The organism is Streptomyces sp. NPDC001020 (assembly GCF_053599115.1).
In genome coordinates this window covers 1-54,841 of sequence record NZ_JBSFLQ010000020.1, presented here as the reverse complement: position 1 = coordinate 54,841, position 54,841 = coordinate 1, and the positions used below count along the sequence as shown (strand labels likewise).

Sequence of the window (54,841 nt, the reverse complement as noted above, 5' to 3'; positions counted from 1 at the left end):
GGTCTCGGCGAGCCAGGGCGGTTTGACCCCGTAGGCCATCTGCTGGGCGTAGTTGGAGCACGTGGTGTGGTTGTCACCGCAGATGCCGCAGATGCGCGAGGTGATGAATCCGGCGTCGCGCGGGTCCTTGCCCCTCATGAACACCGAATACCCCCGGAACAAGGAGGAGGTGCTGTGACACTCCACCACCTCCCGGTTCGCGAAGTCGATTTTCGTGTAGATGCCCAGGTTGCCGATGATCCGGGTGATCGGATCCCAGGACATGTCCACGAGTTGCGCCGGTTTCCGCTTCGTGGACCGGGCCTCGGTTGCCGTCATGGTCTTGCTTACCTCGCTCTCTTTGCGTCGACCTGCTTCATGAGCGCCAGTACGGGTCGTAGCCGCTGGTCAGCTCTTCCCGGTTGTGGCGCCACTTCGGCTCCCGGTTCACCGCGATGTTGGTGATCCCGCGCAGGCGCCGGATGACGGCTCCGTAGGGCCTGATGAGGGCCGAGGAGAAGGTGGCTCCGGTCGGCTCGTCCATGAACGGCATGAACGCGTCCGGGAAGCCGGGCATGGTGCAGCCGATACAGATGCCTCCGACGTTGGGGCAGCCGCCGATGCCCGCCATCCAGCCGCGCTTGGGCACGTTGCAGTTGACCACGGGGCCCCAACAGCCCACCTTCACCTGGCACTTCGGCGAGTTGTAGTCCCTGGCGAAGTCGGCCTGCTCGTAGTAGGCGGCCCGGTCGCATCCCTCGTGGACCGTCTTTCCGAACAGCCACTGCGGGCGCAGCATGTGGTCCAGCGGAGGCGGCGGCGCGGAACCGGCCGCGTGGTAGAGCACCCATGTCAGGGTCTCCATGAAGTTCTCCGGTTGGATCGGGCAGCCGGGCACGTTGACGACCGGCAGTGCGCCCTGCGACTTGAAGTCCCAGCCCAGGTAGTCGGCAAGACCCATGCAACCTGTCGGATTGCCCGCCATCGCGTGGATCCCGCCGAATGTGGCACAGGTGCCCGCGGCGACGACCGCCCAGGCCTTGGGAGCGAGACGATCGATCCACCAGTTGAGGGTCAGTGGTTCGCCGGTGTCCGGGTCGTTGCCGAACGACGTCCAGTAGCCGTCGCCCTCGATGATGTTCTGGTTCGGGATCGATCCTTCGATCACGAGGATGAACGGTGCCAGATCGCCCCGGGCCGCCGCGCGGAACGGCGCGAGGAAGTCCTCGCCTCCCATGCTGGGGGAAAGCACCTTGTTGTACAGGTGCACCTTCGGCAGACCCGGGACGATACCCGCCACGATGTCCTCGATGGCCGGCTGCCCGGAGGCCGTCATGGACACCGTGTCGCCGTCGCAACTCATGCCCTCGGAGATCCAGAGGATGTGGATCTCGTCGAAGCCGTTCCTCTTCTCGGCCCGTGAGGTCTCCTGACTGACTTCGGTGGTTCCGCTCTGGACGGTCATGTCCTCGGCCTCCTTTGCAGTCGGTCCCGGAATCGGTCGTAGGCGGCTGCCGCCGGTCCGACGAGCGTCAGCGCGGGAGGCTTGTCCGGGGCGTTCGGGTGCGGTCGGGTCGGCGCGCTCTGCTTGGCGAGGGCGATGAACCGGCCCAACTGGTCCAGCTCGTCCTGGGAGACGGCGTCACGGAGTTTCGGCATCAACTCGCCCTCCTCTTCGCGCATGTGTTCCTCGATCTCCCGGTGCAGTTGCCCCATCAGTTCGTCCGTGCGGTCGTCGCCCGTGGACAGCCGGTCCAGTTCCAGCAGGGTCTTCTTGACCTCCTTGTGCTCGGCCAGATGTTCGTCGATCTCCTGGCCGCTGTTCGGAAGAACCTTCCTGGCCAGCGGATAGAACATCAGCTCCTCCAGCGCCGCGTGCTTGGACAGCTCGCGGATCAGCGTCTCGACCACGGCTCTGCGCTGGTGGTCGGAAGCGGCGGAGTGATAGTCGCGGAACAGTTGCTCGACCATCCGGTGGTCATGCTTCAACAACTCGATGGCGTCCATCGCACCCTTCCTCGCCCGGTCCGGTGGCCGGCCGTTCGTCCGGTCCGGTGTCCAGCGGCCGTACCTCGTCTGGGCGGAAGTACAGGTAACGGCCGTACCAACGGTGGAGTTCGGCTGCCGGATCGTCCTCGAGCGTGACCGCGAGGTGCGGGCTGCCGTCGACGTCCTGACGGACGGCCGCCACCAGGGCGGTCCGCCCGGCCAGGAACATGTCCTGCGCGTCGGCGCCCCGGCCACGCGGGCGCAGTCGCACTCTGCTGCCGCCCCCCACCGCGACACCGTCGATCAGGACGCTGTCCGTGGCCGGTGACAGGCCGTCGTCAGCGCCCTCCTGCCACCATGGGAGAGACGTCCGCGGTGGGGCGACCTCCTCGGCTGGGCGTGCGGCGGAGTGAGTGGACGGCTCGGGGGCCTGTGGCGGATCCGCCGAGGGGCGGTCGGGCGTCTTGAGGCAACCCGCGGAGGGACTGACGCGGGCAGGGGACGGCGACAGGGAGCGGACGGCACCGTGCAGCCGCTCGAACACCTCGGGCGGCATGGTCTCCACCCGGTCAAGAATCTCCGCGGCCCGTGGATCGGTGGCGCGCGCCTCACGCTTCTCTTCATCCGTCAGCAGAAGCGTCCGCAGGGTGAGGATCTCGTCGATCTCCGCGGCATCGTGCAGGTCACCGGGGCTCTCGGGGGCCACCTGTGGATGGTCGGGAAGGATGATCGGTGCCGACAGGACGAGGCCGTCCGATCCCTCGTCGCCGGCGAGCACCGGGAACGTGTGCAGGTTGACGCAACCCGCCACCTGGGCCGTGAACTCGTCGGGCGGGTCGATCGAGGAGAGGAAACTCAGCCCGTCACCGCCGATGAACGTGTGCGTCGCGACGAGCGCGTGACGCAGGGCCTCGTCGCGCGACGCCCCGGGCGACGTGGAGCGGTCGATGTTCTCCGTGCGCACCCGCAGCCGGTGGACCGAGCCGGGCCCGGTGAGCCGTTCGGCGTGCAGCGTGGTGCGTGCCTCGATCGGATACCACCGATGCACCAGGCGTCCCGCACCTCCGGCAAGCGGCTCGGTCTCCTCACCGCCCCGAGCACCGACAGCGAAGAGGCGTTCGCCCGTCAGCAGATCCGCAAGCGGTACGACAAGGTCGTGCTCGCGCGGCACGGCCTCCTCGAATGCCAGATGGACGACCCCGGCGGCCTCGAAGGACTCGACGGGCACATATCGGCCGTCGTCTTCCCGTCGCTCCACGCTCCTGTGCCGCACCTGGAGATAGCGCACGCGCACGTGCACCACGGCGCCGGGTTGCGCTCGCAGCAGGCACTCGGTCTGCTGCTGCCAGGACTCGACGGACCCCGAGACGCCCGGTACCACGGTGCCCTGTGCCTCGACCCAGGCGCGGGGCGCGAGGATGCCGAACTGCCAGCGCACCCGGTTCTTGGGCGAGGAACGCCGGTACGGATAGAGGAGATACCCCTCGTACAGGACAGCATCGGCCACCGCGCACGCCTGTTCGAACGGAGGACTCGCAGGTCGCGCCCTCCCGGGCTCAAGGGCCGGGTCGCTCACGCTCGCTCCTCGCTCGTCGCTCGTCGGCTGGATGACTTCACCGCGCCCCAATGTTCACACTGTTTGTCTTGATATGCGCGTATTAGACGCATGAGGGTGACGTGGCTCAGGCGCATCGGAGTGAGTAGCGCCTCGACTGCCATCCGACCCGTCGACCCATGGCGATGGCGGACAGCCACGCCCCGACAACCGGCTCTGCCTCAGCCATCCGAAGACCAAGGCAAGCCGTGACCGGGTGAGTCCCTTCCCGCGCGTTGCCTCCCCGAGGCAACCTGGACACGACCAGGAGCGCGCGGCGACCGGGACCTCAAACTTCCTCATCCATACCGATGGCCCGGCGAAGATCTTCCTGCGCCTTAGCCGCCTCACCCTCACCCTGTTCCAGGAGTGCCGCGGCGATCGCGTCCAGCTTCCGTTGAATCGCATGCTCGGCACGCCGCTCCGCGTTCTTGAGCAAGGCAAGCAGCAGCAGGGTCACAGAAGTCATCAGCTCCCCGGCCAGCAGCAGCAACGGGACGGACAGCCGCGCAGCGTGCGCCGCGATGAAGAAACCGACCAGCACCAGGCACACCACGTAGAACACCGGCGAGCTGGTGAAGTTGGACGCGGCCTCGGAGAACCGCTCGAACCGCCCCTTTCCCCCCACGGCGGGATGCCGAACGACCATGATCTCTGCCTCCTGAGAACGGAGTGGAGTCACGATCGAGTGCCCGCAAAAGATGCCGCGGACACGGGGAAGCAGCATCCCGGAAGGCAGCTGCGCCCGCCCCGGCAGGGAACCGCGAGGCGAACCCGCCAGGGCGGTTACGTACCGCGCATCAGCTACTGATGACGGGTGGCGGGCCCGGCAAGACACACCGCGAAGCCATTCGCCGCCTCAAGCACTTCCATAGGTGCATCCAGGGCGGCTGCCTCCACCTCGGAACCACCACTGCAGCAGCCCGGCTCATCCGGCATCGCACACATGATCGGCCGGAAAGCTCCTAGTTGTGGAGCTCCCCGGCGCCAGGGCCGTAGGTGCTGATCTCGATCAGGTTGCCGTCGGGGTCCCGCAGGTAAGTGCTGGTGATCGGACCTTGGGCGCCGGTGCGCGGCACGGGTCCTTCCTCTACACGGACATCACAAGCGGTCAGGTGCTGGAGGAGCTGACTCTGGGGCAGGTCGGTGAGCAGGCACAGGTCCGCGCTTCCAGGTGTAGGGCGGGCGGCGCGCGGCAGGAGTTCGCTACCGACCTCATGCAGGTTGATCTTGCTGGTTCCGAAGGCAAGGGCGCGGCGCCCTGCCGCGAAGGTGACCGGCCGCAAACCGAGGACCCGTTGATAGAAGTCGATGGTCCGCTCGATGTTCGTGACGGTCAGTACCAAGTGGTCGAATCCCGTGATCCGCACTGGCGAGGCAGACCATCCCAGCCGTTTTGTACAGGCGTTGCGGGCAGCAGTGGAGAGCAGGTCGGCGGAGCGGGTGAAAATCCGGTAGAGCTCCGCACCGTAGCGTGAGGCCAATTCGTCGTTGTGGGCCATCACATCGAGTTCATTGGCGGCGGTGATCTCCATGAATGCGCGCAAGTCCGCTTCGTTCGGCACGTGTTCGGTGCCGGTGAAGCGGTCCCGGAAGACGACCGGCTGGGCGGCTCCGAGTTGCGGGTAGACGGCACCACGGTCGCAGCTGGCGTACAGGTAGACCAGGGCTTCGGCTCGGTCGCCGATCAGCTCGGTCAGCAGGTGCCGTTCGGTGGCCGACTGTAGCCACTGGTCGAAGCCATCGGTTCCGTATGTCGCGTGGCACAGCCCGGCCATCTGGATCACGGGATCCGCCCCCCAGTCCGCGAGCAACCGCCTTACGCGACCCAGGTGCTCCAAGAGCGTGCCGCCAGGATGGGGCATGTCGGCGGCACCCCGGTCGCGCAGGAAGCTTTCGACACGAGACCACTGCGATGCTGGTTCAAAGTCATCAGCCACAGTCACGAGTTATAGTCGTGACGTGATGGTGCAGGCAACCCCACCGGGCGAGATCCCCGCTGAGGAGTTCGCGTTCAATTTCCGCTCCGGTCGCCTCTGTCTCGCGTTCGTGGCCACAGTGGGCGAACGCTGGCGTGACAATCACGAACGTCTACGTCGGCCTTCTGATCTCGGGCGGTGGTGCCGGGAAGCGGGCCTACTGGACGAGCCCGTGACGGTCACGTCTCGCGACCTCGCGGAAGCGCGGGAACTGCGTGAGGCGATCTACCGGCAGGCTCAGCGAGTGATCAGTGGTCGACGGGAGGCTCGCCGGGACGAAGCACTGATCAACTCGGCTGCCGGCGCCCCACCACTCGTCCCCGTCCTGCGATCCGGACGTGTCCACCTGACGCTCCCGCCCTCCGAAGCCGGGCAAGCCGTCCTCAGCACGCTCGCTCGCGATGCGATCGACCTGTTCGGCAGCAGCGCCTGTGGACGTATCCGGGAGTGTGCCAGCCACGAGTGCGGACTGCTCTTCGTCGATACCAGTCGACCGGGCAAGCGCCGCTGGTGCTCCAGTTCGGCCTGCGGCGGGAAAGAGCGGGCCGCCGCCTACCGTCGCCGCAAACGCATCGAGCCGGAGGGCGAAAACCCTGAGACTTGAAGCATCGGACCGACCCGATTTCCATGCCCAACGCTGTTCAGCCAGCGGGGGGCTCGTTGTCAAGGCCGGTAGGCAGAGCAGCGGAGCTGCCGTAGAAGTGAGCGGGTGTTCTCATGACGGGTCGCCGGGCGAGGCCGCCCACCAGGCAGCAAGCAAGCAAGCAAGCAAGCAACAGAAAAGCATTCGACCACTGGCCCGTCACGGTCCATGATCCGTACTCGTGACGATACCGAAGCAGCTCATAGTCCGTGCCGCCGCCCGCAACAACGCCGAGTGGTGTGCAACGATGAGCCGTTCGCACGGCCTGGCCGGCGAGTTCGACCCGCAGGCTTGGGCAGCTCCGGCCCGCACGCCGCAGTACTACCCTGACGCGGTGACGCTCGTACCGGGCGCCGACCCGGCCACGCTGGCGGCCCGGATCGACACCACCACACCCGGCGCCTCCGTCAAGGACAGCTTCGCCGATCTCGACCTCACAGAGGCCGGCTTCCATGTCCTGTTCGAGGCACAGTGGATCCATCGCCCGGCGAGCGCGCCTGCCGTCGCCTCGGACCTGGCCTGGCATGTGGCGGGCGACCCGGACACACTGCGCGCCTGGGCGCTGGCCTGGGACGACGGGGACGACAACGCGGACCTGTTCCGGCCCGAACTGCTTGACGATCCCGCCACCTTCGTACTCGCCGGACGGTCCGTCAGCGGCCGGGTGGTGGCCGGAGCGGTGGCGAGTCGCAGCGACCAAGTGGTCGGAATCTCCAATGTCTTCGCACTGGACCGAGGGCCTGACGCAGCTTGGCCAGTCGTACTGGACGCAGTGCACCAACTGTTCCCCACCCTTCCGGTGGTCGGCTACGAGCACGGCGATGACCTCGAAGCCGCCATCCGCCACGGCTTCGAGCCGGTCGCTCCACTGCGGATCTGGCTGCACGGCTAGTCCTTACGGCACCGGATCAGCTCCGCAGCGCCATGGCGGCGCCTGCCGTGACACACGTCCCGGATCGGGGAACGCCTGCTCCAGCAGGTCCAGGCCGAGGCCGACGCGCCCCATGAGATGGACTGGGTCATCTCGACCATCAGAGGGTCTCGGGCTACGGGCGCGCATGGACGCGGCGTACAGCGAGTGCCATGCTCACGGGGCGTCCGGCACAGGTCCGGCGCGCAGGAAGGAACCATGAGGCTCTATCTCGCCATACCTTCTGTTCTGGTGGGAGTGTCCATCGCCGCTTTGGGTGTAGCGGCGCTTACCCGTGGTTGGGTGCTCCCCTTGAACCGGCGGTCGGTCCGCTTCATTCGCCTCTATGGCTGGGGCCAGTTGGTGACTTCCTTCGCCCTGTGCTGGCAGGTGGTATTCGGGCTGGTGATCAGCAATCCCGGCATCCGGCCGTTGGGAACTCTGTTCGGCAGCGGGCTTCTGTTGACGGGCATCATCATGATGGCGGTGAGCCAGTGCGTGGGTCGTAACCGACAGGGCAGCGGCACGGCCTGACGAGCTCCGCTTCGACGGCTGTCTCCCCGGCCTTCCGCGCTCGCCATCAGACCAGGCGGCCGCAGAAGACGAGCGCCGTGGAGACCACGGCGCTGCCCTGCATCAGGCATCGGACCTTGCGCCTGTGTCCGAGGCCCGCAACCTTTCCCCCCGCCCGTACGTCCACGAACGCGGTGCGGATCTCTTCTTCGGTCAGCGGCTCCATGAGCGGCAGGTGAATTTGCCTAAAGGTTTTAGGCAACTACATACTGGGGGTCGCTCGACAGGAGGAAGGTCATGGTTCGAGTGGGACTGACCGCGGAGCGTCTGACGCGGGCCGGGGCGGAACTGGCCGACGAGGTCGGCTTCGACCAGGTGACCATCTCAGCGCTCGCCCGGCAGTTCGACGTCAAGGTCGCGAGTCTGTACTCGCACGTCAAGAACTCCCAGGACCTCAAGACCCGGATCGCCCTGCTCGCCCTGGAGGAACTCGCCGACCGGGCCGCCGACGCCGTGACCGGCCGGGCCGGCAAGGACGCCCTGACTGCCTTCGCGAACGTCTACCGCGACTACGCGCGGGAGCACCCCGGCCGCTACGCCGCCGCCCGACTCAGGCTGGACCCTGAAACGGCGGCCGCCAGCGCCGGCGTTCGGCACGCACAGATGACGCGGGCGATCCTGCGCGGCTACGACCTGACGGAGCCGGACCAGACACACGCGGTCCGGATGCTGGGCAGCGTCTTCCACGGCTACGTAAGCCTGGAGATGGCCGGAGGCTTCAGCCACACCGCCGTCGACCCGCAGGAATCCTGGGCCTGGATCGTGGATTCCCTCGACGCCCTGCTGCGGAACTGGACCGCCTCCTGACCGTCGGGGATTTCCCCCACCGCCGGAGGCGGTCAGCCGCGCCGCGTGATCACGCCTCCGAACAATCCGAAACTCTTGATCAACTGGCTGAGGCGATGAACACCGAGCACGACTGGATCACCACGCCCATCACCGCAGACTTCCTGCGCGGATTCCTCGACGTGGAACGCACGGCGCGTGGCCTGCTGCCGCACCGGCTGCCCGCTGGAGCCCGTCGACAGATTCCTGACGACCAACTGGCCATGGCCGAGGCCCAGCCGTCCGGCGTGCGGTTGGCCTTCCGTACCCGGGCCACCACGATCGAACTGGACACGCTGCCCACCAAGAGGGCCTATCGCGGTCTCCCAGCACCGGCGGACGGCGTGTACGACCTGCTGGTCGACGGCCGCCTCGTCGCCCAGGCCACGGTGACCGGTGGCAACGTCCGCATGATCGACATGGCCACCCAGTCCGCCGAGTTCCTCGACGGGCCTGTCGGCACCGCCCAGTTCACCGATCTGCCCGCGCGGGACAAGGACGTCGAGATCTGGCTTCCGCATACCGAGATCACCGAGCTGATCGCCCTGCGCACCGATGCCCCGATCGAGCCCGCGCCGGACAGCGGACGCAGGGTATGGCTGCATCACGGCAGTTCCATCAGCCACGGCTCGAACGCCGCCAGCCCTACCACCATCTGGCCTGCCCTGGCCGCTGCCCAGGGCGGAGTGGAGCTGGTCAACCTGGGATTCGGCGGCAGCGCGCTGCTCGACCCCTTCACCGCCCGCGCGATGCGGGACACGCCCGCAGACCTGATCAGCCTCAAGATCGGCATCAATGTCGTCAACACCGACGCGATGCGCCTGCGCGCCTTCACCCCTGCGGTGCATGGTTTCCTCGACACCATCCGCGAGGGGCATCCGACCACACCACTGCTGGTCGTGTCCGCCATCCTGTGCCCGGTCCAGGAGGACACCCCCGGTCCCCTCGCGCCCGACTTCGACAGCGGGACGTTGCGGTTCAAGGCCACCGGTGATCCCGCCGAACGCGCCGCCGGGCGCCTGACCCTCAACATCATCCGCGGCGAACTCGCCCGGATCGTCCAACAGCGGGCAGCGGAAGACCCGAACCTGCACCACCTCGACGGCCGTCATCTTTACGGCGAGACGGACTACGCCGAACTCCCGCTGCCCGACGAGGTCCACCCCGACCCCGCAGGACACCGCCGCATCGCCGAGAACTTCGCGCGGCTCGCGTTCGGCGATGGCGGCCCCTTCGCCACCAAGACCGGCTGACCAGGATCACGGTCACGCAGACCGCGATCGCTACGCGGCCGTGCTGATACCTCAGGAGCTCCCGCCCTTGATGCACCTCAGGTCGGCTCCCCCGCATCGCCGGTGACCGTCATGGTGCCGACCTGGACGCGGCCGGGTCAGGCAGCCTGACCGGAGCCGGCGGTGGCCAGGTCCCGGTCGCGCGGCGAGGTTGAGTCGACGTCTCTGCAGCCCCCCACTCCCCGGGGGACTGTGGAAAACCCGACTCCGAGACCTCTGGTTGGCTGGATGGCCTGCCTGACATGCCCATTTCTACGCTGGGACGCATGTCAATGGCTCGTCGCAGAACCACCTTCCGGACAGTAACCATCGTCGCTGTCGCGTCCCTCGTGGCACTCGGCTCGACAGGCGTCGGAACCGCGGCCACTGCTCACCCTTCCCAACTACAACGGGATACCGATGCGGTTCATGACGATGGCGTCACAGGGCTGTCGGTCGTCCTGGAAACGCCCCGGGGAGTGCGAACAGCCCGCAGCGGGGTCGGTGACCTCAGCACCGGAAAGCCGGTACCTCAGAACGAGTATGTGAGGATCGGCAGCACCACCAAGACGTTTGTGGCAACCGTGCTACTCCAACTCGCCGGCGAAGGACGGCTGTCGCTGGACGACACGGTGGACAGATGGCTGCCGGACGTAGTCCACGGCCAAGGCAACGACGGACGCGGGATCACCCTGCGCCAACTACTTCAGCACACCAGCGGGCTGCCTGACTACGTCAGTGACGTCGTCCCGGACCTCAGTGCTACCGGATATCGCAAGAATCGCTGGACCACCTATACCTCCGAGCAGCGCGTTGCCTTCGCCATGCGACACCCGCCGTCCTTCGAACCCGGTGCCGACTGGAAGTACTCCAACACCAATTACGTCCTCGCGGGCATGGTGATCAAAGCGGTCACAGGCCATTCCTGGGAACAGGAGGTTCAGGCGAGGATCGTACGTCCGCTGCGGCTCACTCACACGCTCACCCCCGGCAACCGGCCCTTCCTGCCCGGCCCACACGCCCACAATTACCAGCAGTTCGAGCCGGGCGGCGCCATGACCGACACCACAATCGCCTACCTGCCCTTCGATGGTGACGCCGACGGGTCGATGATCAGCACGGCGAAGGACACCAACAGGTTTTTCAAAGCGCTGGTAGGCGGTGAGCTTCTGCCCCCCGCCCTGCTCGCCGAGATGCGTCGCACAGTGGAAGTGCCCGCCGACCACGGTGCCCCGCCGGGCACACGCTATGGCCTCGGCCTCGAGTGGACCCCGCTGTCCTGCGGTGGTGGGTACTGGGGACACAGTGGTGATGGATTCGGCTATATGGCGTGGCCCGCCTCCGACGGGCGAAACGCCGTCACCGTTTCCTTGCATAGCCGACCGGGCGATGAGGACACCGCCGTGCGACAGATCCGGGATGTCGCCGATCTCGTCGACCACGCTCTGTGTTCTACACATGCCGAAGGAACCCCGTAACGGCCCCGGTTGAGCCTGGCCTCGCTCCCTGCCCGGTCGCCTCACCTCGCACCCGCCATCCGTTATGGCTGGATCTTGATGGTTGTTAAGATCCAGCCATGCCGAAGACGCATGTGGTAGCTGTACTGGCCTTCGATGGAATGGCGCCCTTCGAGCTGGGCGTGGTGGTTGAGGTCTTCGGCCTGTCCCGGCCCGAGCTGGGAGACCTGCCCTGGTACGAGCTGCGGGTGTGCGCCGAAGAACCCGGCCGGGACCTGCGGGCGGTCGGCGGGTTCACGCTGCGCGCCGAGCACGGGCTCGATGCGCTGGCCGCGGCGGACACGGTGATCGTACCGGGGGTGGCCAAGGCCGGGGCGGAGGTCTCGCCCGCCCTGGTGAAAGCGCTGCTGCGGGCCCATGCGCGGGGGGCGCGCCTGGTATCGATCTGCTCGGGGGCGTTCGCGCTGGCTGCGACCGGCCTGCTGGAGGGCCGGGGCGCCACCACCCACTGGCGCTACGCCCGCGCACTTGCCGAACGGTATCCCGGGATCGAGGTCGACCCCGACGTGCTGTACGTCGACAACGGCGATGTCCTCACCAGCGCGGGCAGCGCGGCCGGTATCGACCTGTGCCTCTACCTGGTCCGGGCCGATCACGGTGCGGCCGTCGCCAACGCGGTGGCGCGCCGTTTCGTCGTTCCGCCGCACCGCGAGGGCGGGCAGGCCCAGTTCGTCGAGGCGGCGGTGGGAGAGATCGGCTCCGAGGACGATGGCGTCACGCAGAGCATGAACTGGGCGCTGCGCCATCTGCATACCCCGCTGTCCGTGCCCGCCCTTGCCCGGGCCGCGTGCATGTCGGAACGCTCGTACCTGAGGCACTTCACCCGCCGCAACGGCGTGAGCCCCATGCGCTGGGTCATCGCCCAGCGGGTGGCTGCCAGCCTGCCACTGCTCGAGTCCGGCGAGGGCACCGTGGCCGAGGTCGCCGCCGCGGTCGGCTTCGACAGCACCTCGACGTACCGACACCACTTCACCCGCCAGATGCGTACGACGCCGACGGCTTACCGCAAGACGTTCACCCGCGTCCCGCGTACTCATACCGGTCACCCCGTACGAGTGGCGGAATCTTGACGACCTAAGGCGTTGACGCCACTCGTAGGGCGGACCGAGGGATCAGAGGATGGAGCCGTCGCCAGCCGGGGAAACCCGGCACGGCCCACAGGAACCTCCTCCCGACCAGCAAGAACAAGAGGTACCCCCATGTCTGCCACCGCTTCCGCCGAGATCACCAGCGCCGTCCTGAGCGTGCCTGCCGCCACCCCGGCCGAGGCCGCCGCCCACTACGCCGCCCGTCTCGCCTTCGAGGCGGATGTCTCCGACGTCCACGCCGATCTGGCATCCGGCGCACCCGGCGTCGTGGTGGTCGACACCCGCAGCAATGGCGGCTGGGACCAGGGCCACATCCCCGGCGCCCTCCACATCCCCACCGCACAGATTGCCGACCTGGCACCGCAGCTGATCGACCCGGACCAGACCGTGGTCACCTACTGCTGGGGACCCGGCTGCAACGGCGCGACCCGCGCTGCGCTGGCCTTCGCGCGCCTCGGCTACCAGGTCAAGGAAATGCTTGGCGGTTTCGAGTACTGGGCACGCGAGGGCTTCACCTACGACTCCGCCACCGGTGCCGAGCAGCGTCCTGTCGACGACCTGACCGCCCCACGTTCGGGCGTCTCCTGCGCATGCTGAAGGAACACCGCACGGCCGGGCGGCGTGATCCGTCCGGCCACCGCGGCCCCAGAGCGTGGGCGGCGCACACGTGGGCTATCGCCAGCAGGTCGGTTCATCGCCGACTACCGGCGCCGCCATCCCGGCCCGTAGCCGCGCCGACACGAGCCAGCACGACGTCGGCCAACTCCTGCGGGGTCAGCTCACCGTCCAAGAACACGGTGTCGCTCGGCAGCGCGTCAGTCGCGGCCATGCACGGCTCGATCCTGTCCTTGCACCAGCGTCGAACCCGCTCGTCCTGCTCGGGTTCGTCCGGCGTGAAGCTCCGGCCGTCGATCCGCTTCTCCAGCACCTCTCTGGAGACCTTGAGGAAGAAGTGGTGAACCTCGATGCCGGCCTCCTTCAACTGGCCGAAGATCTCCCCGACGTACCCGGGGTTGATCAAGGTCATGGGGACCAGAACCGGACGGCCGTACTCCTCGACCAGCCCGACTGCCAGGTCAGCGACCTGCCGCCGCCACAGCCGAAGATCCTGGAAGTCGCCGGTCGGTACCTCCACGATCTCTCGCAGCACATAGCCGACCATCTCCGGGTCATAGACCAGAGCCCCGGGCCATCGAGGACGCAGCTCATCCACCAGCGTGGTCTTCCCGCTGCCGAACGCACCGTTCACCCAGACGATCAACTCGATCCTCCACACCTCGGTTGCCGGGCCCGCGCATCGAGCCCGACGTGTCGGATCAGGATGCCCTGCGAACGAGATGAGCCGAACGCCACTGCCGGATCATGCCCGAAAGATCGCCCAGTAGGACCGGATCCCCCCGCAGAGCCGGGCCACCTCACGCTGTCGAGCCCCCATGATCGACACAGCTCTCCCGCGGCTCCAGCCGATGCCGGACGACTGGCAGCGTGCCCTTGCCGTGGCGGCCCATCCCGATGACCTCGAGTACGGGTGCTCGGCCGCTGTCGCGTCCTGGGCCGGGGACGGTCGCGACGTCGCCTGTGTCCTCGCCACACCAACCAAGGACCGCCCTCCGTTCCCAGAGAACGACCGGGAGTGGGGCCTGCGGGAACTCCCTTCCCCGCAGGCCCTGTTCGGTCCTCGTCCGTCAGAACTGTTGCACGAAGTAAGGTTCGACGGTCATCCACCCATTGCCCCGGGCGCCGTAGTACGTGCCCCGGTTGCTCTGGTCCACGGTGTACCAGGAGTCCACGTAGTCGGGGTCGTCGGTCCACCAGTCGTTCGGCATGGCGTCCAGGATCGCGTTCACCAGCGGGATGTAGGCACCCTGGTCGGTGATGGTGAGCAGGGCCGTGGCGATCGCCTTGGCGAGGTCGCGGTAGTTGGTGCTGCCGTCCTCCTCCATCATCACGGCGTCGGCCAGGTTGTACTTGTAGTTCGACCAGTTGACCAGGATCTGGTTGGGCCGGTAGACCGTGTGGTCGTAGTCGAGATACGGCATGTCCACGGGGTCGACGCGGACCTTGCCGTCCTGACCGAAGCCACTGACCAGGGTGTAGATCTCAGCGGCGCCCTTGAACCAGGGCTCCTCGTCATCGGACAGCTCGATCGCCGTGATCTTCGTGGTCCAGAAGCCGGCGGTGGCCGCCGCCTTCGGCGTGGTCGAGGTGTTCACCGCCCCGGGCGTCGCGGACTTTACGCCGTCCTTCACCAGTTCCTCGCGCAGGACGTCCAGACCGGCCGCCACCGCTTTCGAGCTGTCGATGTCGACGACGTACACCGGCCGTGTCGGCGCCTTTCGGGCGTCCACGCGGTGGGCACGACCCTGGCTGTCGTAGGCGGTGATGGTGGTGGCGTCGTCGTCCGAGACCGCCGCGGCGACCCAGGGGGCCGTACCGGCCGACAGCGAGGCGCGCATCGAGCGGTCCCCGAGGCGTAGCTGCAGCAGTGGGCCGGTGTTCGCGCTCAGGCCCTTGGCCTCGGCGATCTCCCGGTCGGCGGCGGCGAGTCGGGATTTCAGCAGGCCGCTCGCCCGCTCGGTGACCGGCACCTCGGGCGACTTCAGGGCAGCCGTGCGCAGACGCGTGTTCCAGGCCTCGTCACCGAGCGAGCGCGCGATGGCCCGTGCCGCCCGGTCCTGGGCGGCGCTGACGGCGGACGCGGTGGCGGAGTGGGAGTGGGCCGCGTGGACGGCCGCCCGGTCGGGGACCGGGGCCGCGGTGGCCGAGGAAGCGGCAGTCAGGGTCTGGGCCGCGCAGAGGGTGACCAGGGTGGCCGCGGTGACGGTGAGGGCGCCGCGTCGACGGGTGTTTCGAGGTCTCACGAGGATCGACTCCTCCTGGAATGGGGGGTGGTTGGTGACGCACTGTCAGCGTTGGTGCCGGGTGGAACGGGTGAACCTGGAACGAATCGGAGCCGGGTCCCGCGGAGGATCTATGCGAGTAGATGGGTTCCGTTGCGTCATGATGACGAGGGCATGCCATGCGCACAAGGATTTCACTGTGCCGAGAGATGAACTTGACTCGCATCGGCGGGAGTTGGCCGATTCCGTAAGGGCCGGTAGCCGTCATTCGCCAGACACCAAGAGGCCGCCCAGACCGCCCTGAAGTGCTGCACCCACTTCCCGTCGACGGGCCGGGCGCTCACCAGGTGCGGTGGATCACCACTTCCACGACCACGTCGAAGTATGCCGCGGTGGTGAGCCACCGTTCCCGTCCCGCACTTGGCATCCCGGGCGCGCCTCAGGCCCGCGTCCGCACACGCGGGAATGCGGCGCGGCCCTGGGCACGGACACGGCTGCGGGGTGAGAACCACTCGGGCACAACCTGGGCCGCAGGGCCGTGCCCCCATTACCTTGTTGATCAGCCCCGCAATGGGGTGCCCGGCCTCTGGGACGGCATGACTGTTTCCCCCTGTAGTTCGCATGATCTGGGGGGTGGTGTCACCGCTCCCGGAGGCACTGGCAGACCGCTGATTAGGGGCATGACCACCGACTCCTTCGGGAAGTTGGGAGGCTCTTCGTAATGTGGATGCCGGCAGCTGGTGCCGCAGGTAGGGCCGGGGACGTACGACCGGAGAGTGCACGTGATCGACACCAGTGACATCGGCGCCTTCCTCGGCTTGGACGTCGGCAAGGGCGAACACCACGCCACCGCGCTGACCCCGGCCGGGAAGAAAGCCCTCGACAAGCGGCTGCCCAACAGCGAACCCAAGCTCCGCGAGGTGTTCGCCAAGCTGATCGCGAAGCACGGCACCGTACTCGTCGTGGTCGACCAGCCCGCCTCGATCGGCGCCCTGCCACTGGCCGTGGCCCGCGACGCGGGCTGCAAAGTCGCCTACCTGCCTGGGCTGACGATGCGGCGGATCGCCGATCTCTATCCCGGCGAGGCCAAAACCGATGCGAGGGACGCGTTCATCATCGCGGACGCGGCCCGGGCAATGCCGCACACCCTTCGCGCCATCGAGCTCGAAGACGAGACCATCGCCGAGCTAGAGATGATCGTGGGCTTCGACGACGACCTCGCGGGTGAGGCCACCCGGGTCGCGAACCGGCTCCGCGGGCTGCTGCCCCAGATTCACCCGCACCTGGAGCGAGTTGTGGGCCCGCGCATCCAGCACCCGGCCGTCCTGATGCTGCTGGAACGGTTCGGATCCCCAGCCCAGATCCGCAAGGCCGGACGCCGACGGCTGACCACCCTCATACGTCCGAAGGCCCCGCGGATGGCCGAGCGCCTGGTCGAGGACATCTTCACCGCCATGGACGAGCAGACCGTGGTCGTTCCCGGCACCGACGCGGCCGCGCTCATCGTGCCCAGCCTCGCCACTTCCCTCAGCACCGTCCTCGACCAGCGCAAACTCCTGGCCACCAGGATCGAGGAGCTGCTGGAGGCCCACCCTCTTTCCAAAGTCCTGACGTCCATGCCGGGGATCGGCGTCAGGACCGGAGCCAGGATCCTCATCGACGTCGGCGACGGCAGCGCATTCCCAAGCGCCGCCCACCTCGCCTCCTACGCCGGCCTCGCTCCCGCCACCCGCAGCTCGGGCTCCTCGATCCGTGGAGAACAACCCTCCCGCCGCGGAAACAAGCAGCTCAAAAGAGCGTTCTTCCTCTCCGCGTTCGCCGCCCTGGCCGACCCCGCCTCCAGGACCTACTACGACAAGAAGATCAAGCAGGGCAAGCACCACACCCAAGCCCTCCTCTGCCTCGCCAGACGACGAGCCGACGTCCTCTTCGCAATGCTCCGCGACGGCACCTTCTACGAGCCGCAAGTCACATGACCTGCGGGCCGCCCAGCACCACACGGTCGGCCTCGACGCCGAAGCCGAGAACCGGGTGGAGCGGATCAGACTCCGGGCTCAGCAACACCGGCTTGCCGAGCCGACGCCCGATTGCCCGCAGCAGACGGCACAGCACATCCACGCCGTGCTGACCCTGCAACTCCCGAAGATCAACGTCGAAGTCGATCGAGCCAGCCTCATACGCCCGAAAGATCACCAGGAATCCAGGAACCGGCCAGACCCTCAGCAACGCATCGGAACCCTCACCACGGGCCAGCATCTCCGCAGCTCTCGGCAGCCGGCCCACAGCACCGTCCTCGGAGTACTCGCACGACCACCCCTGCGACCGAACGAGATCAAGTACCGCCTGCCAGTCCTCCACCGAGGTATCCGGGACGCGGACATCCGGCAGCGACCCCATCAACTCGGGAGCAAAGAAGCTCTTGACGTCATCCCACAGCAGGTCAGGCATCACGCCATGCTGCCTTGCCACTCACCGAAACGCAGCCCAATTCCCTTGAGGAAACCCATAGGGGCACCCCCCCGTTCTCCCCGGGAGGATGGCACTCGCCGACGGCTTCAGGCATCGGGCGCGATTGCGCAACGGGAGCGAGAGGCGAAGAACTGGCCTTGCAAACACGGTGGCAGCCTTCACCCGGGCTGTGTTGACAGTCGTCCCATGGGAGGCGTTCCGCAGGCGAGCTGTACGATCACGACGGCCGGTGTCCAGCGAAGCCAGCGATCCTTCACTGGACTGTCCAGCCTCCGTCCACGGCCAGAGCTTGGCCTGTGACAAAGGAAGAGGCATCTGAGCACAGCCACACCGCGGCTTCGGCGATCTCCCGAGGGGCGGCAAGTCGCCCTATGGGCTGCATTGCGGCCAGTTGTTCCTCGGTGGTTATTCCCGTCCGGATGGCATCGTCCAACATCGGCGTGCGGACAGCACCCGGGCAGATGGCATTGACGCGTATACCTTGGCGGACATACTCCAGTGCCGCCGCACGGGTGAGACCGACGACTCCGTGCTTGGCCGCGACATAGCCGGAAAGACCGATCGGGAGACCGACAAGGCCGGCAGCAGACGCGGTGTTGACGATGGAGCCCGCTACTTCCTGTTCGAGCATCTGGGAGATCTCGTGCTTGAGACACAGCCACACCCCGGTGAGGTTGACCTCCAGAACGTCACGCCAGTTCTCTTCGGTGTACTGATGGAGAGGGCTGGCCTGTCCGTCGATGCCGGCGTTGTTGACGCAGCAGTCGAGGCGGCCGAAACGTTCGACAGTCCTCGCGACCATCTCGGCAACGCATTGGTCAGAACGCACATCGGCTTCGATGGCGAGCGCTTCCCCGCCTTTGTCTGCTATCGCAGCGGCGTTCTCCTCAACGCCTGCGAGATCGATGTCCACGAGAGCCACCCGCGCTCCGTGCTGAGCGATGAGCTTCGCCGTGGAAGCACCGATCCCGGATGCCGCACCGGTGATCAGGGCAACTTTTCCCGCAAGTAACTGGCCATCCATACAGATCACATCGCTTCCGAGGCGTACGCCCGTCTGCGGCACGGGCACAGGGGTCAGGGACAAAGTGACTGTCTTGCCGCCGTGATAGTGCCCCGCGGTGTGTGCTTCCGCAAGACCGGTTACCCAGTGTGTGCTCGGATCAGGTCCAGGCTGCGGCGTCCGGTCTCGTTGAGGTCGTCGATCGTGAAGCGATCCGTCCAGGTGCGCTCGTAGTGCTCGGCGGGGAAGTCGCTGGGGCTGGAGCCGGTCACGAAGGCTTCCCGGACCTTTGCGGCGTAGCGCTCGTTGCGGGCGCACCAGGGGGCGGAGGGGATGTAGATGACATTGCCCCAGCCCTGCTGGCTCTCGACCGAAGCGACACTGTGGATCATGTCGCAGTGTCACCAGACGGAGACCGGGCCTTGATGTCAGGGATGGGGGGTGAGGGCGCGGTAGAGCGTGGGGTGCCAGCGCTTGGTGACCGGGAAGACCTGATGGGTCCGCACGCCGCACATGGAGTCGTCGGGTACGTCCGGCAGCAGGGGGCCCAGCAGCAGGTACGCCATGATCTCCGGTATCGGAATCGTGTGCAGCACGCCTTGGTCGGCGTCCATGTCGGACAGGGCGGTCCAGCCGGGGCGCGCACCAAGGCGATCGAAGAACTACGCTCCCTCGTCGTCCGGTCTGCCAACCCCGCCCGTAGCCAGGAACGTTGAGCATGCACGGGACCTGAACGCAGAACAGACCCGACACCGCGCCGCGGGACCCGGGACCGGGTACTCAGGCATGACGTATGAGTTCTCGGAGGGCCGCCCACTCGGCCCGTGAGTCCACGGAAGGAGTGGCGGGCAACCCGATGTTCGAAGGGGTTTGCGCCGAACCGAGAACGCCCCGGCGGGCGAGCGGCGCCGTCGCCGGACGGTCCGGCCCTCCCGACCACGGACCACACCGGCCACGGCCGTCACGGCTTGCGCGCCACCCCCGCGTACCCCGCGCTGATGACGTCTTCCTGCCCGGGCACCGGCTCGGCCAGCTCCGGGTGCCAGGACTCCGAGGCCACCACGCCCGGCTCGACCAGCTCCAGGCCGTCGAAGAACCGAGTGAACTCCGTACGGCTGCGCAGCGCCAGCGTGAGCCCGTTCGCGGAGTACATGTCCATGGCCCGCTTGGCCTCCTCCGGCGGGTGGAAGTCCGCGGTGGTGTGTGAAAGCACCACATAACTACCGGGCATCAACACGCTCTTGAACTGATCCACCATTTCGTACGCCCCGCCCTCGTCGCTGACGAAGTGGAGCAGCGCGATCAACGACAGCGCGACCGGTTCGCCGAAGTCCAGTACCTTTCCGGCTCGTTCAAGGATGGCCTCGGGGTCGCGCGCATCGGCCTGCACATAGTCGATGGCGCCCTCGGGGGTGCCCTTCAGCAGAGCCTCCGCATGGGACAGCACAATCGGGTCGTGGTCGCAGTAGACGACTCGCGCCTCGGGTGCGACCTGCTGGGCGACCTGGTGGAGGTTGGGCTCAGTTGGTATGCCGGTGCCGATATCGAGGAACTGCCTGATGCCCTGCCCCGCCAACCACTTGGTGGCCCGCTGCATGAACGCACGGTTGATCTTCGCCATCATGGGAGCGTTCGGCTCGATGGCCATGAGCTGTCGACCCATCGCCTCGTCCGCCGGGTAGTTGTCCTTGCCTCCCAGGAACCAGTCGTACATCCGCGCGGGGTGCGGCCGGCTGATGTCGATCACGGGGCTGGTGCTGTGGTCCGGTCGGGACATCCGGCCTCCCAGGGCCTGTCACAGTCGATGAATTGGGCTCATATCAGCTTGGCCTCCCACCGCCGCGCGCTGCCGACGGGCGCATCTCTCCCATAGACCGAGGCGGCCCACAAGGTACTCAACCTCGCCGAGCGCGATTACCTGACGCGCCAGGCCGCGCGGCTCAACGTGCTCCGGGGTCAGCGGGCGGCGGCGCGCTCGCGTTCTGGAAGGCCCTGACCGATGTCTTCCCGGAGGGCCCCGTCCCGCGCACCGAGACGTCGAGTCCAACACCCGGACGATCCGGCACATCCTCCGGCCTGCGTTTGCGGGAGTGGTGGACAACTACCCTGCCGCTGCGCGATGCTCCACGTCATCCCGGTCCCCGTACCGGCCTCCCGACCGCTCCCCTCTCCCCTCCGGGACACGCATGGACCAGCGCACCACCCCCGGGCCCGGCCGGCCCGCCCCGCCTGCGGAACCCCGGAGCATCGAGCGGCACCGCAAGCGACGACTGGCGCGCTCGCCCAGCCTCCGCTGTTCACGCTGACCTTCGCCCCTCGGCCGTCGCCCGGCACTGGCGCCGTCGCCTACAGAAAGGAACTGACCGTGCCCCGTGAGTCCGCCACCGAGGCCGGCGAGCCGACCGTCTTCGCCGAGCGTCCCACGCGCGCGCTGCCCGCAGGCCGTCCAGCCGACCAACTCCTGGCCGAGTTGCGCGGCCTGCGCGGCGGTGACGCACCGACCCGGGGCGGCTGGACGTTCGCCTACGTCTACGATTCCGGGCTGCCCGACGTGGACGAACTGGCCGCCGCCGCGTACGCAGTGTTCGCAACGGTCAACGGTCTGGACCCGACTGTCTTCCCGAGTGTGGCCCAGCTGGAGAACGACGTGGTGGGCGCGGTGGCCGCGGTCCTGGGAACGCCCGGAGCGCAGGGCAGTTTCACCAGTGGCGGCACCGAGTCGATCCTGCTGGCCGTGAAGACCGCCCGCGATCACTCCCGTGCGGTGCGCGGGGTGACCCGGCCGCAGTTGGTGCTGCCGTCGACGGCACACGCGGCCTTCCACAAGGCGGCCCACTACCTGGGACTTGAAACCGTGGTGGTCCCGGTCGACCCGGCAACGTTCCGGGCCGACGCATCGGCCGTCGCGGACGCGGTCACCGACCGGACCGCCCTGGTGGTCGCGTCGGCTCCGTCGTACGCGCACGGAGTAATGGATCCGGTGGCCGGGATCGCCGCAGCCGCCGCAGAACGGGGCGTGCTGTGCCATGTGGACGCATGCATAGGCGGCTGGTTCCTGCCGTTCCTTGCCCGGGCGGGCCGCCCGGTCGAGCCGTTCGGCCTCTCGGTCCCGGGTGTCACGTCGATCTCGGTGGACCTGCACAAGTACGGCTACGCCGACAAGGGCGCCTCGGTCGTCCTGTACCGGGACGCCGAGCTGCGACGACACCAGTACTTCGCACACGCCGATTGGCCCGGCTACCCGGTGGTCAACCCCACCATGCAGGGCACCAAGTCCGGCGGGCTGCTGGCCCAGACGTGGGCGGTGCTGCACCACCTCGGCCACGACGGTTACACCGCGCTGGCCCGCCGCGTGGCGGTGGCCGCCGACCGGCTGCTTCCCGGCCTGCGGGCCGCGGACGGCGTTCAGGTACTCGGCGAACCGGCAGGCAGTCTGGTCGCGTTCACTGTGCACGGTCCCGCCGGCACACCCGATCTGGGACTGGTGCTGCATGTTGCGGACGAGATGCGGGAGCGCGGCTGGTACCTCCAGCCGCAGCTCTCCTACGACGGCCTCCCGCCGAACCTGCACCTGACGCTGACCCCGGCGACCAGCGACCGGGTCGGGCCGTTGCTGGCGGACCTGGCCGAGTCGGTGACAGCCGCGCGGGCGAACAAGCCGGTGACCGTGGATCCGGCGCTGGCCGAACTGGCCGCCACGCTCGACCCCGACACCCTCACGCCGGAGGACGTTGCAGGATTCCTGGCCTTTGCCGGGCTGGGCGGCACACAGGGCCTGCCGTCACGGATGGCGCCGGTGCTGGCCCTGCTGGATGCGCTGCCGTCCCGGTTGAAGGAGCGACTGCTGACGGAGTTCATCGGTTCGCTCTACCGCATCTGACCCAACTCATGGCGCCCGCAGGGGCAGGCACGTCCCGGGCAGCGAATGCGTCGCGGCGCACGTCACCAGAACGCCATTTCGCAGACCGGGTAGGCGAACGGGCCCGGCCGGATGAGTTCGGCGAACTCCTCAAATCACCGTCGTGCAGCGGCCCGGAGGCCACCACCGGCGACGGCTGGCAACGGGCCGCGAAGTCCTAGCCCGCCTTCTCCTCCAGCCCTCGAGCGGTCGGCCGCTCACGTCCCCAGGCGGCCAAGGGCTCGAGTGCGTCGTTGAGGCGAATGCCGTCCTCGGTCAGCGAGTACTCGACACGGGGCGGCACCTCGTCGTAGGAGACGCGGCGCACGACACCGTCAGCTTCCATCTCACGTAGGTGAGAGGCCAGCACCTTCTCGGTGATCCCGGGAAGCAGTCGACGCAGCTCCCCGAAGCGGCGGTAGGGGTGCTCGTGCAGCGCCCAGAGGATCAGCACCTTCCATTTGCCGCCGATCACCTCCATCGCGGTGTCGATCCCGCAGGCGTGACCGTCTGGTGCGCCCGGCCGGTTCAGCGTCGTCATGCCCCACCCTTCTGACCTGCTCGCTCACCCCAGGGTAACCACCCACTCCAAAGTGCGTACTTGATCAACTCCAGGCCGGTGACCAGCCTGATCGGCATGACACAGAACACTGTTGAGAAGAAGACCTCCGTCACGATGCTGGGCCTCGGCGCGATGGGCACCGCGCTGGCCCGTGCCTGGCTTGCCGCCGGTCACCCGCTCACCGTCTGGAACCGCACCCCGGCCCGCGCCGCGGCGCTCGCATCCGAGGGTGCAAGGGTCGCGGAGAGCGCCGCCGAAGCGGTCGCGGCGAACTCCCTGGTTGTCCTTTGTCTGTTGGACGACACCTCGGTCGACGAGGCACTGGCCGGCACCGACCTGACCGACAAGGACCTGGTCAACCTGACCACCAGCACCCCCGCACAGGCCCGCGCCCGCGCCGAGTGGGCCCGCGAGCGTGGCGCCCGCTACCTGGACGGCGGAATCATGGCTGTCCCTCCGATGATCGGCGTACCGGAAGCCGGCGGCTACGTCTTCTACAGCGGCTCGCGGGAGCTGTTCGAGCGGCACCAGGAGACCCTGGGTGTCCCGGTCGGCACTACCTATGTCGGCGAGGACGCGGGCTTCGCGGCGCTGCACGACGTGGCCCTGCTCAGTGCGATGTACGGGATGTTCGCCGGGGCCGCGCACGCCTTCGCCCTGATCCGCAAGGAGGACATCGATCCCGCGACGCTCGCCCCGCTGCTCGCCGACTGGCTCGTCGCGATGGTCCCGGCAGTTCACCAGACCGCTGACCACCTACGAAGCGGCGACTACACCAAGGGTGTCGTCTCCAATCTCGCCATGCAGGTGGCCGGCACGCCGACCTTCCTGAGCACCGCCGAGCAGCAGGGTGTCAGCCCGGCACTGCTCAGCCCCTACTTCGAGCTGATGCGCCGCCGCCTGACCGAGGGCAGCGCCGAGGAGGGCCTGACGGGTGTGATCGACCTGCTGGTGCACTGACCGTCCACTCGCCGCCCCAGCGGCGATCGTGCTGGTCACAGTCCGCAACAAGTAGCTGTGACCAGCACGTTCACCAACCATGCGGATATGGTGCTGTTTCCGCGGTCACTCCGACCCGAGGCGTGTGCCACGGGACGTCGGCCACGAGGCACCCGCGGGGAGGACGTCGCCCCGCTGAACCGGAGGGGCTGCCCCAACCCGTCAAGCTACACCTCACCGACCAGATCGGGATCAAGCGGCCTTTGACCGTGGGGAGTTCGGGTTTTGACGGAAGGCGCCCCTCGGAGCGTCTTCTCGTCTATTTTGGTCACGATCCGACCAAGTGATCATCGAGGAGACCCGAGGTCATGACCGACGACATCGCGGCAGCCGGGGACGAAGGCGTCGCGCGTATGGCCCAGCTGCGAACCGACGTGTCCCATTCGGCCCGCATCTGGAACTACTGGCTGGGCGGCAAGGACCACTACCCCGTGGACGAGGAGGTCGGCGATCAGATCCTCGGCTTCGTGCCCGCACTGCCCCGCTCGGCCGTCGCCGACCGGGCGTTCCTGACGCGGGCCGTCCGATATCTGGTGAAGCACGCCGGGGTGCGCCAGTTCCTGGACATCGGCACCGGCCTGCCCACGGCCGACAACACCCACGAGGTCGCCCAGCAGGTGGACGCCTCCTGCCGGATCGTCTACGTCGACAACGACCCGCTCGTCCTCACCCACGCACACGCCCTGCTCACCAGCACCCCCGAGGGCGTCACCGACTACATCGAGGCCGACGTCCACGACCCCGCGGCGATCCTGCGCGGCGCCGCCGAGACCCTGGACTTCGAGCAGCCGGTCGCCATCACCATGCTCGGCATTCTCAACTTCGTCATGGACACCGACGAGGCCGTGTCCATCGTGCACCGGCTGCTGGACGCCGTACCCTCAGGCAGTCACCTGGTGATCTCCCACCCCACCACCGAGGTCGACGGGGAGGCGATGACCCAGGCGGTGGAGTACTGGAACAGCCAGGGCTCGGCGCCCATGACCCTGCGTAGCCGCGCCGACCTGGCCCGTCTCCTCGACCGGGTCGAGTTGCTGGAGCCCGGTCTGCTCTCCTGCTCGCGATGGCGTCCCGAGGACGGCACCGCCGAGCCGGCCGAGGTCACCCACTTCGGCGCGGTGGGCCGCAAGCCGTAGCCGGGCCGAGGTGGGGCCGGTATGCGGGCCGTGGTGGGCGCGTAGACGACGACCATAGGGAGAAGCGAGTTGATGGGGACGCGGGACGCAGGACACGTGGCGCCGCCCGGGGACTTCTCGCCGCAGGAGATCGCCCGGGCGCGCGCCGAAACGCCCGGATGCGCGAACGTGGCGCACTTCAACAACGCGGGCGCGGCGCTCATGCCGCGGCAGGTCCTCGACGCGACCACCCGTCACCTGTACCTGGAAGCGGAGATGGGCGGCTACGAGGCTGCCACGGCGGTCGCCGAGGCCATCGAGTCGGTCTACGACTCCGCAGCCCGGCTCCTCGGCTGTGACCGCGACGAGATCGCGTTGGTCGACAACGCCACCCGCGCCTGGGACATGGCCTTCTACGGCATCCCGTTCCGCGCCGGGGACCGCGTCCTGACCAGCATGGCCGAATACGGCAGCAACTTCATCGCCTATCTGCAGGTGGCCGAGCGGTACGGGGTTCAGGTCGAGGTCATCCCCAACGACGAGTACGGCCAGATCTCCGTCGACGCCCTGCGCGAGGCGATGGACGAGCGGGTACGGGTCGTCTCCATCACCCATGTCCCGACGAACGGCGGCCTGGTGAACCCCGCGGTCGAAGTGGGCCGGGTCACCCGTGAGACGGGTGCCCTCTACCTCCTGGACGCCTGCCAGTCGGTGGGACAGCTCCCGGTCGACGTGGCGGAGATCGGCTGCGACCTGCTGTCCACCACCGGTCGTAAGTATCTGCGCGGACCGCGCGGTACAGGACTGCTGTACGTGCGACGTGCGGTACTCGACCGGCTCGTCCCGCCGGTACTGGACCTGCACGCGGCCACCTGGACGGCACTCGACCGGTACGAGATGCGGCCGGACGCACGCCGGTTCGAGACATGGGAAGCCAACTACGCCGCGCAGCTCGGCCTTGGCGCGGCCATCGACTACGCCCTCGGGTGGGGACTGCCGAAAATCCAGACACGTGTCACGGCGCTCGCCGAATCCCTGCGCCGGCAGCTCGCGGACATTCCTGGTGTCCGGGTACGGGACCTCGGCGCCCGCCGGTGCGGCATCACGACGTTCACCGTTCAGGGTGTGGCGGCGGAGGCCGTGAAGTCGGCCCTCGCCGAGCGGGGGATCAACATCAGCGTGTCCGGGGCACCGTCCACGCGGCTGGACATGGACGACCGCGGCCTCGGCGAGCTCCTCAGGGCATCGGTTCACTACTACAACACCGAAGAGGAGCTCATGACTCTCTTCGAGGCCGTTCGTGCCTGTGCTCGAAAGGAGGCCGCCAGGTCCTGACCTCCGGCAGCGGCCGGAGCGTTCAGCCGTGCGTCGGGACCTGGCGTGCATCACCCCGGGCCCGAACACGCCCCCGGCAAGTCGAGCCCGCCGGCCACATCGGCCGCGTCCGTGTCGGCTGGTGGGAGCGATCAGGACGGGGACGCGGCGGGCGACGGTGCCGCTCATGCGGGCTTACCTCCGGTGCAAGCGGCGCCCGGTTCAGGGGTCTGCGCGCCCTGGACGTACTTGTCGAAGAACTGCCGCACCCGCGGATCCGAGGCCGAGCCGACGTTCAAATGCTTGCCCCAGGCGGACAGGGTGATCGGCGAAGACTGGCCGGCGTACGGACTCATCATCGTGTACGGGGTCTTCTGCACCCGCTTCTTCAGGGCGCTGATGTCGTTGTCGTCCGCCTTGTCGGTGTAGGTGACCCAGACCGCGCCGTGTTCGAGGGAGTGGACGGCGTGGGTCTCGTCGATCCTCCGGTCGTAGACGTCGCCGTTGCAGTTCGTCCAGACGGGGTTGTGGTCGCCGCCGACCGCCGGGGACATCTTGTAGTCGACCGGGGTGGTGACGTGGTCGCGGCCCAGGTCCTTGAAGGACTTCTCCCCCTTGACCGAGGCAGCGGCCGCCGCCGCCTTGGTCTCCTCCTTCTTCCGGGCGTCCTGGATGAAATACCAGCTGCCGCCGATGACCCCGGCGACGATGACGCCGCTGCAGGTCCAGGTGATGATCCGGGTGCGGCGCTCCCGCGCCGCCTCGGCCCGGCGCAACTCCCCTATCTTCGCGCCGCGAGCGGCACGCTGTTCCTTGGCTCGGGAAGACCCCATGGCATGTCCTTGTCCCCACCGCGCATCAGAGGGCTGCGGTGGTGCGATGAAGCTGCGGTGGTGCGATGAAAGCGGGCGGCGGCCTGTTCGCCCGGGAATACGGGCATGACAGGATCAGGAAGTATTGGTGGCACGGTCGTACCTGGCCGTGCGTGTACTTCTTCCTAGGTCCGCTGCACCTGCAGTTGGTGAATGCCAGGGGTGTGGGCGAGAACGCCCGGTTCTCCACGGGCGGCTGGCGAGTCCGGCGACCAGGCCACGACGGTCATGTCCACCGCCAGGGACGACGGTACCGCCACTGGGGAGGTGAGGCTCACGACGGCACCAGCCGCTGGGCGGCAGTGTGTGTCTCCGGGGCCGTGTTCCATGTCGGCGCACGCGTGAACGGCATCTTCCGGGACCGTCGTTGCCGTGCTCATGCCCGGCATGGATGTGGTGGGAACAGAGACACCTCGTCGGCGGCGTGGGCGCACACCGGAAGCATCCACATCAGGACGGCGAGCAAAGCGGCACAGCGCAGCGCAAGAAAAGGGGCCGCACGCCATGCCGCACCCCGAAAGCTCTGCTGCCGGTGACTCATCGCGTAGATCGTAGCCACACCGTGCCAGGCCGGGGAGATCGGGCACCCTCGTGATGTCACCTTCTGGCAAGACGGCGTCGCACGACGTTGACCACCGGGCCGAGCGTGAGGGCGACCCCGAGAACGGCGTAGCCATGGGAAAGCGTCGTGAGGGAGGCAACCACCGCAACGAGCAACGGGCCGCCCGCGTCACCCAGTTCACGGCCGAGCTCGGCGGCACCCATGGTCTGCCCGAGCCGCTCCGTGGGGGTGCCGGCGGCCAGGGCGGCGAAGCCGAGCGGGGTGATCAGGCCGGTTCCGGCGCCGATCAGCGCAGCCGCCAGGAGCACCCCGGTAAGGCCTGGCAGCATGGCACACCCCAGTCCCGCAGCGGCAAGCAGCAGCCCTGCCACGATGCCCGAACGGGTCGTGAGCCGCCCGTGGTCCAGCGCCTGCCCGACCCGTGGCTGAACCACGGCCGCGCAGGCGGCCAGCACCGACACCGCGGCACCGGTGGCCACCGTGCCCAGACCGGCCGCCCGGCCGGATACCGGCAGGAATCCCACCCCGACCGACAGGGCTGCGGTCGCCGCGGCCAGCGCTGCGGTCGGGGCGAGGAACGCCGGGTCGACCAGCCGCCGGGCCAGGTCCAACACCGTCTGCCGGGCCTTCGGCAGCGGCGGTACGACCGGAACAGCGAGCAAGGACCACACGGCAACCGCCGCACCGAGTGCTGCGAGGACGGCGAACAGCAACCGCAGGCCCCCGGCCCACACCAGTACCCCGCCCAGCAGCGGGCCAAGGGTGTACCCGATCGACTTGTAGAAGCCGTAACTGCCGAACGCCCGCCCGTGCTTTGCCACCGGATTGAGCCGGGCGACCAACGCGGAGGCCGAAGGTGAGAAGGCGGAGGCCGCGGCACCCTGGCCGAGGCGGGCCGCCCACAGCCAGCCGGGGCTGTCCGCGACAACGTAGAGGGCGGATGCGCCGGCGAAGGCGGCGAGTCCGCCGAGCAGTACCGGGCGTGCGCCGATCCGGTCCGTGAGCGTGCCGAAGATCGGCTTGAGGACCACCTCGGCACCGTCGTACAGGGCCAGCAGCCCACCGAGCACCAGTAGCGAGGTAGCCGCGCCCACCGTGTGACCGCCGAGGTTGGCGGCAATCCCGTGCGCGCCGAAGGCGGTGGTGAAGCCCGCGGCGTACAAGGGCCACATCTGCCGCGCCGGAGCCGCCTGCATCGTGCGCGCCCTGCTCACCTCTCCCCCTCGCAGGCTTGTTGGCCGCCACCACGTCGTCACTTGGGGGATACCCGCTCGACCAGGCGAGCGAGCCGGTTGTCGAGAGCCTTCTCCGGGTCCGCCGAACACGTCGACAGCGCAACCATGGCCGTCACGATGACGTCGCACAACTCCTTCTCGACGTCATCCCAGGTATGAGACGCGCCCTTGCGCGGATTGGCGCCGAGCGCGCCGTGGACGGCTTCGGCGACCTCGCCGAACTCCTCGCCGATCTTGAGTACGCGCAGCAGGCGCACCATGTCCGGGTTCGTCGCCTCATCCGCGTTGGCATCCAGCCAGTCCCGCAGCCAGGTGACCCGGTCCCAGGTCAGGGCGTCGCCGTCCATCAGGTTCTCCTCGTACGTTGAAGGGGCAGAGCGGCACAGGCGCCCAGTGCGCGGTCCCGGCCGGGGCGGCCACTGTCAGCGGCGCAAGGGGGCGCAGGGCGAGCGATACGGGCTGAGTCGCGAATGGAGAGGCCGACACCCTGCCGTGGGGCAACGGCTTGATGAGCGACCACAGTTCATCCGACACGACCCGTGGCCGCGACTCCCCCTTCCCCACGAACAGCCCAACGACCAGGCCAGCCAACAGTCACATGCTCAACGACTTCTGTCAGGGCCTCCAGAGGGAAACCACATCTCCTCTCCCATACACTTGTCCGCCTGGTACCTTGCATCACATGGAACCAGGTGATGCGACCAAGCAGACCCGGGCAGCCACCCAGCTACGCAAGGGTGTCTTGGAGTACTGCGTCCTCGCCCTGATGCGGGACCGCCCCCGCTACGGCGTGGAACTCCTCCGCGCTTTGGAGGACTCCGGTGCCCTGGCCACCAGCCAGGGCACGGTCTACCCCCTGCTCTCCCGGCTCCGCCGCGACGAACTGGTCACTACCACCTGGCAGGAGTCCGCCTCCGGACCACCCCGTCGGTACTACGCCCTCACCGACAGCGGCCGGGCCGCACTCGAAGAGTTCACCCGCGTCTGGCCCGGCTTCCGTAACGCCGTCGACGCCTTCCTGACCACCCCGCCCCCCTCCACCGGAGACCTCGCATGAAGACCTCTGCCGACCCCGTACGCGACTACCTCTCCGCCGTCGAGCGCGAGGCCTCCACACTCCCCGCCGACCGTCGCCAGGAACTCCTCGCCGACCTCGCCGAACACATCGAGGTGACGCGCGCCGAACGCCCCGACGCCGCGCTCGGCGAGGTCCTGGCAGAACTGGGGGACCCTCGCACGATCGCGGCGACGGCGCTGGCCGAGGCAGGGAGCGGGGCCACCGAGGCCCCGGCCCGGCGCGGCAAAGTACACCCCCTCGTCCCGCTCCTGATGCTCACCCTCTCGCTGCCCTTCATGATGGTCTTCCCCGACCACCCCGGCCCGCTGATAGGCGTCCTGTTCCGCATCACCGGCGCGGTGCTTCTCTGCACCTCAGTGCATTGGGTGGCCGTCCAGAAGACCACCGGCATCATGCTTACCGCCGTCCTGCCCACTGCCGTCATCATCACCTGGAACCTGTCCAACGGCGGCTCTGCGGGCAACACCCCGGCTCTCCTGGCCAACCTGGCGTTGCTCGCCCTACTGGCCGGCACGGCAACTTGGCTCTGGCGGGTCCGCCGCGCCTGAGGCGCTGTCTGTCACTCAGGCCGGTACGAGGCAGAACTCGAAAAACCACATCGGAGCCACTCGTCTAGCATCACGGGATGCGTGATGAGCGTCTTCGCCCAACGGTCCTGGGATGCGCAACGCCGTAACCGAGCGTGGACAACCCTTGTTCGGGCTATCTGATGTCAAGCGGCGGCACCCGGATCTGGATGGATGCGGGGAGCGGGACACTCGGCCCGCTCCAGCGGCACGTGCGGCTGGACGAACTCGACGCATCTGGATTTCCCACCTGCACGCCGATCACAGCGCGGACCTGTTCACCGCGTACTACGGTGCACTGTACGCGGACATTCGTCTGGCGGCGCCGATTCCCCTCTATGGCCCACCGGGAATCGCCGACCGACTGGCCGGGTCCCTCACCAACACGCCGGCCTGCAGCCCGATCGAATCCGCCTTTGTCATCACCGAGTTGCACGAGGGACATCAGGCGACCATTGGCTCGCTGCTGCTGACCAGCCGTGCGGTGGCGCACGACATGCTGTGCGAGGCCGAGAGCGCACAGGCGCCAACTGAGGGCGACCGGGTGCACCACACACCCGAGGACGCCGGCGACACCGCTCGCATGGCCCGGGCAGGTCGGCTGATCGTCACGCATGTCGACCGCTTCCTCACCCCGCAGCAGGCGGTGGCACGCGCCTCGACCCGGTTCGACGGTCCTGTCGACTACGCCGCCCCCGGCGCCACCTTCACGACCGATCAGGAAACGACCGCCTCGGTGTGCTCGAGGAGCTGACTGCGTTCGAAGACGGCTCCGGCGCACGTTCACTCCAAAAGAACCAGCCAGAAGACGATTGTTGTCCCAGTTCAGCAGAAGGACGCACGGAAGGGGCCGAAGACCGCAATGAACGGTCTTCGGCCCCGGCCAATGCAGCGACCATGCTGACTAGGACGACGGATGACAGAGGGTGCGGTCGGCCTCCATGTCACAGCACCCCATCCAAGTCGGTCTAGCGGTGGCCGAAGTAGTGGCGGTGATCGTGATCCCGGTACCGGTCTCCGTACCAGCCGTGGTACCGGTCCCAGGGCCGGTCGTTGTACCAGCCGGGGTACCAGTGCGGGTGGTGGTACCGGCCGTGGTGCCGGTGGTACCAGTCGCCGTAGCGGCCGTCGTGGTCGTGGCCACTCCTGACGTCCAGGTGGTAACTCCTCCCGTTGTCGCGGTCATGGCCGACGGCCATGGCCGGCATGGCCGCCGCGCCGACGAGGGCGCCGGTAGCCGCTAGGGCGGCGATCAGGCGAGCCGCCGTACGAGAAACAGACATGAATCTGTCCCCTCACACTTGTGCACACCCACCCTGGTCAGGGTCGGATGTGCAATCCGAATTCCCGGCTCACTGCCGAGGCCCCACACTGTGGCCCTCCACGGCGACGCCAGCTCGACAAAAGGATTCGCGTTACAAAACACAGACGTATCCGTAACTGTCCCTTGTACCGGCCATCGACTTGAGAGGGAGTCGGTCCGTCGACCTGTCGCCACTCCGAACCACGCTGCGATCAGGAGGAACATGGCTGACGGCTCGTGACGCCCTTGGTGGCCTTGCTGCGTCGGCTCATGCGAATGGCCCAATAGCTTCGGTAACAGTCGGGCTCCTCCATTCGGGGGACCGTTTCCAGGGCGGTTGCAAAGTCTGACTGTTCGCGCGTCCGTGCTGGTCAGCGGAGTCCGAGGAGGGCCAGGGGACGGGTGAACGGCTCGTAGGACATCTCGCGGAGTCCGGCGGCAATGTTGTGGTGTCCGGCGGCTCGGAGGCAGTTGATCGCGAAGCTGCGCAGAGTGGCCATGTTCTCCGGACCATGCTCGGTGTAGACGGGCCCTCCACCTTGATCGTGGACACCTTGACACTGAATCTTGAATTCAGGGAGAGGAGTCCCGAGTGGGTACCTACAAGTACTCGGCGGAGTTCCGGGCCGACGCGGTGGCGCTGGCCCGTTCGTCGGGCCGGCCCGTCTCACGCATCGCCGCCGAACTCGGCGTGAACCACGAGACGCTGCGGCAGTGGATCAAGACCGCGGAGAACGCCGCCCAGGCGGTGCCCGATCTGCTGCGGCGGAACTTCACCGCGTCCGCCGCCGACCGGGCGTGGGTCGGTGACATCACCTATCTGCCCATCGCCGGCGAGAAATTCCTGCATCTGGCCACCGTCATCGACGTGTTCTCCCGTCGCCTGCTGGGCTGGTCGATGATCAACTACGCTGGCCATCGCTGCATGACAACCGGTGTCCACGATCAAGGTGGAAGCCCCCCCTCCTCGCCGACACCCCGGGCATACACATCTCCGTCGCCGTGAAGTCGGCACCTCGGACGATCCGCTACTGAGGAACGCTGGAGCGGCTCGCGCCGTGACGGCAGCTTCGCAGGCGCCTCGGTCAGCATGCTGTCCAGTTACGCCGACCACAGGTCACCTTGTGGCCCGGACAGGCCTGGTTTGACCATCTCCCGTTGGTTGGCCTGATCGGCAACTCCGTTACTTGGAGCCGTAGTACAGGCTGAGGAATTCCTCCATCGCCTCGTCGACACCGTCGCGGTCGCCGGTGGCGAGCAGGTCGAGCAGCAGACCGCGGACGGTGGCGAGTCCCAGCCTGGCACGATTCCGGGCCACGACAGGGTCCGCCCCCGCGGCGATCTCCACGGCCACGAGCGGTTCCAGCCAGTCCGCCACGAGCCCCTCCAAGATCGGGACAGCCTCGGGGCGACCTCGCAGCGCATGCCCGCAGATTTCGAAGAAGAGCCGCTCCTGACCTGCCAGCCGAGGGTTCGTCAACTGCCGCCACAGCCGCCGCGCGAAATCGGCGGGCGAGAGACCGGGCTCGAGGCGGAGTCGGGACAGCAGCTCGCGCTGGCGATGCTCCGACGTCCGAACGATCTCGACGAGCAGCTGCTCCTTGGAGCCGAAGTAGTGGATCAGCATGCGATGACTGACACCGATCGCGGCGCCAAGGCGGCGCAGGCTCAGGTCCGCGATGCCGTGTGCCGCAACGTGGTCGACGGCCGCGTCCAGTAGTTGAGCACGTCGGTCCCCGTCAGTGCCGTGCGCGGCCTCGTCCTCGGGATTGTCATCCGTGTTACCCACGTCGTGACTGTACCAATTGGTACATGACCTATGTACCGTGTGGTACATGAGGTCTGTCACCGTGTCGATCGACGTGCCACAGACGCCCGAGCAGGTCTATGACTTCCTCGATGTCATGGCTCACCACGAGCGGTTCACCAACCACTACCTGACCAACTGGCGTTACAGCGGCCCCAGCCGCGGCCCAGGATCGTGCGCCACGGTCACCGCCGCGCTGGGCGGCACGAAGACCGAGGTCACCATGGAGGTCGTCGAGATCGACGCACCGCGGTGCATCGTCGAACAGAACATCAGCGCGCGCGGCAGGCGCCGGGCCCACGGCACCTACACCATCGAACCGCTACCCACCGGTGGGAGTCACGTCTCGTTCACCTATGCCTGGGTGCTCGCCCCTCTGGCCGACCGCCTACTGGCACCCGTCGTCCGGGCCACGATGCAGCGTGCCAACCGCACGGTCATGCAACGCCTGGCCGCCGAGTTGGCTCGCCACGTGTCTGCTGCCGGTTCCTGACGTCGATACATGTCGGCTCTTCCACCCCGCGCATACCCAAGCCCGAGGCGTCTTTGCCTACACCGGGCACCGAGCCGCCGGATCCCAGTTCGAGGGCGGTCACCTTGTCCAACGCTCCGGGACCCTCGCGGCGTGACCGATGCCGCGGGGGCCGGCCGACCGCCAGGCGCGGGACCGCTGCCCGACGTGGGCACGCTATGGCGGGAGAGAAGGTCGGACGGCAGACCAGCTCCGCATGGACCTACTCGGCGTCGCAGTCGTTCATGACGCAGCCCGCTCGCGGAGTTCGTCGAGGAGCGCCGGGTTGACGATCGAAACGATGGTCTCGATCTGATCGGGATCGACCGTGGGCCACAGGATGTCCCGCGCGGCCCGGTACTTCTCGGCGAGACGTGCCCGCCGCTCCGGGGGAAGTTGGGCGGCGCGGTCGCGGAGGGAGTTGTGAGCGTTGTCGGCGATCTTGACCAGGGTGGCGTGTTGGCGGGAGGTAATGCGCCGGATCTTCTCGTCGTAGGGGACGCCAGGGGTGTTGGTGACGTCCTCGACGATTCCGACGACCCGATTCGGGACGCCGAGGGCGCGGAGTTGTTCGGCGGTGCAGTCGGTGTCCTCGAGGACATCATGGAGCAGGCCGGCCATTTCCAGGTCCGGGCCGAACGGTGCGAGCCCGGCGGCGACGGCACGGACGTGGTCGACGTACTGCACGCCGATCTTGTCGACCTGTCCGGCGTGCGCTCTGTCCGCGATCGCTTCGACTTCGGCGACGGTCGCTTCTCTCATGATCCCCTCTCACAAAGCCAGCCAATGCCTATGCTGCCGGAGGCTGGGACGGCGAGCCAATCCCCAGGCTCCTCGTCCCACAACTCGCGCCGGTCACGAGCACGAGCGCGCCCTCGTAGCCGACCAGTGCCTCCTCCAGCTCCTCCACCAGGGCGGGAGAGAGGTGGTTGGTGGGCTCGTCGAGCAGCAGCAGATCCATCGGTTCGCTCACGAGCCGGGCCAGCTCGATGCGCCGCCGCTGGCGGTACGAGAGTTCACCGATCCGCAGGCGCAGGGGACCCCAGCGGCGATGGCAATCGTTTATCGAGGGCCTCGGTTGCAGCAAGAAGCGCGCTCCCCTGATGGAAGAAGTTGTCTCCCTGTCAGTGGTCAGTGACCCTTGCCTGGTGAACCCGGGGTGGCCGGGCCATGCGGAGTCCGACCCTTTCCTTCTCGCCATCAAGGTGATCATGTGATGCTACTCTGCGATCTTCAGCAGACGGGCAGTCGCCGTAGAAATGGAGTCAGCAGGCGGTGCCGTCAAGTGCCGCCGGGTTGGGGGGACATGCGCCAACTGCGCCCACTACAGGTTCTTGGTCTCTCTGCGACAGCGGAGGCTGTCTACCTCGCGCTCGTGGAACAGGGTCCGCAGACCCTGATCGAGCTCACCGGCCTGCCGACGCTGGTCGGGTCGCCTCTCGAAGGCCTCCAGCAAGCAGTCACCGAGCTCAGCGACATCGGTCTGGTGTCACGCACGGACGACAGGCTGACCGCTCAGCCTCCTCGCGCGATGTTGGAGGCTGTCGCCGAGCAACGCGCGCGCGAAGCCCGGCTCGCGTACGAGAGCGCGACGGCCCTGTCGCGGTTCTGGCTCAACCACACCGCAGGGTCGAGCTATGTGGAGGTCGTCGACACTTCCGGCAGGCCCGAGACGGTTCAGCTACGCGCGCACAGCGAAGCCGTGAAGGAGGTGCGCGCGCTCTCGATCGGGCCGGTGGGCGCGGGCGATCGTGTACCAGAGGTGGGCCCCGGAACGTTGGACGCTCTGGACCGTGGGATCGCCCACCGGGTGGTGTACAGCGCCAACATCCTGCAGGATCCCAAGGCCCTGGAGGTGGCGCACAAGTGTGTCGGCCACGGGGAGCAGGCGCGGGTCTTCCCCGACGTCGCGCTGAACCTCCTCGTCTGCGACGACCGCTTCGCCGTGGTATCCGTCACCGCGCCGGACCTCATGGGACACCACAGCATCGTCGTCCAGCCGTCGGGGCTCCTGGACGGGCTGATCGGTGTCTTCGAGTCGTACTGGCGGATGGCCGTTCCGCTCCCCCCGGCCGGTGATGTTGTCGAGAGCGAGGCCAGTCCTGAGGGCCGGCAGCTCCTGAGCTACCTCAGTGCCGGGCTGACCGACGAGTCGATCGCCCGGGAGCTCGGGGTGAGTGAGCGGACCGTCGCCCGACGCATCGCCCGCCTGCAGGAGATGCTCGGCGCCCAGACCCGGTTCCAGCTCGGTGTCCAGGCCAGCCGCCGCGGCTGGCTGTGAACCACGGCCCTGGCCGGGCCGTGCAATGGGCGCGCGGGACGGGCCGGTGCATGATCCGGCCCGCCCCGCGCGGGTCTTCAGCCGCTCAGGCGATCAACGCCCTGCGGCCGCAGCCGTCACTTGGCGTCCGGCTTGACCAGGTCAGGGAGCTTGGCCTCGAACAGCTCGTCGAACTTGAGCGAAGGCAGGATGTGCCCCTGGTTCGCAGCGTCGTTGGCCACGCCCGCTGCCCAAGTGGACGAGGCAAGGCGCTGGTTCGGCGTGCCGTGGTGACCCGAGCTGCTGAAGCTGCAGTCGCCGACCTGGTAGAACGACTTCTCGGACTTGAGGAGCCGGGCGGCGTTCAGCGCCTCGCCACGGGCGTGGGTCAGGTAGTACGTCCCGAAGGCGTCGGCCATGAGCTCGGTACGGCGGGTGGCCTCCGGACCGGTCAGGTCGCTCTCGAAGAGATTCTTCTGGTATTGCACGTGGTGGCCGAACTCGTGGCCCTCGATAGCCCGCGGCGCCACATCGCCCAGACCCACCGCGGTCATGCCCTGCAGGATGCCGTCGCCCATGATGATCCGGTCGGAGACGCCGAGGGGCTCCGGGTCGTCCCGGTCGCTGTAGGCAAAGGCGTTGAAGGAGAAGATCGGGTTTGCGCCACCCTGGAGAGCCGGTTCGGAGTCGACGAGCTCGATGAACAGCTCGGCCAGGTCGGCATTGTCCTCGGGCGTCCCGCCGTACAGCACGGAGAGCGTGCGGGCGAGCCGCTCGGGGCTGGAGTAGACGTCTGCCCCGTGCATGGGAACCAGCTGGATGCCCGCCGAGTCGATGTCCCAGAAGCGCTTGAGGTTCTTCATCTCGGAGGTGAGCGTCTGCGTGTACTCACCCTTGACGCCGAAGGTGTTCGACGCCGACTCCTTACCGAAGACCAGCGCGTCGTAGGTCGGGAAGTCAAAGCCGCCGAAGAGCGCGAGGATGAAGATGGTGAAAGGGTCCTCGACGCCATCGAGGAGAGAGTTGGCGTACGTCGTCAGTTCGGTCTGCTGGCACTGGTAGTCGCCGGGGTTGATCGCACTGTCGCGGATCTCGCTCCACTGCGACTCACCCAGGCCGTACTTCGCACGGGCTGCGCTGACACGGGACTCCCAGTCAGCGGGCAGCTTGGCCAGGATCCTGTCGACGAGGGCCTTGGTCTGCGGGTCCAAGTTGGAGGTGTCGATGGCCGACTGCAGCGACTGGCTGGCGACGGTCGCGGTCCTGGGCGCATCGGCGGCGTGCGCGGGAAGCGCCATACCGAGGGCACAGGACGCAGCGATCGCCAGGCTCGCCGCCGCAGAGAGGGTCTTCTTCACAGGGACTCCTTTCGAGGGTGCCCGGTAGGGCATCCGCGGGCGAGGCCCAGTTTGTAAGTCCAACTGCCAATTAGTGAACGGGCGTTCACTGTCTGAAACCGGCATGTCTGGAACCTGACAACTCGCTGTGCGCCATGCGCCACCCAGCGAAATACTCAACCGGGATTCCTGCCAAGGTCGGTTGCCGGGTGGGCGAGGCCGCGAACGGCCGGCCGACGCAATCGCGGGCAGAGACGCGTGCGCCGAGGGTGTTTTTCAGACTGAGCGGCTCACCGTGGTCTCCCGCTCGATCCATGACAGCTTCTCAGGGTTGCGTACGGCGTAGAGCCCGGTGATGAGGCCGTCGTCGATGCGCAAGGCCAGGACGGAGTCGATCTCGCCGCCCAGCCGGAGGATCAGCGCCGGATGCCCGTTGACCTGCGCAGGCTGCAGCGATACCGCGCCGGAGATCCTGCCCAGCACTTGGGTCACCCGATCGGCCCCCACGACGGGCTCCAGCGCCGCCCGAACGACTCCGCCACCGTCGGTCAGCAGGACGATGTCCGGAGCGATCATGTCGAGCAGTCCCTGCAGATCGCCCGTTTCGACCGCTCGTTGGAACGCCTGAAGTGCGTCCTGCGTTTCGGTCGGGGAGACGGCCCCACGCGGGCGACGCGCCGCGACGTGGGCCCGCGCCCGGTGGGCGATCTGGCGGACCGCGGCCGGACTCTTGTCGACCGCTGCCGCGATCTCGTCGTAGTCCAGGTCGAACACCTCACGCAGCACGAACACCGCCCGCTCGGTCGGGCTGAGCGTCTCCAGCACCAGCAGCATCGCCATCGAGACGCTGTCCGCCAACTCGACGTCCTCGGCCACGTCGGGCGCGGTCAGCAGCGGCTCAGGCAACCAGGGGCCGACGTAGGACTCCTTGCGCCGACGGAGCGTACGCAGCCGCCCCAGCGCCTGGCGCGTGGTGATCCGAACCAGGTACGCACGCTGCTCCCGCACCGCGTCGAGGTCGACGCCCACCCACCGCAGCCAGACCTCCTGCAGGACGTCCTCCGCGTCGGCCACCGAGCCGAGCATCTCGTAGGCAACCGTGAACAGTAGGTTGCGGTGGGCGACGAACGCCTTGGTGGCGGAGTCCATGCGGCCTTCATGAGCACGGCGCTCGCCTGTGTCAGTGGTTCGCTCGCTGCTCTCACTCAAGGCCGGCTCCTGCCTGTTCGCTTTCGACCGTGTCACGCACAAGACACCGGACCCGGCCTTTTTGTGACAGCCATGGGCGATGACCTACGTCACACAGCCGTGCTGTCACAGGGTCCGATTGGCCGGCATCTCATGTTCGTCAGGATGCCGGGCGGACAATCCGCGCGGCCCACCACGGCAGGGATGAGGACGAAGACATGGAACCCCGTATCAATCTGATGGCCAACAAGGTCGGCGCCAAGGTCGGCAAGCGGATCTACAACGTCAGCCTGGCGATCCAGGAGTCGTCTCTGCCCAAGGCCCTGCAGCAGTTGGTGGAGCTGCGCGCCAGCCAGATCAACGGCTGCGGTTGGTGTGTCGATGTGCACACCAAGGAGGCCGCGGCCGCTGGTGAGACCGCGGTCCGACTCAACCTGGTCGCCGCCTGGCGCGAGTCCACCGTGTTCACCGAGGCCGAGCGGGCCGCGCTGGCGCTCGCCGAGGAAGGCACCCGGCTCGCCGACGCCCACCAAGGCGTGTCGGACGAGACCTGGGCCCAGGTGTGCAAGCACTACGACGAGGACCAGATCGCCGCACTGGTCTCCCTGGTCGCGATGATCAACGCCGCCAATCGTCTCGGCGTGATCACGCGCACGCGGGGAGGTTCCTACGCACCTGGCATGTTCGCCGGCATGGAGAGCTGATCCGCAGATCAATTGTGGCCCGGACCCAGGATCGTGCTCCACGAACCCGGGGCCGGGCCCGGCCATGTCGACGCGACTGGACCATGGGTGTACGAGCGGGTCTGACACCCCTTCGAAACGGGTGACGGTATCGAGCAGGAATGGAGAAGCCCCGGCAGATGAGCCGCAGTTAGCGTGTTCGTCATGACCTCCTTCGAATCTGTCACCCTCGAGGTGGCCGACCCCACGGCTGCCGACCGCTTCTACACCGCCGCTTTCGGATTGGGCTCACGGGTACGCCTGCGGGCCTCCGAGGCACCTACGACCGGCTTCCGAGGGTTCACGCTGGCACTCACGGTGGCGCAGCCGGCCACCGTCAACGGCTTCATCGAGGCTGCCCTCGACGCCGGCGCCACGTCACTGAAGCCGGCCTCGAAGTCGCTATGGGGCTACGGCGGCGTCGTACAGGCGCCAGACGGGACGATCTGGAAGGTCGCGACATCGTCGAAGAAGGACACCGGCCCGGCCACCCGGGAGATCGACGAGTTCGTGCTCCTGCTGGGAGTCGAGGACGTGAAGGCGAGCAAGCGGTTCTACGTCGAGCAGGGCCTGGCCGTGGCGAAGAGCTTCGGCAGCAAGTACGTCGAGTTTGCGGCTGCTGAGTCGAGTCCCGTCAAACTGGCGCTGTACAAGCGCCAAGGCCTGGCCAAGGATGTCGGCGTCCCCGCAGACGGCACCGGATCGCACCGGGTCGTACTCGGCGGCGCTGCCGCGCCTTTCACCGACCCGGACGGGTTCGCCTGGGAGTCCACCTCGCTTGTGCCCACGGCGTCCTGATCTGTCGGCCCCTCGTGCGTCGCGTCGTACGGCCCGATCGACCGCCACACCCGAACGCCGACTCCCGGCCTCGGCCTGTCTCGCGCTCGGCGGTTTTCAGATCTTGCCCATGTGCTCCACAGTGCGGTGCCCCAGCTGCCGGCTGAACTCCGCGCAGAAGCCGGCCGAGAGCGGCGGCCAGCCCCAGAAGTCGAAGGCGAGGGAGCCCACCGCGAAATTGGGCTCCCACCGCCACTCCGTGACCGAGACCGAGGCACCGCAGGTGGAGCAGGGGGCACTCCCCTCACCCGTCTCCTTCCAGGCAGCGATGCCCTCCTTGAACGGCTTCCAGACCTCGACGTCCGCCTCGAACTCCTCGGGGTAGTCGATAATCACGGTCCTGGTCTCGCACCGTGGGCAGACGGCGTATTCCGCATCGTCCTCTCCCTGGCCGCCGACGTGGTACTCGCGCCCGACCACGACCGCCACCGGGCCCGGTCGCCAGTCCGGGTCCGATGAGTCGGCAACGGCCCGCGCCCAGTCGGGGCCAGGCACATAGCCTTCGTCCACATGCAGGCTGTACACCCCGTCGCGGGACGTTTCACGCGTGACCAGGCCCTCGGTGACCAGCCAGTCGACCATCCGATCAGCGAGTTGCCCAGCCTCCTCCGCGGTCACTTCGACATCAACGATCCGCTCGAAGAAGTCACCCATCGACCTTCAACTCCTCTCGATCAGTGCCCGCCACTATGCCGACACTCTCTGACAATGGCTGTGACATCGGTGGCGGAGCGAGGGGCGGCGGCCCGGACGGCGTGTCCGTCCTGAAGGCCGGGGGTCGCGTGCGAGATCCCCGGTCAACCCAGTCCTGGCAGGCTGCCCAGTTCACCGATTCGCAGAAGCCGTGCAAAGAGAAGGAACAGCACGGCCATGGCGAGGCCGCCCGCGGCCAGCGAGACAGCCGGCGTCCAGGAGACCGATGTCAGGTTGTGGCTGCATGAGTAGGCGATGAGCCAGCCGACAGCCCCGGCGCAGGTGGCGGCCGTGGTCAACCTGGCATAGGTGCGGCAGATCCGTCGGCCGTCGAGCAGCCCCTCGGTGCGCTTCCTGAGCCGCAGAGCCGTCATCAGCAGGCCGATGGCGTAGGACAGGGCATAGGCGGCGGCCATCCCGGTGACTGCCCACCGGGGGGACAGCAGCAGATGGCAGGCCACAGCCAGAGCGATGTTGATGCCGCTGATCCACAGCGCCATGCGGAACGGCGTGCGGGTGTCTTCGAAGGCGTAGAAGCCGCGCAGCAGGAGGTACTGAGCGGAAAACGGGATCAGCCCCAGGCCGAAGGCCTGCAACATGTGGCCCAGAGGGACGGTATCTGCGGCGTCGGCGGCACCATGGGCGAACAGCAGTTGCGCGATCTGCGGGCCGAAGGCGACGATGAAGAACGCTGCCGGGACGATGATGACGCCACTGACCCGCAGCGCTCGGGACAGATCGGCACGCAGGTCGCCGAGACGATGTTCGGTCACTGCCCGGCTCATCCGCGGGAGGAGGGCGGTGACGAGGGAGACCGTGACGATCGACTGGGGCAGCATCCAGATCTGCTGGGCGTAGCTGTAGGCGGTGTATCCGACGCCATCGCTGGGCAGGGCGGCGTCCGCGGCGGAAGCCAAGCGGGTGACCGCCGTGCTCGCCACGAGGTTCGCCAGCACGAACAGCAAGGTCCAGCGGGCCGCGTTCACGCTCTTGCGCAGGCCCGCGCCCCGCCAGTCGAAGCGCGGTCGCAGCCGGAAGCCGGCCGCGTGGGCGTACGGAACCAGGGCGAGTGCCTGGAGGGCCAGAGCCAGAGTGGTTCCGATGCCGAGCAGCCTGACCTGGGCATCGTTGATGTCCGAGACCTTCTCCGGGACGGTCATCATGCCGAGGTAGAGGCCGAACATGGTGATCAGGACGAGGTTGTTCAGGACGGGGGTCCACATCATCGCCCCGAACCGGTTCCGGGCGTTGAGGACCTGCCCGAAGATGCTGAACACACCGTAGAAGAAGATCTGGGGAAGCAGGAAGCGAGCGAAGACCACGGTCAGCTCGAACGCGTCGTGGGTGGCGGGCGTGTCGTGCTGGTAGACGCTGATGATCTCGGGAGCAGCCCATGTGGCCAGCGCGGTGCCGATCCCGAGAACGCACATAACGAGAGTCACCAGGCGCTGCTCGAACGCCGCCCCGCCATCGGGGTCTTCCGCCCGTGCCCGGATCAGTTGTGGGACGAGGACAGAATTCAGCGCGCCGCCGATCAGCAGGAAGTACAAACTGGTGGGCACCGTGTTGGCCTGATTGTAGGTGGTGGCCAGCAGTCCGGTGCCCAATGCCGCGGCCTGCAGCACATTCCGGATCAGTCCGGTGGCGCGTGAGACCACCGTTCCGGCGGCCATCAGCGCGGACGACCGCATCACTCCACCGGCCTTCGCCCCCTTGGGGGCAGCATGCTTCCCGCGTCTCGTGCCTGACCGCTCCAACTGCTCGGGTGACGTCTCCTCAGCCATGGGAACAATCTACGATTCACAGTCCCACCGGCTCGGAGGAACCTGTCTCGGTGAGGGCGCAGGGGATCACGCCGTACTCGTCCACGCGCTCCCCGAGCATCGCGACCGGGCAGTTGGATGGGGCGGCCGTCAAGGCCCGGCAGGTCTACCACTCAGCAGAGGGCGACACGGTGGGCGCCCCGCTGTACGCCATGACCAAGCAGGGTGACGGGGCCTGGCTGCTGCACGCCGGCCTGAACACCGAAGTGTCTTTCGGGCGAGCCCTTCCGGCCTCTTGGAGACCCGTGGCCTCACTATGGATCAGGACGCATGGTCCGCGTGGTGCCCTGGCCGAGCACGGCACCCGTCACGGAAGGACGTACCACATGCCCACGGACGCCCAGCCCGGCCCGCTGCGGGTGCTCGTCTTCGGCGCCGCGCTGCGGGCCGATTCGTTCAATGCCCGCCTCGCGTCCCTCGTGGCCCGGCTGATCTCCGACACCGGCGCCACCGTCGACCACGCCGCGATGCACGACTTCGACATGCCTTTGTACGACGGCGATGTGGAGGCCGCCGAAGGGCTGCCGAACGGCGCGCTCTCGCTGCGTGACCGGATCGAACAAGCCGATGCCTTCGTCATCTCCTCACCCGAGTACAACGCCTCCGTGCCGGGCCTGCTGAAGAACGCGATCGACTGGGTCTCGCGTGTGCGGCCGCAGCCGTTCAAGACCAAGCACGCGATGCTTGTCTCCGCCTCGCCGTCCCTGGTCGGCGGCAACCGCGGACTGTGGGCGCTGAGGGTCCCACTGGAGCACCTCGGCACCCGCGTCTATCCGGACATGTTCAGCCTTGCCGACAGCTACCAGGCCTTCGCGGAGGACGGAACGCTGATCGACCCGGGACTGCAGCAACGTCTGTCGGCAACCGTGGCCGGTTTCCTCAGCCTCGTCGAAGCCGATGTGCGATACGTCTGTCTGCAACGCCGGTGGTACGAATTCCCGGGCGACCGCACCGAGGCGTCCGTCACCCAACGGGCCGAGGGGTGAGCCCGGCCGTGGGGGCGGTGCCTGATGTCAGCTGACCTTCCCTACGGCCGGGGTCTTCAGGGTCGCGCCGCTGTCGGATCAGGCCGGAACGCGTAGCGCCCGCAGCAGCATCGGCAGCGACGCGTGCAACTCGCGCTGCCAGTAGGGCCACGCGTGGGTCCCCGACCCGTAGAAGTTCGTCGTGACGTGCTTCGCGCCGACGCGTTCGAGTTCCCCCGCGAGGGCCTGGTTCTGTCGGTAGAAGTCCGCCTCCAGGTCGCTTGTGGCGCCCGGCGGGTCCAACGGGCCGGTGGTGCCGTCACCGCACGACAGGTAGACGGGGATCGACTTGAGCCGTTCGGCCAGGTGGAACGGGTCATGCGCCGCCCAGATGCCACGCTGGGCGACCGGGTCGCCCCAGACCCGGCGCGGATCGTTCCCCTGCCCGGCGAAGAACCCCATGATCCGGTTCACTGACTCGTCGTTCAGCAGCGGGTGCACGGAGCCGGAGTACGCCGCGGCGGCCTTGAACATACCGGGGTGCCGGGCGGCGTACAGAAGGGCGCCCTGGCCGCCCATGGACAGGCCTGCCACGACACGGTTGGTGCTCGCTCCCCAGTCACGCTCGAGGAGCTGGCGCAACTCCTCGGTGTGGAAGGTCTCCCATGCGGGGTCACCGCCCTTGCCGTAGTTCCACCAGTCGCTGTACCAGCCGTTCCAGCCCGCCTCCGGCATGACCACGAGGACGTCGCGCAGGCTGTCGGTCCGTGCTACGTCGGTTGCTCTGGTCCATGACGTGTAGTCACCACAGCAGCCATGCAGCAGCCAGAGGGTGGGCCAGTGCTGACGCCTGTCCCCCGGGTTCCAGCCGTCGGGTGTCAGCAGGCGTACGTTCACCGTGCGACCGCCCAGGGCAGCCGACCGCACCGCCAGGTCGACCTGCCGGTCGGCGACCCTGGTGACCTGGACGACCTCGGCGCCCCGATCCGGTGCGGCGGGCCGGGCCGCCTGCCCCGTCGGCGTTGTGGCGGCGAACGCCGAGGGGGCGGAAGACAGGGTGAGCAGCAGTGCGGCAAGGACGAGCAGGAGACGGGGACGGCGGCGGTGCCAGGCGGCGATCATGCGGCTCCCTGCGGTCGGGGTTGTCGACGGGGATGTGCGTGGTCCGGGCCGGATCGGCTACGGCTCGCCGTGGGCGCGGCCGGGGATCGACCCGGTCGGCATCAGCGGGCCGGTCTCCGCCCTGCCGGTGTCGACCGGGTCAGGATCGCCCCGGTCGGGAGCGATCGGACAGAATCAACAGGGCATCTCCGATGGGGCGTTCGCCGGTGGCGTCGGAGGGGTGGTTGATGACGTCGCCGCCCGACACCATGGTGGTCGATCCCCCTCCGTCGAGATTCATCGCGTCGCGAAGCCCGAGCGCGCGGGCGACGGCAGCACTTTCGGGAATGCTCAGGCCCAGCGAGTCGGTACTACGGCCGTCGGCAGTCACGAGTACGGTCCTGCCCTGCGCGTCCACGCCGGCCAGCGTGCGCGGATTACGCTTGTGCATCCAGCCGTAGTAGAAGCTCGGATTGCCGGGCTGCACCATGCCGTCGGCGGTCGGCGTGATATGCGGTCGTCCGTCGCGGACCAGCTCGGGACCGCCGTTGACGATGTCCGTGGCCGGTGACGGCGACACCTTGCGGCCGCGCCCGTCGCGCAAGGTGCTCTCCACACGTAGTGGCTGGCCTTTGCGCGCGAGGGAGGTCAGTTCGGAGACGAGGTCGCCGGTCGCCTGTACGGAGCTGCCCCCCTTGGGCAGTGTGCCGCCGCGCGGCGAGCGTAGTTCCTGGACCCGACCGCTCCCGTCGAGCACAGCTTCCACCCCCTCGCCGCTCGGGGTGCTCTGGCCGAACTCCGGCGTGAACGCCACGAGTTCGTTTGGATTGGTGCAGGTGAAATCGTGCAGGGGCAGCGCGGTGGGCAGGTCGCCCTTGGAGCCGCCGCAGTTCCTGATCAGGCCCGGCACCCGGTTGATGCCGTTCAGGGGAAGCGACGTGCCCCGCCCCGCGACCTGCCCCTTCCAGGTGAACCGGCTGATCTCGGTCCTGCCGGAGTCGTGGACGATCAGCGCGGGTCGCCCGTTCACCGGCTCGCTCAGCAACCGGCCGTCATAGACACCGATGCCGGCGGGATCGCCCGGCGCTCCCGCTTTCGGATCAAGGACGAAGAAACCGGCGTTGACGGCGGCGGTAACACCGGTCTTGGCCGCCAGTTCGCTGGTCTTCTCACGGTTCTCGAGGTCCGGGCCGTACGACGCCGTCAGCTCGCCGCTGAACCGACGCGGGTCGATGGTGAGCACGTCGATCCGCCAGGGCCCCCGGTCACTGGCTCGGCCGTCCCAGCCGGTGTATACGGCGGACCCGGCGTATCCGGCCGCCCTCAGGCGGGTGCGCTCGGCCGTGGCGGCGGACTGCTCGGCGAAGTCACCGACCCTCACCCGCCACCCGAGCGTGCCGCCCGCGTAGTCGGCGACCGCCGGGGTCGTGACCTTCTCGGCGCGGGCGTCGAACCCATCCCGTTTCAGGTCCGTGGTCAGTTCCTCTGCACTCGTCCGGTCGTTGAGCGCGGTCGGCGGCGCGTCGGGGTCCGGCGACCCGGCGCCGCCCGGGATGGCGACCTCGACGGTCCACGTCAGCGCGGGGGTGTCGGCGCCGCGCACGATTCGGGTGAGAGTGACCCCGGGTTGCAGTGTCCTGGTACTGCGGGTCTCGGTCAGGTCGGCGGCGCCCAGCGGCAGGCCGCGGGCCACGGACCCGGGCCGCGGTGCGGACGAGGCGGGTACCGGCAGAGCGCCCACGACGGCGCACAGCGACAGGACCGTACACGTGCCCAGCAGTCTTCGGTTCACGTCTCCCCTTCGGTGGTACGACGCAGCAACGGTGCGCGTGGTGAGGACCGTGCGTCAAGACGTGTGCACATCAATAGAGGGGGTACGGATGACGGCCTGACCGAACCGCGGATGTGGTGGCGATGTGGCCAGGGTGCCGCGCCCATACCGGCATTCAGCGCACGGTGCGCCGCGAGTCCACTCGTTCATGACGGCTTGCGCGTCACGCGGCTGACATCTCGACAGGCGGCCCCGGCTGCCGTCCATTAGGCGCTGAGGAGGCCCCAGTTCAGGGCGAGGGCGTACAGCGTCACGAACGAGATGAGCGCCAGAGGAAGGCAGGCCAGGAGCCGCACATACACCGGCCCCCAGGTGTCCGGTCCCGCGATGGTGGCTCGCTTGTGCGGGCGTGCCGGGTCGTAGCAGACACGAACCGGCGCGCCCTCCTCGTACCCGAAGGCGCCAGGCCGGTCCTTGAACTCGGTGGTCTCACCTTCCCGGGTGCGGAAGGCGAAGGTGAACTCGGTGCGATGGTTACCGCCTACGTGGGTAGGCGAGATCACCTGGCGTCTCGCGCACCACCCCTGAGTCCGCTCGCCGTGCAACACCAGCCAGATCACGATGATTGCCCGACGGAGCAACAGGACGATGCCCGCCGAACAGGCCAGGCCCAGGACCAGGGCGACCATCTCTATCGTCGACACGTCAATGCCCACTTCTTCGTCTTCTTCAGCGCAACACTGTCGATGGTGTCGCCCGTGAGGTGGGCGACGCAGAGCCGCTCGGCTTCCAGGTTCAACTCGAGCCCTTACTCGTGCGCGTCGGCCACGCCATCGTACGTGGTCTTGCTGGACTTGCCTCTTGTCGTTGGACGACCGACTCATCTCGTGGTCCCCGAACGCGTCCCAGCCCTCCACGACGGCCGCGAGGATCCGCTCCGAAGGGGTTTACCTCACCACACCCATGGCTAGACACCGCAGATCGCTTCGAGGCTGAGGCTGCTGGGACGGTGGCTGCTGGCAGGCAGTCTGATCGCCGAACTCATAGAAGCCGTCGCGAAGACCGCGCTGCTCGCCACCCTCACCACGGACGTCACACTCACCGCCGGAGCCTGGCTGAGCATGTGGGCGACGCCATACCTTGCGATCCTCACCGCACTGGGGCTGATCACGTTCGCCCGGATCATGGGTGCAGGCGCCACCATGCGTGAAGACCTCGCGGGGGTCGTCTGATGTCCCCCAAACGCATGAAGGCCATGGCATCCAGGTCCACCTCGACCGGCTCCTGGAAGAACGCGGCATGACACTCGCCGAACTCGCAGCCCAAGTCGGCGTCACCAACGTCAATCTGTCCATCCTCAAGAACGGACGGGCCAAGGCCATCCGCTTCACGACGCTCACCGGTCTCTGCGAAGTGCTGGACTGTCAGCCCGGAGATCTGCTCAGTCACCGCCCTTCTGACCGGGACTGATCCTGGCCGGATCCGAAAGACGGACTCAGCAAGCTCTTGCAGCATTGCCACTCCAGAGCAGGACGTCCGCGGCGTCGGGCACCGCCCACCCCGCGCGTCGAGGCCAGCCGACGCGTGAGTGCCGACACCCGCCCGACCCCCGTCCGGGGCGAAGGCCGGAGCAACCGCCCGGCTGGGTCAGTGTGTACCACGTCCCCGCGCAACTCCATTCCCCACCGCCCGTGAGGAACGAAGGCGCCTTTCGGAGAGCCGACGTACTCAACAGCCGACCGCATCGTAAGAAGGCACCTGTCGCGTCGTCTCTACGCGATCGCCGACGACGAGGTGTACCTGAGGACGGCGAGCCCGAAGCCGTTTCCCGACCTCGGGCCCCCTACGCCCAGCTCGAAGACCTACGAAAGGTCGTCACCGGGGCCGGAGTTGCCCGATGCGGCAGAGCTGCGCCGGCCGCCTCGGCGGTCGGAGCTGCGGCCGCCCGTCCCGGCAGCGCCCCCCTTGGCTCCGCCGGCCGTCGAGCGGCGGCCGGAGCCGCGAACTGCCTTGCCGGATACGGCGCCGGTCGCGGCCCTGCGGTCCGAACTGCGGCCTCCCGCACCGGATGCAGCACCCGTGGCCCCGCCGCCTCCCGCCCGGCGGCCAGAACCGCGGCCGCCGGATGTGGAGTTGCCGCCGGCCGCCGCCGACCCGGCCGAGGCCCGACGCTCCCGGCCCTTGACCGTGGTGGCAGCACCTGTCGCCGGTCCGGTCCCGCCGCTGTTTCGGCGACGGCGGCCGGAACGCCTGCCGGGCTCGGTGCCGGCCTTGCGGTCCGGGCGGGACGCCGCCGGTGCCGTCGGCTGGGCGGCCTCGATGGTGACGGCCACGCCGGATGGCTCGCGGGCGCCGGTGATAGTGGCCAGTTCGGCGTCGTTCGACTTGATGCGGGCCGACCGGGGCCGAATGCCCGCGTCCGACATGAGCCGGGTGACCTCGCGTTTCTGGTCGGGCAGGACCAGCGTGACCACGCTGCCGGAGCCACCGGCGCGAGCCGTGCGACCGCCCCGGTGGAGGTAGTCCTTGTGGTCGGTGGGGGGATCGACGTTCACCACGAGGTCGAGGTTGTCGATATGTATGCCCCGGGCCGCGACGTTCGTCGCCACCAACGCAGTGACCTGGCCGTTCTTGAACTGCTCCAGAGTGCGATTCCGCTGCGGCTGGGTGCGGCCTCCGTGCAGGGCCGCCGCCCGGACACCGACGGCCAGGAGCCGTTTGGCAAGCCGGTCAGCGGACCTCTTGGTGTCGAGGAAGAGGATGACCCGGCCGTCACGGGCAGCGATGCGCGTGGTGACGGCCTTCTTGTCGGTCTCGTCCTGGAGGTGGAGCACGTGGTGCTCCATGGTGGTCACCGCTCCTGCGGACGGGTCCACGGAGTGCACCACGGGGTCGGTCAGGAACTGCCGCACCAAGCGGTCGATGTTGTGGTCCAGGGTGGCCGAGAAGAGCATGCGCTGTCCGTCGGGCCGCACCTGCTGGATCAGCTTGGTGACCTGTGGCAGGAAGCCCATGTCGGTCATCTGGTCGGCTTCGTCCAGCACGGTGATGCGTACCTTGTCGAGCACGCAGTCCCCACGTTCCACGAGGTCGTTGAGCCTGCCGGGACTCGCGACGACCACCTCGGCGCCGCGTCGGAGCGCTCCGGCCTGCTTGGTGATGGACAGCCCGCCGACCACGGTGGCCAGCCGGAGGTTCACCGCCGTCGCGTAGGGGGTCAGCGCGTCCGTCACCTGCTGGGCTAGTTCACGGGTGGGCACCAGCACGAGAGCGAGGGGTGCCTTGGGCTCCGCGCGCAGTCCGGCCGTGCGGGCCAGCAGCGCCAGCCCGAACGCAAGGGTCTTGCCGGAGCCGGTGCGTCCCCGTCCCAGCAGGTCACGGCCGGCGAGCGAGTTGGGCAGCGTGGCGGCTTGGATGGGGAAGGGGGTGGTCACGCCTTGCGCGGTGAGGGTCTTCAGCAGCCCCGCCGGCATGTCCAGATCGGCGAAGTCCTCGACGGCGGGAAGCGCGGGTGTCGTACCTTCCGGCAGCCGGAACTCTCTTGGCGACGACGCGCGCGGCGGGGTTGCCGAGGAACGCCGGTTCGACTTCTGAGGTCTGCGGGACATGCAGGTGTTTGCCTTCCTGAAAACAGCACACACCGGGGTCCGCACCATGTCGGTGCGGACCCCGGTGAGCGGATACGCGTCCGGCGATCAGGCGGGGACGATGTTCTCCGCCTGCGGGCCCTTCTGGCCCTGCGTGACGTCGAAGGAGACCCGCTGACCCTCCTGGAGCTCACGGAAGCCCTGGGTCGCGATGTTCGAGTAGTGAGCGAAGACGTCGGGACCGCCGCCGTCCTGCTGGATGAAGCCGAAACCCTTTTCGGCGTTGAACCACTTCACGGTTCCCTGTGCCATGACCTTCTCCTTCTGTAGGCAGAGGCCCCATCCGGAGATGCCGGAAAACAAATAATGCGCCCGAAGGAGAAACATTCCCGTCAGGCGCACATAGGTTCATGGGTACCACAACTGCAACTCGCAAAGCCTAGCACACCTCGTTGGGCCGGGTAGATCATCGAGGGACTGATGACCGAGGGCGACCCCTCTGACACAGTCGGCTGTGTTCGCGGACGTGATGGTTGCGGGACGCCCCATATGGCGCTGCTGTCCGACGCCGCCCCTGTGCCCATGTGGCCGGTGACCACCGGACGAGCGATCAAGGGTTCGGGGCGGTCGCGTAACGGTTGCTCGTTGAACTCTACGAGGCTGCTTACCTCCCAGGTCGTCGACTCTGACGCGCCCACATGACACGATCACCGGCGTACGGAGCCCGACCGACCGGAAGGACACCATGCCCGCCTACGCCATAGCCCACCTCCAGGAGTCCGCCCCGCACCCGGAGATCGCCGAGTACATGGAGCGCATCACCGCCACCTTCGAGCCGTACGGCGGCCGCTTCCTCGTGCACGGGACGCAGCACGAGGTGAAGGAAGGCAGCTGGCCCGGGCACATCGTGTTGATCGGCTTCCCGGGGATCACCGAGGCGCGAGCCTGGTGGGACTCACCTGAGTACCAGGAGATCGCACCCCTGCGCTCCCGGCACATCGACGGCGACATCATCCTGGTCGAAGGCGTCCCCGAGGGCTACGACTCGACTGCCACCGCGAAGGCCATGCGGGAGGCCCTGTCCGCCGAGTAGCCCTCGAGGTTCCGGGCCTCGCGCACTCAGGGGCCCATTGGTCAACCCACACACCCCCGTCGGTCTGGGGGCTACCAGAGCCATCCGACGTCGAGTTGGGCCCGGCATTGCTACTCCTCAGCCCACCGGGGGGTGTCGGTGCGCAGCACCGAGTACAGGACCTGGTCGTGCCAGCGGCCGCCGCGCCACTGTGCGGAGCGCAGGGTGCCCTCACGGGTGAAACCGGCCTTTTCCAGGGCGCGTTGCTCGGCGAGGTTGGCGTGGTCGGTCCAGGCCTGGATGCGCTCGGCGCGGGTATGCGCGAAGAGGTAGCGGACCAGTTGGCGTTGGGCGGTGGTGCCGGTGCCGCGTCCCCGGGCAGCGGGGAACAGGCCGATGGCGACGCTCCAGCAGGAAGAGGTGTCGCGGCGACCCCAGGTGGAGGCGAACCATTCGACGCGACCCACGGCGGTGCCGGCCGCGGTGACGGTGAGCACGCCATCGTCACGGCCGAGCAGCCCGTCCTCGGTGAACCTGGCGCGCAACCGATGGGTGGGGGTGAAGCCGAACCACTGGAACGAACCGGTGCCATCCTCTTCGGCGAACTCCTCCTCGAACAGGTCGAGATCAGCGGGGGTGACGGGGCGGAGGGACACCTCGTGGGCCATGTGGACTGCTCCTTGGTCGCCGCATTGACGTCGCGTCAGCAATGACGCGGGCGGATGTTATCCAACCCGCGGAGCGGGCCGCCCTGGCGCTGGCCGAAGCCATCACGCCCCTGCCCCGGGGCGTGTCGGACAAGGTGTACGGGTTACCGATCCGGGGATGCGGTCGATCACCCTGTGAAAGGCGGGATCGGTCAGCCGAAGGCCGCCTGCACCACCCGGCGGTCAGTGAACTGCCGCCACCACGTCAGATGTCTCCCTTGACAAGGGAGTGCAATGAGGTGCGCGGAACTCGATATCCCACGGGCAGTTGCGCGGCCGGCGAGCTCGCCACTGACAGAGCGCCTTCCCGCCTGTCACCCCGGCGCCTGTCTGGGGAAGACAGCAGGCTCCCGGCGTGACAGGCTTACGATCACTCACCAGGCAACCACGCGCCGAGTACGGAGTGCTTCATGACCAATGTCCGGTTGACCACGAACTTCGGTGACATCGTGCTGGCGCTCAACGATGAGAAGGCGCCCAGGACCGTCCAGAACTTCCTGTCGTACGTCGACGCCGGCCACTACAACAACACGATCTTCCATCGGGTCATCCCGGGCTTCATGATCCAGGGCGGCGGCTTCGCACCCGGTATGAGCCAGAAGCCGACCCAGGAACCGATCGAGAACGAGGCGGACAACGGCCTGAAGAACACCCTCTACAGCGTTGCCATGGCGCGTACCAGCGACCCGCACTCGGCGACCGCTCAGTTCTTCATCAACGTCAACAACAACGACTTCCTGAACTTCTCGTCCAAGTCTCCCCAGGGTTGGGGCTACGCGGTCTTCGGCGAGGTGATCGAGGGCCAGGACGTCGTCGACACGATCAAAGCGGTGAAGACGGGCAACAAAGGCCCTCACCAGGACGTCCCCAAGGACGATGTGATCATCGAGGCTGCCGAGCGCGCGGCCGAGGCGTGAAGGGCCGCTGTCTCCCGGCCAACGGGGGCGGGCCCGTCCGTCACAACGGGCCCGTCGTTCTGCCGCCGCCGTCGCTGTGGGCGGGCGACGGCACCAGGGACAACAATCCCGGTGCCGCCCGCATTCCGGCGCACCGGTGCGCACTCTCGCAGGATCAGGTGGCCGGCTCGGCGGCCGAGACCCACTACAGGGGCCGTGGCGTCGCGGACAGAGCAGTAATAATCGGCCATGCCGCCCCGGTAGCGCCATGGCAGCGCGTCCACGTACCCGTCGACCAGCTTGAACTGCTCCAGTGCCGCCTCGTGCGGTCCTGCAACGAGAGGTAGTACGCCAGCAGGTGCCGCAGCTCGGGCAGCCGCGGGTGAGCCGGATCGGCCGCCGCCGCGTCAGCGAGGCCGGCGTCGACCCGGGCCACCATCCGAGTGCGTCGGCCATCGTGGCGTCCAGCAGCTCGTTCCAGTCAGCGGTGCGGCGGAACGTCCGTGTCCCGTCCGTGAGGATCGTGTCCTCGAGTGCCGCCAGGGTCTGTTCCGGGTCGGTCAGCAGGGCGAGCGCGGAGCCCTTGGCTTCCTCGGCGCGTCCGTCTGCGGGGAGGGCCCCGATCCGGCAGACGCGTTCGGCGGTCGGTGAGTGCGAGTCCTACGGCGACACAGATTCGTCCGGCAGTTGTGTGCGCAGCTCCACCAGGTTCAGTGCGCGGGCGGTCAGCAACCGGCCGAAGCCGCCGAAGAACTCGCCGCGTGGCGGCAACAGCCGTGCCTGCATGCCGAGCGAGGCATAGGACTCGATGTAGAAGTCCTGTGCGGAGGCGAGAACCTGCACTCGCGTAGTGCCGCGGCGGTCGGGGCTTCCACCTTGATCGTGGACACCGGTTGTCATGCAGCGATGGCCAGCGTAGTTGATCTCTGTTCGAAGGCGACCGGCGCGAGGTAGCCGATCGTAGAGTGCCTGCGCCGGTGGTTGTAGAAGCCGATCCAACGGAAGACTGCGAGCCGGGCGGCTCGTTCGGTTGGCCAACCACGCCGGTCGGGAAGGATCTCCCGCTTGAGCGAGGCGAAGAACGACTCCGCGGCGGCGTTGTCCGCGGAGGTGCCGACCGCTCCCATGGATCGGAGGATCCCGGCCTGGTGGCCACGCCAGGCCCAGCAGCGGCGACACACCGTCGCGTTTCGAGGAGGGAGCGTCCCCGGCCGTCGGGTGAGCCCGCTGTAGCCCCAGGGCACCCTGTCGCCACGCGATGCGCATCGACGTAAACCGAATGTTAAGAGCTCGTAACACGATCATGGTGAGACGCGGTCTACCCTTGTTGGGGTGTCGTCCCTCGCTGTTACTGCTTTTTCGCACTCATCGGCGTCTGCC

Annotated in this window: 55 protein-coding genes and 6 pseudogenes (1 of these 61 cut by a window edge); 26 read left to right on the top strand and 35 right to left on the bottom strand. The window is 68.0% G+C overall.

Going from position 1 to position 54,841, the window contains the following annotated elements; all coding sequences use genetic code 11:
- The 6 genes from ACWDEX_RS20305 to ACWDEX_RS20280 all read right to left on the bottom strand — a co-directional run.
- Positions 1-318: the 5' portion of a nickel-dependent hydrogenase large subunit gene (locus ACWDEX_RS20305; protein ID WP_450465021.1), read on the bottom strand. It extends 1,476 nt beyond the left edge of the window; the window shows 318 of its 1,794 coding nt (coding positions 1-318); its start codon is at positions 316-318; its stop codon lies beyond the left edge, outside the window.
- A gap of 37 nt (positions 319-355) precedes the next feature.
- Positions 356-1,444, bottom strand: a complete 1,089-nt coding sequence (locus tag ACWDEX_RS20300; protein WP_450465019.1) for an NADH-quinone oxidoreductase subunit B family protein — start codon at positions 1,442-1,444, stop codon at positions 356-358.
- Positions 1,441-1,986 (bottom strand): hemerythrin domain-containing protein, encoded by a 546-nt coding sequence (locus ACWDEX_RS20295; RefSeq protein WP_450465018.1) that lies wholly within the window; start codon positions 1,984-1,986, stop codon positions 1,441-1,443. The genes ACWDEX_RS20300 and ACWDEX_RS20295 overlap by 4 nt, the downstream gene beginning before the upstream one ends.
- A complete protein-coding gene (locus tag ACWDEX_RS20290; RefSeq protein ID WP_450465017.1) occupies positions 1,958-3,544 on the bottom strand; it encodes a hypothetical protein in 1,587 nt (528 codons plus the stop codon). Before ACWDEX_RS20290 ends, ACWDEX_RS20295 begins: the two co-directional genes overlap by 29 nt.
- A gap of 307 nt (positions 3,545-3,851) precedes the next feature.
- Positions 3,852-4,211: a hypothetical protein gene (locus ACWDEX_RS20285; protein ID WP_450465016.1), complete on the bottom strand. Its 360-nt coding sequence runs from the start codon at positions 4,209-4,211 to the stop codon at positions 3,852-3,854.
- Between the two features lie 316 nt (positions 4,212-4,527).
- Positions 4,528-5,502, bottom strand: a complete 975-nt coding sequence (locus tag ACWDEX_RS20280; protein ID WP_450465015.1) for a VOC family protein — start codon at positions 5,500-5,502, stop codon at positions 4,528-4,530.
- Positions 5,503-5,527: 25 nt separating this feature from the next.
- Between ACWDEX_RS20280 and ACWDEX_RS20275 the strand changes: the two genes are divergently transcribed.
- From ACWDEX_RS20275 to ACWDEX_RS20265, 3 genes are all read left to right on the top strand, one after another.
- Complete coding sequence (locus ACWDEX_RS20275) at positions 5,528-6,145, top strand: CGNR zinc finger domain-containing protein (protein ID WP_450465112.1); 618 nt, start codon at positions 5,528-5,530, stop codon at positions 6,143-6,145.
- Positions 6,146-6,365: 220 nt separating this feature from the next.
- Positions 6,366-7,076, top strand: coding sequence for a hypothetical protein (locus ACWDEX_RS20270; RefSeq protein WP_450465014.1), 711 nt, complete (start codon positions 6,366-6,368; stop codon positions 7,074-7,076).
- A gap of 237 nt (positions 7,077-7,313) precedes the next feature.
- A complete protein-coding gene (locus ACWDEX_RS20265; protein ID WP_450465012.1) occupies positions 7,314-7,628 on the top strand; it encodes a hypothetical protein in 315 nt (104 codons plus the stop codon).
- Between the two features lie 46 nt (positions 7,629-7,674).
- Here ACWDEX_RS20265 and ACWDEX_RS20260 read toward each other — a convergent pair whose 3' ends face one another.
- A complete protein-coding gene (locus ACWDEX_RS20260) occupies positions 7,675-7,833 on the bottom strand; it encodes a hypothetical protein (protein ID WP_450465011.1) in 159 nt (52 codons plus the stop codon).
- 71 nt (positions 7,834-7,904) lie between these two features.
- Between ACWDEX_RS20260 and ACWDEX_RS20255 the strand changes: the two genes are divergently transcribed.
- From ACWDEX_RS20255 to ACWDEX_RS20235, 5 genes are all read left to right on the top strand, one after another.
- Positions 7,905-8,474: a TetR/AcrR family transcriptional regulator gene (locus ACWDEX_RS20255; protein ID WP_450465010.1), complete on the top strand. Its 570-nt coding sequence runs from the start codon at positions 7,905-7,907 to the stop codon at positions 8,472-8,474.
- 95 nt (positions 8,475-8,569) lie between these two features.
- Complete coding sequence (locus ACWDEX_RS20250; protein WP_450465009.1) at positions 8,570-9,745, top strand: GDSL-type esterase/lipase family protein; 1,176 nt, start codon at positions 8,570-8,572, stop codon at positions 9,743-9,745.
- 368 nt (positions 9,746-10,113) lie between these two features.
- On the top strand, positions 10,114-11,241 hold the full coding sequence (locus tag ACWDEX_RS20245; protein WP_450465008.1) for a serine hydrolase domain-containing protein: 1,128 nt from the start codon (positions 10,114-10,116) through the stop codon (positions 11,239-11,241).
- A 98-nt stretch (positions 11,242-11,339) separates the two neighbouring features.
- Positions 11,340-12,350: a helix-turn-helix domain-containing protein gene (locus ACWDEX_RS20240; protein WP_450465007.1), complete on the top strand. Its 1,011-nt coding sequence runs from the start codon at positions 11,340-11,342 to the stop codon at positions 12,348-12,350.
- Between the two features lie 129 nt (positions 12,351-12,479).
- Positions 12,480-12,965, top strand: coding sequence for a rhodanese-like domain-containing protein (locus tag ACWDEX_RS20235; RefSeq protein WP_450465006.1), 486 nt, complete (start codon positions 12,480-12,482; stop codon positions 12,963-12,965).
- 94 nt (positions 12,966-13,059) lie between these two features.
- On the opposite strand, the gene ACWDEX_RS20230 is transcribed toward ACWDEX_RS20235, so the two are convergent.
- Positions 13,060-13,629 carry an AAA family ATPase gene (locus ACWDEX_RS20230; protein WP_450465004.1) on the bottom strand — a complete coding sequence of 190 codons (570 nt, stop codon included), beginning with the start codon at positions 13,627-13,629 and terminating at the stop codon, positions 13,060-13,062.
- 172 nt (positions 13,630-13,801) lie between these two features.
- Between ACWDEX_RS20230 and ACWDEX_RS20225 the strand changes: the two are divergent.
- Positions 13,802-13,960 (top strand): annotated as a pseudogene (locus tag ACWDEX_RS20225) (PIG-L family deacetylase); the annotation flags it as partial.
- Positions 13,961-14,053: 93 nt separating this feature from the next.
- Here ACWDEX_RS20225 and ACWDEX_RS20220 read toward each other — a convergent pair.
- Complete coding sequence (locus tag ACWDEX_RS20220; RefSeq protein ID WP_450465003.1) at positions 14,054-15,229, bottom strand: DUF3103 family protein; 1,176 nt, start codon at positions 15,227-15,229, stop codon at positions 14,054-14,056.
- 761 nt (positions 15,230-15,990) lie between these two features.
- Between ACWDEX_RS20220 and ACWDEX_RS20215 the strand changes: the two genes are divergently transcribed.
- On the top strand, positions 15,991-17,184 hold the full coding sequence (locus tag ACWDEX_RS20215; RefSeq protein ID WP_450465001.1) for an IS110 family transposase: 1,194 nt from the start codon (positions 15,991-15,993) through the stop codon (positions 17,182-17,184).
- Here ACWDEX_RS20215 and ACWDEX_RS20210 read toward each other — a convergent pair.
- The 4 genes and pseudogenes from ACWDEX_RS20210 to ACWDEX_RS20195 all read right to left on the bottom strand — a co-directional run bounded on the left by ACWDEX_RS20210 (position 17,177) and on the right by ACWDEX_RS20195 (position 20,457).
- Positions 17,177-17,656: a hypothetical protein gene (locus ACWDEX_RS20210; RefSeq protein ID WP_450465000.1), complete on the bottom strand. Its 480-nt coding sequence runs from the start codon at positions 17,654-17,656 to the stop codon at positions 17,177-17,179. The two genes, ACWDEX_RS20215 and ACWDEX_RS20210, sit on opposite strands and share 8 nt — an antisense overlap.
- Positions 17,657-17,930: 274 nt before the next feature.
- Complete coding sequence (locus tag ACWDEX_RS20205; RefSeq protein ID WP_450464999.1) at positions 17,931-18,743, bottom strand: glucose 1-dehydrogenase; 813 nt, start codon at positions 18,741-18,743, stop codon at positions 17,931-17,933.
- Positions 18,744-18,820: 77 nt separating this feature from the next.
- Positions 18,821-19,303, bottom strand: a pseudogene (locus ACWDEX_RS20200) (YbiU family protein).
- A 338-nt stretch (positions 19,304-19,641) separates the two neighbouring features.
- Positions 19,642-20,457, bottom strand: coding sequence for an SAM-dependent methyltransferase (locus tag ACWDEX_RS20195; protein ID WP_450464998.1), 816 nt, complete (start codon positions 20,455-20,457; stop codon positions 19,642-19,644).
- Between the two features lie 654 nt (positions 20,458-21,111).
- On the opposite strand from ACWDEX_RS20195, the gene ACWDEX_RS20190 reads away from it, so the two are divergent.
- On the top strand, positions 21,112-22,560 hold the full coding sequence (locus ACWDEX_RS20190) for a pyridoxal phosphate-dependent decarboxylase family protein (protein WP_450465111.1): 1,449 nt from the start codon (positions 21,112-21,114) through the stop codon (positions 22,558-22,560).
- A 196-nt stretch (positions 22,561-22,756) separates the two neighbouring features.
- Here the strand turns inward: ACWDEX_RS20190 and ACWDEX_RS20185 are convergent, their stop codons facing one another.
- The gene (locus ACWDEX_RS20185) at positions 22,757-23,119 is read right to left on the bottom strand and encodes a winged helix-turn-helix transcriptional regulator (RefSeq protein WP_450464996.1); all 363 of its coding nucleotides are present in this window, start codon (positions 23,117-23,119) and stop codon (positions 22,757-22,759) included.
- Between the two features lie 96 nt (positions 23,120-23,215).
- Between ACWDEX_RS20185 and ACWDEX_RS20180 the strand changes: the two genes are divergently transcribed.
- The 3 genes from ACWDEX_RS20180 (at position 23,216) to ACWDEX_RS20170 (ending at position 26,589) form a co-directional block, all read left to right on the top strand.
- Positions 23,216-24,100: an NAD(P)-dependent oxidoreductase gene (locus tag ACWDEX_RS20180; RefSeq protein WP_450464995.1), complete on the top strand. Its 885-nt coding sequence runs from the start codon at positions 23,216-23,218 to the stop codon at positions 24,098-24,100.
- A 347-nt stretch (positions 24,101-24,447) separates the two neighbouring features.
- Positions 24,448-25,275, top strand: a complete 828-nt coding sequence (locus ACWDEX_RS20175) for an SAM-dependent methyltransferase (protein ID WP_450464993.1) — start codon at positions 24,448-24,450, stop codon at positions 25,273-25,275.
- Positions 25,276-25,347: 72 nt separating this feature from the next.
- A complete protein-coding gene (locus ACWDEX_RS20170) occupies positions 25,348-26,589 on the top strand; it encodes an aminotransferase class V-fold PLP-dependent enzyme (RefSeq protein WP_450464992.1) in 1,242 nt (413 codons plus the stop codon).
- A gap of 164 nt (positions 26,590-26,753) precedes the next feature.
- Here ACWDEX_RS20170 and ACWDEX_RS20165 read toward each other — a convergent pair whose 3' ends face one another.
- The 3 genes from ACWDEX_RS20165 to ACWDEX_RS20155 form a co-directional block, all read right to left on the bottom strand.
- Positions 26,754-27,401 (bottom strand): DUF3105 domain-containing protein, encoded by a 648-nt coding sequence (locus ACWDEX_RS20165; protein ID WP_450464990.1) that lies wholly within the window; start codon positions 27,399-27,401, stop codon positions 26,754-26,756.
- Positions 27,402-28,037: 636 nt separating this feature from the next.
- Entirely contained in the window at positions 28,038-29,174 is a 1,137-nt protein-coding gene (locus ACWDEX_RS20160; RefSeq protein ID WP_450465110.1) for an MFS transporter, read from the bottom strand.
- Positions 29,175-29,254: 80 nt separating this feature from the next.
- Entirely contained in the window at positions 29,255-29,584 is a 330-nt protein-coding gene (locus tag ACWDEX_RS20155; RefSeq protein ID WP_450464989.1) for a MazG-like family protein, read from the bottom strand.
- 335 nt (positions 29,585-29,919) lie between these two features.
- Here ACWDEX_RS20155 and ACWDEX_RS20150 point away from each other — a divergent pair, with 335 nt between their 5' ends.
- From ACWDEX_RS20150 to ACWDEX_RS20140, 3 genes and pseudogenes are all read left to right on the top strand, one after another.
- A complete protein-coding gene (locus ACWDEX_RS20150) occupies positions 29,920-30,294 on the top strand; it encodes a PadR family transcriptional regulator (protein ID WP_450464987.1) in 375 nt (124 codons plus the stop codon).
- Positions 30,291-30,863 (top strand): HAAS signaling domain-containing protein, encoded by a 573-nt coding sequence (locus ACWDEX_RS20145; protein ID WP_450464986.1) that lies wholly within the window; start codon positions 30,291-30,293, stop codon positions 30,861-30,863. The genes ACWDEX_RS20150 and ACWDEX_RS20145 overlap by 4 nt, the downstream gene beginning before the upstream one ends.
- A gap of 161 nt (positions 30,864-31,024) precedes the next feature.
- A pseudogene (locus tag ACWDEX_RS20140) lies at positions 31,025-31,635 on the top strand (MBL fold metallo-hydrolase).
- Positions 31,636-31,849: 214 nt separating this feature from the next.
- Here the strand turns inward: ACWDEX_RS20140 and ACWDEX_RS20135 are convergent.
- On the bottom strand, positions 31,850-32,164 hold the full coding sequence (locus tag ACWDEX_RS20135; protein WP_450464984.1) for a hypothetical protein: 315 nt from the start codon (positions 32,162-32,164) through the stop codon (positions 31,850-31,852).
- A gap of 391 nt (positions 32,165-32,555) precedes the next feature.
- Entirely contained in the window at positions 32,556-32,684 is a 129-nt protein-coding gene (locus tag ACWDEX_RS20130) for a hypothetical protein (protein WP_450464982.1), read from the bottom strand.
- A gap of 92 nt (positions 32,685-32,776) precedes the next feature.
- Between ACWDEX_RS20130 and ACWDEX_RS20125 the strand changes: the two genes are divergently transcribed.
- Positions 32,777-33,190 (top strand): transposase, encoded by a 414-nt coding sequence (locus tag ACWDEX_RS20125; protein ID WP_450464981.1) that lies wholly within the window; start codon positions 32,777-32,779, stop codon positions 33,188-33,190.
- 177 nt (positions 33,191-33,367) lie between these two features.
- Here the strand turns inward: ACWDEX_RS20125 and ACWDEX_RS20120 are convergent, their stop codons facing one another.
- Positions 33,368-33,973 carry a TetR/AcrR family transcriptional regulator gene (locus ACWDEX_RS20120; RefSeq protein WP_450464979.1) on the bottom strand — a complete coding sequence of 202 codons (606 nt, stop codon included), beginning with the start codon at positions 33,971-33,973 and terminating at the stop codon, positions 33,368-33,370.
- A gap of 46 nt (positions 33,974-34,019) precedes the next feature.
- On the opposite strand from ACWDEX_RS20120, the gene ACWDEX_RS20115 reads away from it, so the two are divergent.
- Positions 34,020-34,484: an SRPBCC family protein gene (locus ACWDEX_RS20115; RefSeq protein ID WP_450464978.1), complete on the top strand. Its 465-nt coding sequence runs from the start codon at positions 34,020-34,022 to the stop codon at positions 34,482-34,484.
- A gap of 261 nt (positions 34,485-34,745) precedes the next feature.
- Here the strand turns inward: ACWDEX_RS20115 and ACWDEX_RS20110 are convergent, their stop codons facing one another.
- Together ACWDEX_RS20110 and ACWDEX_RS20105 are read right to left on the bottom strand one after the other, a co-directional pair.
- Positions 34,746-35,264, bottom strand: a complete 519-nt coding sequence (locus tag ACWDEX_RS20110) for an HD domain-containing protein (protein ID WP_450464977.1) — start codon at positions 35,262-35,264, stop codon at positions 34,746-34,748.
- A gap of 28 nt (positions 35,265-35,292) precedes the next feature.
- Positions 35,293-35,538: pseudogene (locus ACWDEX_RS20105) on the bottom strand (ATP-binding cassette domain-containing protein); the annotation flags it as partial.
- 339 nt (positions 35,539-35,877) lie between these two features.
- On the opposite strand from ACWDEX_RS20105, the gene ACWDEX_RS20100 reads away from it, so the two are divergent.
- On the top strand, positions 35,878-36,783 hold the full coding sequence (locus tag ACWDEX_RS20100) for a LuxR C-terminal-related transcriptional regulator (protein ID WP_450464975.1): 906 nt from the start codon (positions 35,878-35,880) through the stop codon (positions 36,781-36,783).
- Between the two features lie 116 nt (positions 36,784-36,899).
- Here the strand turns inward: ACWDEX_RS20100 and ACWDEX_RS20095 are convergent, their stop codons facing one another.
- Entirely contained in the window at positions 36,900-38,120 is a 1,221-nt protein-coding gene (locus ACWDEX_RS20095) for a hypothetical protein (RefSeq protein WP_450464974.1), read from the bottom strand.
- A gap of 255 nt (positions 38,121-38,375) precedes the next feature.
- A complete protein-coding gene (locus ACWDEX_RS20090) occupies positions 38,376-39,248 on the bottom strand; it encodes an RNA polymerase sigma-70 factor (protein WP_450464973.1) in 873 nt (290 codons plus the stop codon).
- 257 nt (positions 39,249-39,505) lie between these two features.
- On the opposite strand from ACWDEX_RS20090, the gene ACWDEX_RS20085 reads away from it, so the two are divergent.
- Positions 39,506-39,991 carry a carboxymuconolactone decarboxylase family protein gene (locus ACWDEX_RS20085; protein ID WP_450464972.1) on the top strand — a complete coding sequence of 162 codons (486 nt, stop codon included), beginning with the start codon at positions 39,506-39,508 and terminating at the stop codon, positions 39,989-39,991.
- 183 nt (positions 39,992-40,174) lie between these two features.
- Positions 40,175-40,807 carry a glyoxalase gene (locus ACWDEX_RS20080; protein ID WP_450464970.1) on the top strand — a complete coding sequence of 211 codons (633 nt, stop codon included), beginning with the start codon at positions 40,175-40,177 and terminating at the stop codon, positions 40,805-40,807.
- Between the two features lie 96 nt (positions 40,808-40,903).
- Here ACWDEX_RS20080 and ACWDEX_RS20075 read toward each other — a convergent pair whose 3' ends face one another.
- Together ACWDEX_RS20075 and murJ are read right to left on the bottom strand one after the other, a co-directional pair.
- Complete coding sequence (locus ACWDEX_RS20075; protein WP_450464968.1) at positions 40,904-41,500, bottom strand: hypothetical protein; 597 nt, start codon at positions 41,498-41,500, stop codon at positions 40,904-40,906.
- Positions 41,501-41,643: 143 nt separating this feature from the next.
- Positions 41,644-43,212, bottom strand: coding sequence for a murein biosynthesis integral membrane protein MurJ (murJ, locus tag ACWDEX_RS20070; RefSeq protein ID WP_450465109.1), 1,569 nt, complete (start codon positions 43,210-43,212; stop codon positions 41,644-41,646).
- 161 nt (positions 43,213-43,373) lie between these two features.
- On the opposite strand from murJ, the gene ACWDEX_RS20065 reads away from it, so the two are divergent.
- Complete coding sequence (locus ACWDEX_RS20065; RefSeq protein WP_450464967.1) at positions 43,374-44,348, top strand: NAD(P)H-dependent oxidoreductase; 975 nt, start codon at positions 43,374-43,376, stop codon at positions 44,346-44,348.
- Between the two features lie 78 nt (positions 44,349-44,426).
- Here the strand turns inward: ACWDEX_RS20065 and ACWDEX_RS20060 are convergent, their stop codons facing one another.
- The 3 genes from ACWDEX_RS20060 to ACWDEX_RS20050 all read right to left on the bottom strand — a co-directional run bounded on the left by ACWDEX_RS20060 (position 44,427) and on the right by ACWDEX_RS20050 (position 47,903).
- Positions 44,427-45,449 carry an alpha/beta hydrolase gene (locus tag ACWDEX_RS20060; RefSeq protein ID WP_450464966.1) on the bottom strand — a complete coding sequence of 341 codons (1,023 nt, stop codon included), beginning with the start codon at positions 45,447-45,449 and terminating at the stop codon, positions 44,427-44,429.
- Between the two features lie 139 nt (positions 45,450-45,588).
- The gene (locus ACWDEX_RS20055; protein ID WP_450464965.1) at positions 45,589-47,220 is read right to left on the bottom strand and encodes a phosphodiester glycosidase family protein; all 1,632 of its coding nucleotides are present in this window, start codon (positions 47,218-47,220) and stop codon (positions 45,589-45,591) included.
- A gap of 245 nt (positions 47,221-47,465) precedes the next feature.
- Complete coding sequence (locus ACWDEX_RS20050; RefSeq protein ID WP_450464964.1) at positions 47,466-47,903, bottom strand: DUF3592 domain-containing protein; 438 nt, start codon at positions 47,901-47,903, stop codon at positions 47,466-47,468.
- A gap of 502 nt (positions 47,904-48,405) precedes the next feature.
- Here ACWDEX_RS20050 and ACWDEX_RS20045 point away from each other — a divergent pair.
- Positions 48,406-48,669, top strand: coding sequence for a helix-turn-helix domain-containing protein (locus ACWDEX_RS20045; protein WP_450464962.1), 264 nt, complete (start codon positions 48,406-48,408; stop codon positions 48,667-48,669).
- 392 nt (positions 48,670-49,061) lie between these two features.
- On the opposite strand, the gene ACWDEX_RS20040 is transcribed toward ACWDEX_RS20045, so the two are convergent.
- Positions 49,062-50,807 carry a DEAD/DEAH box helicase gene (locus ACWDEX_RS20040; protein WP_450464961.1) on the bottom strand — a complete coding sequence of 582 codons (1,746 nt, stop codon included), beginning with the start codon at positions 50,805-50,807 and terminating at the stop codon, positions 49,062-49,064.
- An 87-nt stretch (positions 50,808-50,894) separates the two neighbouring features.
- The gene (locus ACWDEX_RS20035; protein ID WP_023544341.1) at positions 50,895-51,098 is read right to left on the bottom strand and encodes a cold-shock protein; all 204 of its coding nucleotides are present in this window, start codon (positions 51,096-51,098) and stop codon (positions 50,895-50,897) included.
- 433 nt (positions 51,099-51,531) lie between these two features.
- Between ACWDEX_RS20035 and ACWDEX_RS20030 the strand changes: the two genes are divergently transcribed.
- The gene (locus ACWDEX_RS20030; RefSeq protein WP_450464960.1) at positions 51,532-51,879 is read left to right on the top strand and encodes a DUF1330 domain-containing protein; all 348 of its coding nucleotides are present in this window, start codon (positions 51,532-51,534) and stop codon (positions 51,877-51,879) included.
- A 110-nt stretch (positions 51,880-51,989) separates the two neighbouring features.
- On the opposite strand, the gene ACWDEX_RS20025 is transcribed toward ACWDEX_RS20030, so the two are convergent.
- On the bottom strand, positions 51,990-52,526 hold the full coding sequence (locus ACWDEX_RS20025) for a GNAT family N-acetyltransferase (RefSeq protein ID WP_450464959.1): 537 nt from the start codon (positions 52,524-52,526) through the stop codon (positions 51,990-51,992).
- Between the two features lie 449 nt (positions 52,527-52,975).
- Here ACWDEX_RS20025 and ACWDEX_RS20020 point away from each other — a divergent pair, with 449 nt between their 5' ends.
- Positions 52,976-53,482, top strand: coding sequence for a peptidylprolyl isomerase (locus ACWDEX_RS20020; RefSeq protein ID WP_450464958.1), 507 nt, complete (start codon positions 52,976-52,978; stop codon positions 53,480-53,482).
- A 182-nt stretch (positions 53,483-53,664) separates the two neighbouring features.
- On the opposite strand, the pseudogene ACWDEX_RS20015 reads toward ACWDEX_RS20020, so the two are convergent.
- The 3 genes and pseudogenes from ACWDEX_RS20015 to ACWDEX_RS20005 form a co-directional block, all read right to left on the bottom strand.
- Positions 53,665-53,912 (bottom strand): annotated as a pseudogene (locus tag ACWDEX_RS20015) (hypothetical protein); the annotation flags it as partial.
- Positions 53,913-54,121: 209 nt separating this feature from the next.
- Positions 54,122-54,361, bottom strand: a complete 240-nt coding sequence (locus ACWDEX_RS20010) for a hypothetical protein (RefSeq protein ID WP_450464956.1) — start codon at positions 54,359-54,361, stop codon at positions 54,122-54,124.
- A pseudogene (locus ACWDEX_RS20005) lies at positions 54,358-54,609 on the bottom strand (integrase core domain-containing protein); the annotation flags it as partial. The gene ACWDEX_RS20010 and the pseudogene ACWDEX_RS20005, both read right to left, overlap by 4 nt.
- Positions 54,610-54,841: the final 232 nt, after the last annotated feature.

What these genes read in the sequence shown, in the direction of transcription:
- ACWDEX_RS20075 (WP_450464968.1), bottom strand. Translation starts at nt 41,500, where the DNA reads ATGGGTGACTTCTTCGAGCGGATCGTTGATGTCGAAGTGACCGCGGAG.
- ACWDEX_RS20185 (WP_450464996.1), bottom strand. Translation starts at nt 23,119, where the DNA reads ATGACGACGCTGAACCGGCCGGGCGCACCAGACGGTCACGCCTGCGGG.
- ACWDEX_RS20110 (WP_450464977.1), bottom strand. Translation starts at nt 35,264, where the DNA reads ATGAGAGAAGCGACCGTCGCCGAAGTCGAAGCGATCGCGGACAGAGCG.
- ACWDEX_RS20165 (WP_450464990.1), bottom strand. Translation starts at nt 27,401, where the DNA reads ATGGGGTCTTCCCGAGCCAAGGAACAGCGTGCCGCTCGCGGCGCGAAG.
- ACWDEX_RS20115 (WP_450464978.1), top strand. Translation starts at nt 34,020, where the DNA reads ATGAGGTCTGTCACCGTGTCGATCGACGTGCCACAGACGCCCGAGCAG.
- ACWDEX_RS20135 (WP_450464984.1), bottom strand. Translation starts at nt 32,164, where the DNA reads ATGTCTGTTTCTCGTACGGCGGCTCGCCTGATCGCCGCCCTAGCGGCT.
- ACWDEX_RS20175 (WP_450464993.1), top strand. Translation starts at nt 24,448, where the DNA reads ATGACCGACGACATCGCGGCAGCCGGGGACGAAGGCGTCGCGCGTATG.
- ACWDEX_RS20155 (WP_450464989.1), bottom strand. Translation starts at nt 29,584, where the DNA reads ATGGACGGCGACGCCCTGACCTGGGACCGGGTCACCTGGCTGCGGGAC.
- ACWDEX_RS20160 (WP_450465110.1), bottom strand. Translation starts at nt 29,174, where the DNA reads ATGTGGCCCTTGTACGCCGCGGGCTTCACCACCGCCTTCGGCGCGCAC.
- ACWDEX_RS20195 (WP_450464998.1), bottom strand. Translation starts at nt 20,457, where the DNA reads ATGTCCCGACCGGACCACAGCACCAGCCCCGTGATCGACATCAGCCGG.
- ACWDEX_RS20210 (WP_450465000.1), bottom strand. Translation starts at nt 17,656, where the DNA reads ATGCCTGACCTGCTGTGGGATGACGTCAAGAGCTTCTTTGCTCCCGAG.
- ACWDEX_RS20035 (WP_023544341.1), bottom strand. Translation starts at nt 51,098, where the DNA reads ATGGCACAGGGAACCGTGAAGTGGTTCAACGCCGAAAAGGGTTTCGGC.
- ACWDEX_RS20260 (WP_450465011.1), bottom strand. Translation starts at nt 7,833, where the DNA reads ATGGAGCCGCTGACCGAAGAAGAGATCCGCACCGCGTTCGTGGACGTA.
- ACWDEX_RS20020 (WP_450464958.1), top strand. Translation starts at nt 52,976, where the DNA reads ATGACCAATGTCCGGTTGACCACGAACTTCGGTGACATCGTGCTGGCG.
- ACWDEX_RS20265 (WP_450465012.1), top strand. Translation starts at nt 7,314, where the DNA reads ATGAGGCTCTATCTCGCCATACCTTCTGTTCTGGTGGGAGTGTCCATC.
- ACWDEX_RS20040 (WP_450464961.1), bottom strand. Translation starts at nt 50,807, where the DNA reads ATGTCCCGCAGACCTCAGAAGTCGAACCGGCGTTCCTCGGCAACCCCG.
- ACWDEX_RS20275 (WP_450465112.1), top strand. Translation starts at nt 5,528, where the DNA reads ATGGTGCAGGCAACCCCACCGGGCGAGATCCCCGCTGAGGAGTTCGCG.
- ACWDEX_RS20170 (WP_450464992.1), top strand. Translation starts at nt 25,348, where the DNA reads ATGGGGACGCGGGACGCAGGACACGTGGCGCCGCCCGGGGACTTCTCG.
- ACWDEX_RS20080 (WP_450464970.1), top strand. Translation starts at nt 40,175, where the DNA reads ATGACCTCCTTCGAATCTGTCACCCTCGAGGTGGCCGACCCCACGGCT.
- ACWDEX_RS20090 (WP_450464973.1), bottom strand. Translation starts at nt 39,248, where the DNA reads ATGGACTCCGCCACCAAGGCGTTCGTCGCCCACCGCAACCTACTGTTC.
- ACWDEX_RS20030 (WP_450464960.1), top strand. Translation starts at nt 51,532, where the DNA reads ATGCCCGCCTACGCCATAGCCCACCTCCAGGAGTCCGCCCCGCACCCG.
- ACWDEX_RS20145 (WP_450464986.1), top strand. Translation starts at nt 30,291, where the DNA reads ATGAAGACCTCTGCCGACCCCGTACGCGACTACCTCTCCGCCGTCGAG.
- ACWDEX_RS20025 (WP_450464959.1), bottom strand. Translation starts at nt 52,526, where the DNA reads ATGGCCCACGAGGTGTCCCTCCGCCCCGTCACCCCCGCTGATCTCGAC.
- ACWDEX_RS20255 (WP_450465010.1), top strand. Translation starts at nt 7,905, where the DNA reads ATGGTTCGAGTGGGACTGACCGCGGAGCGTCTGACGCGGGCCGGGGCG.
- ACWDEX_RS20060 (WP_450464966.1), bottom strand. Translation starts at nt 45,449, where the DNA reads ATGATCGCCGCCTGGCACCGCCGCCGTCCCCGTCTCCTGCTCGTCCTT.
- ACWDEX_RS20300 (WP_450465019.1), bottom strand. Translation starts at nt 1,444, where the DNA reads ATGACCGTCCAGAGCGGAACCACCGAAGTCAGTCAGGAGACCTCACGG.
- ACWDEX_RS20010 (WP_450464956.1), bottom strand. Translation starts at nt 54,361, where the DNA reads ATGACAACCGGTGTCCACGATCAAGGTGGAAGCCCCGACCGCCGCGGC.
- ACWDEX_RS20085 (WP_450464972.1), top strand. Translation starts at nt 39,506, where the DNA reads ATGGAACCCCGTATCAATCTGATGGCCAACAAGGTCGGCGCCAAGGTC.
- ACWDEX_RS20130 (WP_450464982.1), bottom strand. Translation starts at nt 32,684, where the DNA reads ATGGCCACTCTGCGCAGCTTCGCGATCAACTGCCTCCGAGCCGCCGGA.
- ACWDEX_RS20250 (WP_450465009.1), top strand. Translation starts at nt 8,570, where the DNA reads ATGAACACCGAGCACGACTGGATCACCACGCCCATCACCGCAGACTTC.
- ACWDEX_RS20285 (WP_450465016.1), bottom strand. Translation starts at nt 4,211, where the DNA reads ATGGTCGTTCGGCATCCCGCCGTGGGGGGAAAGGGGCGGTTCGAGCGG.
- ACWDEX_RS20180 (WP_450464995.1), top strand. Translation starts at nt 23,216, where the DNA reads ATGACACAGAACACTGTTGAGAAGAAGACCTCCGTCACGATGCTGGGC.
- ACWDEX_RS20150 (WP_450464987.1), top strand. Translation starts at nt 29,920, where the DNA reads ATGGAACCAGGTGATGCGACCAAGCAGACCCGGGCAGCCACCCAGCTA.
- murJ (WP_450465109.1), bottom strand. Translation starts at nt 43,212, where the DNA reads ATGGCCGCCGGAACGGTGGTCTCACGCGCCACCGGACTGATCCGGAAT.
- ACWDEX_RS20235 (WP_450465006.1), top strand. Translation starts at nt 12,480, where the DNA reads ATGTCTGCCACCGCTTCCGCCGAGATCACCAGCGCCGTCCTGAGCGTG.
- ACWDEX_RS20240 (WP_450465007.1), top strand. Translation starts at nt 11,340, where the DNA reads ATGCCGAAGACGCATGTGGTAGCTGTACTGGCCTTCGATGGAATGGCG.
- ACWDEX_RS20295 (WP_450465018.1), bottom strand. Translation starts at nt 1,986, where the DNA reads ATGGACGCCATCGAGTTGTTGAAGCATGACCACCGGATGGTCGAGCAA.